A 57671-nucleotide genomic window follows, 5' to 3' on the forward strand; every position below is an offset into this window, starting at 1 on the left:
GTATTATTCCAGAAAGCTCTACTTATTACCTGTCCAGCTATTGGGGAAGCTTACGGTTTAAATGCTTGAATGATGCAAGTTCTCATAAAAAGTATAAACATCATGATCCTTCATATACTCCATTCCAAACAGGTTGTGCCCGATAGTTACCGAGATATTTTCGTCTTTTCGGATATCCTTTGCAGAAAAAGCTATTGCGATTGCTAAACAGGCGTACTGATTAGTTGTTTGAGTGAGACGATAACTGCCCTGCCAAAATATCGCGATGGTTCTGATTATTTCAGGCGCTTTTTTTGCGGATATCCTTGATGACATCATAGGCGTGGCTGATTTCCTGGGTGCGCTCTTCCGCCATTTCGCGCATGCTCTCAGGCAGGCCCTTGCCAGCCAGTTTGTCGGGATGGTTCTCACTCATCAGTTTGCGGAACGCCTTCTTGATCTCGGCATCGTCGGCCGAGGGCGATACACCCAGTACCTTGTAGGCATCATCAATCTGCTGTGTGGTGGGGCGCTGCCCCGGGCCGGCGCCGGTGTGTCCGGTATGGGCTCCACGCAACATGGCTTCCAGCTGATCGACCTGGCTTTCAGGCAGCCCCAGTATTCGGGCGGTTCGAACCAGCATTTCATGTTCTGCAGGGTGGATAACTCCGTCGGCGGCGACGGCGGAAACCTGCACCTGAAGAAACATCTTCAGTAAAGCCGGTTGCCGACCGCTGATCTGCAGGAAATGGTTGAGCTCCGCGTCCAAGTCAAAGTCCGGTTCTTTGCCTCGGTTGAAGGCAGCCCTGGCTTTGGCTTTCTGGTCTTCATTCAGGTGGAAGCGCGCGAACATGGTTTCAGCCATTTGTATCTCGTCTCTGGATATCACACCGTCTGCTTTGCACAGCGCACCCATGACGGCAAAGACAGATTCAAAGAAGCCAGACTGTATTTTCTGAAGTTTGCCGATAAGCTGGCTTTTCATCAGGTTAAAAAGGAAAGCACCGATCGCAGCACCAATGAAAAAGCCGGGAAGTTTGCCAAAGGCGTAGCCGATCAGGCCGCCAACAATAAGTGCAAAGAGCATCAAGATGTCCTTAGTCGGGGATGAAAAAGACTTGGGAATATACGTGTTTTTGAATAGACATTCACGAACAGGCTTTCATTCACCTCCTGAACCTGTGCCAGTTGAAGGTGTTCGCCGGCATGTTTGTGATGGTTGCCGTATTGGATAAAGCGTTCGAAAATTCCATGATAAAAATGGTGAGCGATGCCACCTAATGTGATGTGTTAAATGACCTGACCGCTTAGCCTAACTTTACAATGTAAATAATCCTTGGGCCATAGTATGTTCGTATGCATAGCCACATCATTCCGTAAGATGTCCAGCTCTTGGAGGTTGATGAGCTGGAGGGAGAGGTAGTTCAGCAATCATTTAACAAAGTGTCGCACCGGCAAGCCGTTAAACGTTGCGTTATAACCTGAAAGGATAAGAACAATGGATAAAAAATTCAGATTGTTCTAATAAGTTTATTACTGTTAATAGGATGTGGAGGTGTGATGCCTAAATTAGGAATTGAGAAGGGTCAGCTGGCCCAATGTCCAACCACGCCAAACTGTGTGAATAGTCAGGCAACAGATAGTAAACATTATATTGAGCCCATTTTGACCACGCGCACACCATTAGAAGTAAAAGCACGTATTTTGGAAATACTTATTGACTTGAAAAATTCAAAGATCACGGTAGCTGAAGATAATTATATTAGAGCTGAGTTTACTTCAAAAGTATTCGGGTTCGTTGATGATATAGAATTTTATTTTCCCGATACTAAATCAAACGAAATGACGATACATGTTCGATCAGCTTCTAGAGTTGGATATTCAGATCTTGGTGTGAATCGAAAACGTGTTGAAAAAATTACAAGTAAGTTCCAAGAAGGTAAGTAAGAAAAAATAGTTATAGCCAGTCATTACATTGGTTTCGCTCCCGCTCGCTGCTGATTCAATGACCAATACGATTAGTGCGGTGAGCTATGTATTTTCATTTTCGGATCCGCAGATATGTGTAACCTAGGGTAGCCCTCTTGGGCCACAGTATTTGCCTTGCCGGGGACAGGAAACGCTATGGCAGTAGAGGAAGTGAGTGCAGCCTTGTTCTCAAAGAGGAGCGTTTCGACGTGCGTGAATTAACTGCATATTGTCGCTGCGACCATAGTAGATGGTGACTTTGAGAGAGCTGTGAACTTTTCTTGTTTGCTGCGGACTAATCTATTACAGCAACAATGCTTCTCCCAAAGCATACCCCGGTCATCCCCCATGATCGGGGTTTTTGTGATTTTGAAAATGAACTTTTTTGTTATCTCGGGAATTACCTAGAGAGCGGCTTAGGTGGACATAAAAAAAGGGCTGTATTGCTACAGCCCTATATTGGGGCTAATTCCAATTGTCCGTACTCAGATTACTTAATAAACAACATTTCACGGTATTTTGGCAGAGGCCATAGTTCGTCAGATACTATGCTTTCTAGTGCATCAGCGTGACTTCGAACGGCTAGCATCAAGGTACATAATGCCTCTGCGCAATAGTCCATATGCGCTTCGATAGAACCGAAGTCATGCTTTTCAAGGGCTGTACTGAGCTTTTTAACTTCCGCCATCATTGCGTTTGCTTCCGTTGCTGTCGATTCAACGACGGAGTCATCAAGTGTGATGCCTGTGTTCGCTAATCCAGATGAGGCGGTGGAGAGTTGAGAAATGTAGTTAACCGCAGCGGGGTAGATAATAGTGCTGGCCATTTCACAGACAAGTTTGGCTTCCAGCTCAATCGACAGGATATATTGCTCTGCGTAAACTTCAAAGCGGCTCTCCAGTTCAACCGGGCTAAGCACGTCAGTTGTTTCAAAAAGGCTGATGACGGATTTGTCCTTGAGCGCTGGCAGAGCGTCTGCTGTGGTGGGAATGTTCTTCAGCCCGCGTACCTCAACTGCTTCTTTATGCCATTGTGTTGAATAGCCGTCGCCACCGAAAATCACATTGCTGTGTAACTCCATCAGTTCTTTGAGAACACTAATGACAGCCGTTGCCTGATCTGCGCCACTAGCTAGAGTTTGTTCTAGTCTGTCCGCAATCCAATTTAGGGAATCGGCCAGCATGGTATTCATTGCAACCAGTGGCCCTGATACCGACTGCGATGAGCCTACTGCACGGAACTCAAAGCGGTTACCGGTAAATGCAAAAGGAGAGGTCCTGTTGCGATCACCCGGGTCGCGTTCGAACTTCAGTATCTGTGATAAACCCAGGTCCATAACACCACCAGATTTCGCCTTTTCGAGTAGTTTGCCTGCCTTTATGTCTTCGAAAACGCTTTCCAATTGCTCGCCAAGATAGACGGAGAGAATTGCCGGCGGTGCCTCATTGGCACCTAAGCGATGGTCGTTAGCCGCAGAGGCTATGGCAGCACGCAATAGGGGGCCGTACAAGTGCACGCCGCGAATAACAGCGCCACAAAAAAGCAGAAAGTTCAGGTTGTCGTGCGGTGTGTTACCCGGGTCCAGTAAGTTGCCTTGGGTGGCGTTGCCGACAGACCAGTTAACGTGTTTACCCGAGCCGTTAACTCCTGCAAATGGTTTCTCATGCAGCAGACAAAGGAAGCCATGTTCTTTGGCCGTAGCCTTCATCAAGGTCATCAGTAATTGCTGATGATCGGCCGCAACGTTGGCTGCCTCAAAATAAGGTGCTATCTCAAACTGCCCCGGGGCTACTTCGTTGTGATGTGTCTTGGCAGGGATGCCCAATCGGTATAACTTATCTTCGAAATCTTGCATAAATACCTGCACGCGGACAGGTATAGCGCCAAAGTAATGATCGTCAAACTGCTGACCTTTGGCCGGCGCCGCACCAAACAATGTGCGGCCTGCCAACAAAAGATCCGGACGACTGTTAGCAAAATTCTCGTCGACCAGGAAGTATTCCTGTTCTGCGCCACAGCTCGAATTAAGTGGGGCGATCTCTGTTTCACCCATTAGCGACAAAACCTTGCGGGCCGCTTTATCCATGGCTGTGTTGGAGCGCAGGAGAGGAATTTTCTTATCCAGGGATTCGCCTGTCCAGGACATGAAGACACTTGGGATAGTGAGTGTCGTGCCGTTGGCGGTACGCATTATATAGGCAGGGCTGGTTGGGTCCCACGCCGTGTAACCTCGCGCAGCATTGGTCATCCGCAGGCTGCCGTTCGGGAATGAAGAACCGTCTGGTTCGCCTTTGATAAGCAGGCTGCCAGTAAATTCAGTAATGGCGCCACCTTCAGAGTTGGTTACGATAAAACCGTCGTGCTTTTCCGCGGTAACATTGGTCATGGGATAGAAAATATGGGAGAAAAACTTGGCGCCTTTTGCCATTGCCCAATCTTTCATTGCGGCAGCAACTATGTCGGCGGTACCTGGATCGAGCGCTGCACCCGTCAATACGGTTTTTTTCATCGCTTTAAACGCATTTTTTGATAGAGCTTCTTCCATCGTTGCGAGGTTAAAAACATCCGTCGCCCAGATTTTGCTCAAAGGATCAGGCGTTTCGCCCTGTTTTGGGTAGCTATTCGTAATGTTGGCGATAGCTTGCCTACGGGATTCGTTTCCACTCATAAATAGTCCTCTGCCCATGAATAGGGCTAGTTTAGATACGAAATTAATCATTATCTGGGGTTAAATAAACGGAACAGCAATAGATAGTTTGCAATAATTAGGCCATTAGAAAATTTCCTGCTTGGCAGAGGCCGGATTATTAAAAGTGGACATGATCGTCGTGCCCAAAAAAATTATTTTCAGGCCTGCCGGTCACGCGATCGGTACGAATCACTTCCGGGCTAAAGAGGTGTTGAAAATCTGCGGGCGGATCAAGGTGTCACGGGGGGCGATGAGTCGATCTGTCTCTGATGCAACCAGTTTGGTTTTGAAGTGATGGGCCCCGTTGTTTCCCGGTATAAAGCTTTAAGACGTTGGTGACCCCAAAGTCACAGGTCCTTCGCCCAGCTCGTGCGTCCGAGCTCCATCACGAGCGCTACTTCTTCGTCCGGTACCGCATCGGTATCACCGAGCTCCAGCGGGTCGTAGTGATACACGTACATCCGTGACGCAAATTCAGCAATAGGCAGAGATGCTTCACCGTTCAGTTCGTCCTTGCCCTGAATGGAGCAGACAATGCCCTGCCCCCAATCCTGACCACCGTCGTTATTGGGGTTGAAGAAGTAAACCCGCATCTGAGCATGAGCATCCAGAGCTACCCGCAATATGGTGATGGCATGTCGGCCTACATAGCGGCCGCCGCTGTCGGTAGAAGCGATGCCCGCCGGTTGCGGGTGGATCACTGGCATATTGCCGTTGTAATAAGGGTGGTAACTGGCATAGAACTGCCGAATGAAGCCTTCGTAGTCATCGAGTTTACCGGTATGGATGTCGGTCACTACCCGAAAACCATGGCCTACCCACCAGCCATAGAATTCCGGGTTAATCCAGCGGTGTAAGTCATCGTCGCGGTCACCGCAAAGGCGGCCCATTTCTATATAGAGGCGATCAAGGTGCGGCACCAACATCAGCGAGACCACATCCACATCCAGCGGCAATTCTTTGGCAAGGCCGTCCTCAAGCCCCTTGGATGATATCTGCTCACCCTCAAATCGGGTCAGGATTTCGTTGTCGCGAGCGGCCCAGGCAACTAACTGTAAAAGATAGTCGGCGTCGTTATCTGCCCACATTGAGAGTCCGATGACCGACTGGCAAGTTGGATTGTTGCCTTGGCCAACTCCCAGAGGCAAGCCAAGTATGCTCAACACCCCCGCCAGCAGGAAGACCCGAGGCGGCTGTGCCTCACCGAACACCGAGGTCAGCAATTCCGTCGTTTCGTCCGATAGCTTCAGTTCAATCTGTCGCCAGAGGCCGGCCGCTACCGGCGGGTGAAAGAGCGTACCACGCTCGAGCAGCATGGCCAGACCGTAGGTTGCCTGACTGGTTTCCGGAAAAATGGCGTCGTCAATCAGCCGAAAGACAAGCTGCCTGTAACAGTGCAGTGCATCAATGCCAGTGGCGCTCAGTCCCAGTGCAATCGGAATCAGATCGTCCCGATGGTTGCGAATAAAACGTAAAAAGAGGGGTTGGTAAGCAGAGACTAGCCCGGTCTCGTCCATGGCCTTTGCAAAGGCTGTAGCTTCCCCCATGAGAGCGGTCCCGTCCATGGTAGCGAGCCGCTGGTTGTAGACCTCTAGGCCGGGGTCCTCCCGGCAGCCCTTGGTGGGACTAAACAAGGCCCTGACCAAGCGGGCGGCGTCCTCACTGCCGGTGGTATCAAGCTCGGGATCAAACAGGCACTTGGCGATCTGGCTGATCATTTTCTTGATGCTGTCGGTCTGGATCGGCCGCTGGGCAAGCAGGCGCTTGACCTCGCCCACCAGGCTGGCAAGGATGCTTTCGTAACCCAGATGTTCGAGCAGATACTGGTACAGCGACTGCACGATGGCACCCAGTTCCTGCGGACGCTCGCGGTCGGCTTCGCTCATTTGGCCGGACAGCAGGTCAAGGTTCAGCGCCATAACCTGGGTCAGGAAGTTGCGGGCCTGCTCGGTGGCAATTCCAGGGTGAAAATAGTCACGCGAGGCAATGGCCAGCATTCGGATCTCACTGAGGGCTTCGATGACCGTGATGTCGGCGTTGCTCTGGCGCAATGAACGTACTGCCAGACCCGGTTGCAGGATGGCCGGTTTTGCCCAGTCCCGCCCGGCGAAAACCCCGGCATTTTCCACCGCGGCGACGCGCTCATAGAGGGCGTTCAGGCCTTCGTGCGTGGTCATGACCACTCTGGCCGATTCCAGTACTTCGGCACTGGATGCTTTCGGGTCGACTTTCCGGTTCTGGGCAAATCGTGCCAGTGTGGTATCGAACTCAATAACTGCCGGGTGGGTGCTGTTGGCCGAGTATTTCATATTCGTTGCGTTGTGGTTCCTTTTGCCGTGACCCTGTTGCTAAACCATTCCACGCTGAAGCGCATGCCAAAGCTTTGTGCGTCGCTGGGTATGTAGCCTGGACGTTGATTCAGCAGTGGCAGCATTGGCTTCATGATGTGGATCTCAAAAAATACGGGTTGGCGAATCTTGTCCCAGACGTCGCGGCTTATCTTACGCTCACTGGAGCAGTGAACGACTTTTAAAGGGGGAGGGTAGAAAGCTGGCTGGTATCAGATGGTGTTAATCCCGGTACAGTTTGGTCAGCTGGTTGTAGTGATCAACGCGACGATCCCTCAGGTAGGGCCATATTCTGCGTACAGTCTCACTACGGCTCAGGTCGATCTGTGCCACTGAGAACGCCTCCCTGCCACTCTCTGCCTGCCAGATAATCTCTCCCTGCGGCCCTGCGACGAAGCTGGATCCCCAAAACAGTGCCCCGGGCCCGCCTTTCGGGTCAGCTTCATGGCCAATGCGATTGACGCTAATCACTGGCAGGCCATTGGCGACGGCGTGGGAGCGTTGAATGGTTATCCAGGCGTCGCGCTGACGTTGCTGTTCCACATGATTATCCTCGGGACTCCAGCCGATCGCCGTGGGGTAGATCAGCAGATCTGCGCCAGCCATTGCCATCAGCCGGGCGGCCTCCGGAAACCATTGGTCCCAGCAAACCAGCACGCCCAGTTTGCCAAGTGATGTCTGAACCGGGTTGAAGCCCAGATCGCCGGGGGTGAAATAGAATTTTTCATAGTAACCGGGGTCATCGGGGATGTGCATTTTGCGATACATTCCGGCGATGCTGCCGTCATTGTCCAGCACGACTGCTGTGTTGTGATAGAGCCCCGGCGCGCGTCGCTCAAATAACGATGCGACAATGACAACACCCAGCTCTCTGGCCAGCGCGCCCAGCCGGTCGGTAGTGGGGCCGGGGATGGTTTCCGCCAGATCGAACATGGCCGTATCTTCCTGCTGGCAAAAATACAGGCTGCGATGCAACTCCTGCAATACCACCAGTTGGGCTCCGTTAGCAGCTGTCTCGCGGATGCCGGTCATGGTCTTTTCCAGATTTTCGGCCACGTCTTCACTGCAAGCGTGTTGGACAATGCCAATCGTTAGTTCAGCCATGGAAGCGTTACCTCGGGTCATGGATTAATGAGCATTCAGTGTGCCCTTGGGCAATTGCATGGTAATACAGTGAAGGCTGCCATGCTGTTGGATAACCGGCAGGCAATCAACCCCCTCGACCTGGTATCCCGGGAACGCCTTTGCCAGTTGCGCCAATGCCTCGCTGTCTTTTGTATCCCGGTAAGTGGGTACAATAACCAGGTGGTTGAAAACCAGAAAGTTGGCGTAGGTGGCAGGTAGTCGCTGGCCCGTTTGATCGTATTTTGCAGAGGGCCAGGGCAGTGGAATCAGGCGGTAGCTGCTGCCGTCGGCACTGGTCATGTCCTGCAGTTCGTCTGCCATGAGCTGTAATTCCGGATAGTGACTGTCGGTTATGTCATCGCAAGCCTGGTAGGCAATCACGTTATTGGGGCAGAGTCTTGCCAGGGTGTCGATATGACTGTCAGTGTCGTCCCCTTGCAGAGCGCCGTGCTGCAGCCAGTTGATTTTTTTTACCCCCAGATCTTTGCAGAGCTGTTGTTCTATCTCTGTCTGGTTAAATGACGGATTGCGGTTTGGGTTCAGCAGACACTGGGCTGTTGTCAGCAGGGTGCCATTGCCATCGGTTTCAATGGATCCGCCTTCCAGAACTAACGTGCGCTTTTGAACACTCGCTCCCGGATAGGCCCCCAGCTCGAAAAGCGCTGAAGTGAGGGCGTTATCCAGCTCACAGGGGTGTTTGTTCCCCCAGGCATTGAACTGATAATCCAGTAGGTAGAGTCCGTGGTCTGTCTCGACCGTGACAGGACCGTAGTCGCGTACCCATGTGTCATTGGTTTCAACCGGGAATAACTGCAATTTGTCCGCTGAGATACCGAGTTGAGACATCCGTTTTGACAGCGAGTTAAGTCCTGTTGGCAGGACTGTGATGATTACTTCGCCAGCGCCGGTGAGGAGCCTGACCAGTGTTTCATACACCGGAATAATTTCATTCAGGATCGGCTTCCAGTCTGTTCCGGCATGGGGCCAGGTGAGCTGAATGGCATCCTGTGGCTCCCATTCAGCGGGAAGCCGCACTTGGTAGTTGGTCATTGTGGATTGCCCTGTTGGGTGCTGTTTAACATCATTTTCCGGGCTTTTAGAAACCTATCAAAGCTTTCAGGGGCAGTCATAGGCGATGTAGGTGCCTTTGCCATTGATAATTGATTGGCGAACAATGGTGTTGGCTCCCATTTGGAGGGCCTGCTGGCGGGCGAGGTTGTCCAGTTCGTTGCGCACCTTGTCGGCATTGCGGGCAATGGAACCTATTAAATTTGCTCTCACATTACTGTTGATCTGGCCAACGCGGCGGCACTGATTGACCCGGTCCGCTGGCAATAGCACCACCTGCTCTGCCTCAGGGGGTATTTTTACCCAAGTGCAGGCGTTCATTAGTGTGAAGGAAGCCGAAATGATCAGGGTGATGGCCAGGGTTTTTGTGGCGGGTATCAAGCAGTTCTCCGTCTGTAATTAAGCTGGGGTATAAATATTAAGCCTTTCATTAGTTTTTTGGCAGCGGTATGTTGATGCAACAGTGGAAGGAAAACGAATATTGTTCGGATCTGATCAGACCCGATAATAGAAGTCGATGAATAAACGGGAGAGCGCTGATTGCCAGCACCGTTATAACGCTTTTTTGATATCTTTTGAAACCCTGCGCTCGGCCGTTTGAGTAGAGGATCTTTCGGTCCCTATGACGTCACTGTAACGTTGGAGTGATTTGGCATTGAGCGGATCGCCTATCCAGCGGGGCAGCTGCTGAAAGTTCTGGGAAATCAAACTTTCCCTGTCATCCATTTCCGCAAAGTTCAGCCCGACCATGTCGGCAAAGGTGTGGATGAAATGGGCAGTAGAGTAGGGTCGATCTGTGGCGCTGCGCCATTGGTCGATATCTCGAGTTTGCTTGAATTTCGGGGATGTCCAGACCACGAATGGTACCGTGTACATGGCTGATGTGGGGGCGGCTTCACTGCGTCCCGCAAACAGATTATCCGGGTAGTCGTATACTTCCTCGCCGTGATCAGCGAAGTACACCAATAGGCTGTTATCGTGCTTGCTGTCTATCGCCTTAATCAGGGATGACACGACTTCATCATTGTAGAGTATGGCGTTGTCGTAGTTGTTGTAATCTTCAATAAGATTTGGTGTTACCCACTCCGGGACACCACTGCTGTCAGTAAAGTGATTGTAGGTCTCGGGAAAACGGTGTTCATAAGCACGGTGTGTGCCAAGCAAGTGAACAATAATCAATTTCTTGACCGCATTTGACTCTAGGGCCTCTGCAAAAGGTGGTAGTACAACTTCGTCGTACTGATTGGCATTCTGTTCCCGATTATTGTTCAGGTAGACCTGATGGTCAGCCAACTGTGAGAACGTGGTTAGCATGGTGTTGCGGCGAGTTTGGGTTTGCTGGTTGGTGATCCAGGTAATCTCATAGCCAGCCTGCTGCATCATGTTTAGCAGGTTTGGTTTGGTATAAAAAAGATCCGGGTTTTTAGAGTCGGCAAATGACAGGATCTGTTGGAGTGCTTCTATGGTATAGGGCCTGGGTGTTATTACATCAGTGAAAACCATAAGCTCATTTTTTGCCTGCAAAGCATCTAAATGGGGCGTTGTCGGTCTGTGATAGCCGTATAGGCTTATGCGCTGTCGATTGGTCGATTCACCGAGCACCAGGATTACTGTATCGGGCAAGGTGGCAACTTTCGCCTTTAGGTTTTTGAGAGGTTGTACCTGACGATTTTTTTCCAATAGGGCCGTCATGCTCGCCATCTGCTGCTGATATTTTGCGTAACCGACAATCAGGTTCCAGGGTGCTGCGGGTTCCATCCGCTTCATTTGGTGGTGAACCGCGTCGTTGAGGGTGGTGTCTTCCTCGGTCAACGCCGTGCTGATAAATGGAAAGAAGGAAATGAGTGTAAAAAGAGTGGCATAAGCTACGCGTTTGCGATGACCCAGGACCACTGGTCGAGTTTGTCTCCATATCCATATTGGTACAACTGTGAACAGTATAAGTACGGGTATAAACCACCATTGCCAATAAGAGGCAACAAACTCACTGCCCTCGGCGACATTCGATTCAAAAACGATAAAAATCGCACTCTGGGAAAATTCCTGCCCATATATAATGAAATAGAACACCGAGATGACCGCTGCCGGCCATAATATCAGGCCACTGGCTGCCAATAATTGCCGGGTATATCTGGGAACCAATAGTATCGGGATCAGCCATATCAGACTCATCAAAATGGTTTCGCGCAATCCGATGAACCCGGACATGCCCGTCGCATAAATGGGAATGTGATAGGACAGCGAAAAGTACGCCGCAAAAAGATAGGCCCAAAGCAGCGGATGTTTTTTCGGAAAGTCAGTCATTTGGCGGCAATTTTTTGAATGTGGAAGTGTAACTGTACGACCCTAATATTAAGTGGGGCTTAACTGGTGCGGTCTGCTGCAGTACCCCTCCAGCTGTTGAACGTTTTTTTCCTGGGCAAGAGATTCTGTGGTTGCAGGTCAATGTCGCTGCCCGGCAATTCAGCCATACCTGGAAGGTGTCGGTTTGATGTGAAAGCTCCTTGCGGGGAAATCAGCAGGGAGCACAACAAAGCCGTGTTTCCCCCTTGACCCTATGGTGTGTCACCCCTATAATTCACGGCCCTTGAAGCAGTCACTTGACAGCTTGGGGCTTGCCAGAGGTTATGAGCTGGCAAGGTAAAGGAGGCATGCTCAGTCTCCTGGCCGTTAAGGTCAGCGTTTTTTGATGCGGGGTGGAGCAGCCTGGTAGCTCGTCGGGCTCATAACCCGAAGGTCGTAGGTTCAAATCCTGCCCCCGCTACCAAATTCTGGTATCGGTACTGCTGGTACCATGCGTCAGGACAAGGCGCAGCCGAAGGGCCCCTTTTTAGGGGCTTTTTGCTAAGTGGTTTTGATGAAGTGGGCTGTGTGCCCATTTTTTGATTGGGAAACCGAGAGATTACAGTGGCGACAAAAGAGGAGACCCTCCGCGCGATGATTGCACCCATAGTGGATGCAATGGGTTGTGAACTTTGGGGGTTGGAGTATTTGTCATCAGGTCGCAATGCGATGCTACGTATTTACATTGAGCGTGAGAGTGACGGTGTGACTGTGGAGGACTGCGAAAAAGTCAGCCGCCAGGTCAGCAGTCAGTTGGATGTGGAGGATCCGATTACCGGGGAGTACACTCTGGAGGTTTCCTCTCCGGGCATGGACCGGCCTTTATATACGCTGGATCAGTTTGAAAAGTATATTGGGGAAGATGTGGCTTTGCGGCTGAGATTTCCCCATGAAGGCAGACGGAATTTCAAGGGCCGTCTGAATGGCGTGGAGGGCGAGGATGTTCTGTTGATTGTTGACGATCATGAATATCTCTTTCCCCTGGATAGCATTGAAAAGGCGAATATCGTTCCCCGGTTTTGAGGGCGATTGCGAGGCTGAATGAATGAATAAAGAAATCTTGATGGTGGTGGAAGCCGTTTCTAATGAAAAGGGTGTGTCCAAAGAGGTTATTTTTGAGGCCATTGAGCAGGCCCTGGCCACGGCGACCAAGAAACGCTATGACGAGGATTCCAACATTCGAGTAACCATTGATCGCGCCACCGGTGACTATGAAACGTTCCGCTGGTGGGAAGTGGTCGCTGATGATGTGCTGGCGGAGCTCGGCACTCAGTTCACGCTCGAAGAAGCCCATGAGAAAGACGCGGGTCTTAAAGCGGGTGATACCTTTGAAGAACAGGTGGAAAATATCGGTTTTGGTCGTATTGCTGCCCAAACGGCCAAACAGGTCATTGTCCAGAAAGTACGTGATGCTGAACGCGCATTGGTGGTAGAGCAATACCGTGATCAGCTCGGTGAGCTGGTAAGTGGCAGTGTCAAAAAAGTGACCCGCGAAAGTATTATCGTTGATTTGGGTAACAATGCTGAAGCCGTTATGCCGAGAGAAGAACTGGTAGGGCGGGAAGTTTTTCGAATCAACGATCGGGTGCGTGCCATTCTTCAGGAAATTAATTCTGAAAGCCGTGGTCCCCAGCTTTTTCTGAGCCGTAAATGCAATGAGATGCTGGTTGAGCTGTTCCGTATTGAAGTGCCGGAAATTGCCGAGGAGGTGATAGAAATCCGTGCCGCGGCGCGAGACCCCGGATCGCGTGCGAAAATTGCCGTGAAGACCAACGACGGTCGAATCGACCCGATTGGCGCCTGTGTCGGTATGCGTGGTGCGCGTGTTCAGGCAGTATCCAATGAGCTGGATGGCGAGCGTATCGATATCGTATTGTGGGATGACAATCCCGCCCAGCTGGCGATAAATGCCATGGCTCCTGCAGAAGTGGAGTCGATCATCGTTGATGAGGAGACGCACTCAATGGATGTGGCTGTGGCCGGAGAGACTCTGGCAATGGCCATTGGTCGTAATGGGCAGAATGTCCGTCTTGCCTCTGAGCTGACTGGCTGGAAAATCAACGTAATGTCTGTCGAAGAGGCGGAGGTTAAGCAGCAGGAAGAGTCCAGCTCGCTGGTGGAAACCTTTATGAACCGCCTGGACATTGATGAAGATGTCGCCATGGTATTGGTCGATGAGGGGTTCACCTCAATCGAAGAAGTTGCCTATGTTCCCTTGGATGAGATGGCTGGCATTGATGGTTTTGATGAAGAGGTGGCCGAAGAATTGCGTGCCCGTGCCAAGGACGCGTTACTGACGATGGCGCTGGCCTCAGAGGAGGGGATGTCAGGTCCCGCAACTGATTTGCTGGAAATGGAAGGTATGGACGATCAGTTGGCGCATACATTGGCCAAGCATGGCATTGCCAGCATGGAGGATCTCGCTGAGCAGGCCGTGGAAGACTTGCTGGATATTGAGAACATGGACGCAGAACGGGCAGCCAAGCTGATTATGACTGCACGTGCCCCCTGGTTCGCCGATGAGAGCGACAGTTAAACGAACAGGCGATGAATTGAGGAATACAGATGGCTGAAGTTACTGTTAGCGAACTTGCCAAGGTTGTCGGAGCATCCGTCGACCGCCTGCTGAGTCAAATGCAGGAGGCCGGTTTGCCTCACAACTCTGCTGACGCAAGTGTCAGTGATGAGGAAAAGCAGACGCTGCTGGCCTACTTGAAAGGCTTGCACGGTGAGCAGTCCCGCGACCCCAAAAAAATCACATTGAAACGCAAGACGGTCAGTACACTCAAAACGGGTGCCGGCCGTAAAACAGTTAATGTGGAGGTTCGTAAAACCCGAACCTATGTCAAACGGGCAAATGAAGAAGAGACTGCAGTTCCATCTGAGCAGGAAGAGTCAATTGCAGCTGAGTCTGTTGTTGAGCAGGTTTCTCCCGTTGTTGATGATCCGGAAGTGAAGCGGCAGGCTGCCATTGAGGCACGCCGTAAGGCAGAAGAGGAAGCTCGCCTGGAGCAGGAAAATCAGCGCAAGGCTGAAGAAGAGCGCAAGTCTGCGCCCTCAACCGTCGAGCCGTTGCCTCCTGAGCTGGTCGATCAGCCCGCCGACGCCCCAAAACATGTGAAAAAACATGTCAGGGACGATGACGAAGCCGATGATTCTGAAGAGGCACCGAAAAAAGCGAAAAAACGGGGTGCCATCAAAGATCCGAAGCGCAAGAAAGAAGACTTACTGAAAGCGGTTGTTGAGGAGGTTGAGGAAGTCGCTGGGGAGAAAAAACCCCGGTTGCGTTCGGGTATATCGGTTCCCATCAAGGTTGAGAACAAGCACAAATTTAAAAAACCCACCAATAAGATCATCCATGATGTGGAGATTCCCGAACAAATCACGGTCAGTGATCTGGCCCAGGCAATGTCAGTAAAGGCTGCCGTCGTGATCAAGGAGTTGATGAAAATGGGGACCATGGTTTCCATCAATCAACCCATCGATCAGGATACTGCCACATTGGTGGTGGAGGAGCTTGGGCACAACCCGGTGCCGGTTTCAGACGATGAGATAGAACAAAAGTTGATCCGGGCGCTGCAGGCCGATGTGTCAGAGGAGCTGGAACCCCGTGCGCCGGTTGTTACGGTGATGGGCCATGTTGACCACGGCAAAACCTCGCTACTGGACCATATCCGAAAAACCCGTGTCGCTTCCGGTGAAGCTGGGGGAATTACCCAGCATATCGGCGCCTATCATGTCGATACGCCCAAGGGCATGGTCACCTTTCTGGATACACCTGGTCACGCAGCCTTCACGGCAATGCGCGCCCGTGGTGCGCACAGTACCGATGTGGTGATTCTGGTGGTGGCTGCGGATGATGGCGTGATGCCGCAAACCGTGGAAGCCATTCAGCACGCTCGCGCTGCGGGTGTGCCTATCGTGGTTGCCATTAACAAGATGGACAAGGAAGGCGCGGATCCGGACAGGGTCACGAATGAACTGTCTGCCAAGGATGTCATTCCGGAAGAGTGGGGTGGTGATACGCAGTTTGTGAAAGTCTCGGCCCACACCGGCGATGGCATCGATGATTTGTTGGACGCCGTATTGCTCCAGGCCGAACTGTTGGAGTTACAGGCATCCCGGAACGCCCCGGCCAAAGGTGTCATCGTTGAATCGCGACTGGAAAAAGGTCGAGGCGTGGTGGCGACGGCATTGGTGCAGTCGGGGACCTTGCGCAAGGGCGATTTGCTGCTGGCTGGTGAAAGTGTCGGCAAAATCCGTGCGATGGTCGATGAGGCGGGTAAGCCAATTGTCGAAGCGGGGCCATCAATACCGGTAGAGATTCTCGGTCTTGATATGCCACCGGCGGCCGGTGAAGAGTTTCTGGTGGTAGAAGATGAACGCAAGGCCCGCGAATTGGCGGAAATGCGTCAGGATAAAACCCGTCAGGACCGTGTGAACCGGCAACAGGCCGCCAAACTGGAAAACATGTTTGCGACCTTTGAGTCACAGGACAAAAAGGGTGTTCTCCCTGTGATGGTGAAGGCCGACGTGCGGGGTTCGCTGGAAGCAATCCTTTCCGCTATGGCGGATATTGGCACTGACGAGGTCGAAGTGAATGTTGTGGCTTCCGGTGTCGGTGGCATCAACGAGTCCGATATTAACCTGGCCATTACGACCGGTGCCGTGGTGTTTGGTTTTAACGTTCGTGCCGATACGGCCGCCCGTCAGCTGGTGGAGCAGGAACAGGTCGATCTGCGTTATTACAGCATCATTTACAACCTGTTGGATGATGTGAAACAGGCTTTGAGTGGTTTGTTGACACCGGAGCGCAGTGAAGTCATCACCGGTATTGCTGAGGTGCGCGATGTTTTCCGTTCTCCCAAGTTTGGCGCGGTAGCGGGTTGTATGGTGATTGAAGGTACAGTCCATCGCAACAAGCGTATTCGGGTGTTGCGCGACAATATCGTCATTTATGAGGGTGAGCTGGAATCGCTGCGACGTTTCAAGGATGACGTCAACGAAGTGCGCAACGGTGTTGAGTGTGGTATCGGAGTGAAAGACTATAACGATATCAAGCCCGGCGATCAGATTGAGGTGTATGAGATCAGGGAAGTCGCGCGCCAGCTCTGATTGTGCTGATGCCAAACCGATATGCCTAGAGAATTTACCCGCAATGATCGAGTCGCAGATGCGTTGCAGCGCGAGCTGGCACAGCTGATTCGCGACGAGGTCAGGGACCCGCGTTTGGGGCTGGTCAATATTACTGCCGTAGAGGTTTCCCGGGATCTCTCCAGTGCCAAGGTGTTCGTTAACCTGGTCGGGGCCGAGTCTGCTGATGAGAGTCGTGAGGCTGCCGAAGTTCTGAATGGTGCGGCCGGATTTTTGCGGACGTTGCTGGCCAAACGCATGTTGCTGCGAATTGTGCCAAAATTGCGCTTTATTTTTGATCTCACGGGCAGGCGTGCCCAGGAGCTGTCTTCGCTCATTGATTACGCGGTCAACCGGGACAAGGCGCGGCATACGGATACAGACTCCTCCGGGGAGGACTGAGCTTGGCGCGTCGTCGCAAGGGCAGGTCGGTCAACGGCATACTGCTGCTCGATAAACCGCTGGGGATTTCCTCAAACGGCGCTTTACAGAAGGTGAAACACCTTTTTGAGGCCGCCAAGGCCGGGCACACTGGCAGTCTGGACCCGCTTGCGACGGGCGTATTGCCGGTATGCCTTGGCGAGGCAACCAAGTTTACCCAGTTTTTGTTGGATGCGGATAAATGCTACCGCGCCACTTTTCGCTTTGGTATGGCGACTGTCAGCGGTGATGCTGATGGAGAGGTGACCCGTGACAGCGGTGCCCCTGAGCTAACTGAAACTCAGGTGCTCGATGTTCTGCACGGGTTCAGGGGTGATATCGATCAGGTGCCCCCGATGTTTTCGGCATTGAAGCACCAGGGTCAACCGCTCTACAAGCTGGCTCGTGAAGGGTTGGAAGTTGAACGAAAAGCCCGGCCGGTCACAATTCACTCGCTGGCATTGGTTGAGTTTCGCAGCGGTGAGTACCCGGAGGCTGATCTGGTTGTCCACTGCAGCAAGGGAACCTACATTCGCACGCTGGCGGAAGACATTGGTCAGCGGCTCGGCTGTGGTGCTTATCTATCGGTTTTGCGACGTACCGCCGCAGGGCCTTTTAAAGAAGATCAGTCGGTGACGTTGGGTGAGTTGCAATCACTCAGAGAACAAAGTGGTCTGGATCAGCTCGACCAACTTTTGTTACCGATGGATGCCGGGATGACACATCTGGCTGCACTGCAGTTAGAGGAAGACTCGGCTTTCTATTTTTGTCGGGGACAGGCGGTGATGGTGCCGCAGGTCTATCGTCAAAGTGAAGAAGGCGATATAGTGCGTGTCTTTGAAATGAGCCAGCCCCTGCCGCAGTTGCTTGGGGTTGGCGAAGTCACAGAAGATGGACGGGTAGCCCCGAAACGTCTTGTTGTGAGATAGGGAGTCCTGTCCTGTGTGACAGAATCCCGGATTGGACCCACCAGGTGGTGTCGGTCGAATTCACTGTTAGGGTTCCTGTAAATATGCGCGGGCGCCCCGAATCTAACCCGCATATTGGAGAAATAACCATGTTAAATGTAACTGAAAAAGAAGCTATTGTTAAAGAGTACGCGCAGTCCGTGGGTGATACCGGTTCGCCGGAAGTGCAGGTAGCCCTGCTCACCGCCAACATCAACAAACTGCAGGGTCATTTCAGTGACCACAACAAGGATCACCATTCAAGACGTGGTTTGATCCGTATGGTAAACCAGCGACGCAAATTGCTGGACTACCTGAAAGCTAAAGACGCGAAGCGCTATATGACGCTGATTGGACAGCTTGGCCTGCGTCGCTAATAGAATTGCTGACGGCTCCCCTGGGAGCCGTTCACGCTTATGGAGAGGTAATATAATTGTGAATCCTGTAATAAAATCATTTAAATATGGCAATCATACCGTCACGCTAGAGACCGGTCGCATTGCTCGTCAGGCGACCGGTGCCGTGATGTGTACCATGGACAAAACGGCAGTACTGTGTACGGTCGTCGCGGCAAAAAACGTGAAAGAAGGTATGGATTTTTTCCCCCTCGGTGTCCACTACCAGGAAAAGGCATACGCTGCTGGCAAGATCCCCGGTGGATTTTTCAAGCGTGAAGGCCGTCCCAGTGAAAAAGAAACACTGACATCCCGCCTGATTGACCGGCCCATCCGTCCGCTGTTTCCCAACGGCTTCAAAAATGAAGTGCAAGTGGTCTGTACGGTAATGTCCTCTGAAAAAAATGTGGATCCCGATATCGCTGCACTGATTGGGACTTCTGCCGCGCTGGCGATTTCCGGTGTCCCTTTTAATGGCCCAATTGGTGGCGCCCGAGTGGGTTATCACCGCGAAAAAGGCTATCTGTTAAACCCAACCTATTCGGAACTGGCGGAGTCGGAACTGGATATGGTTGTTGCTGGGACGCGTGATGCTGTCCTGATGGTTGAATCAGAGGCGAAAGAATTACCGGAAGACATCATGCTCGGCGCGGTACTGTTTGGTCACCAGGAAATGCAGGGGGCTATTCAGGTGATCGAGGAGCTGGCCAGGGAAACCGGTAAGCCGCGCTGGGACTGGCAAGCCCCTCCCGTCAATGAAACCCTGACTGACAGTCTCAAAGCCTTGGTGGGTGAGGGTCTGGATGCGGCATACCGTATCACTGACAAGCAGCAGCGCGTTGTCGAAATTGACGGCCTGCGCAATCAGGCGGTCGCAGCTCTGTCGAATGCTGAAGCGGGTATTGCGGAAGAGGATATTCGTGATGCCTTTAAAAAGCTGGAGAAGAAAATCGTCCGTGGTCGTATCATTCGCGGGGAACCCCGCATTGATGGCCGCGACAGCAAGACAGTTCGCGCTATCGATGTGGAAGTGGGTGTGCTGGCCAAGGCCCATGGTACGGCGCTGTTTACCCGTGGCGAAACTCAGGCATTGGTGGTAGCTACGCTGGGCTCCATGCGCGATGTTCAGTATATTGATGCGCTGGAAGGCCGCCGAGAAGATCCCTTCATGTTGCATTACAACTTCCCACCTTATTCCGTGGGTGAGTGCGGTCGTATTGGCTTTACCGGTCGACGTGAAATTGGTCATGGTCGGTTGGCTCGCCGCGGTATTGCTGCGGTATTGCCGTCCGCTGAAGACTTTCCCTACACCATGCGGGTCGTCTCTGAAATCACAGAGTCCAATGGTTCAAGCTCCATGGCTTCGGTTTGTGGTTCAAGCCTCGCCTTGATGGATGCCGGTGTGCCATTGAAAGCGCCCGTGGCTGGTATCGCGATGGGACTTGTTAAAGAGGACGATGGTTTTGCCGTGTTGACCGATATCCTGGGCGATGAAGATCACCTGGGCGATATGGACTTTAAAGTGGCCGGTACGGGTCAGGGTGTTACTGCCCTGCAAATGGATATCAAGATCGAAGGGATCACCGAAGAGATTATGGATATCGCACTGGGTCAGGCATTACAGGCGCGACTCCACATTCTTGGTGAAATGAACAAAGTGATCGACAAGAGCCGCAGTGAAGTGGCTGAGTCAGCACCCCGTTACCATATTCTTAAAATCGATCCCGACAAGATTCGTGATGTGATCGGTAAAGGTGGTGCCACAATTCGTGCACTGACGGAAGAGACCGGTGCCAGCATCGATATTGATGATAGCGGAACCATCAGAATCTACAGTGACGATGCCGATGGCTTGAAAAATGCTATTTACCGTATCGAGGAAATCACCGCTGAAGCTGAGATAGGTCGCATTTATGAGGGTACAGTCGCTCGTATTGTAGACTTTGGTGCCTTTGTTACGATCATGCCGGGCACGGATGGCCTGTTACACATCTCGCAAATTGCCAAGGAGCGTGTGGAAAAAGTGTCTGATTACCTCAAGGAAGGTCAGCAGGTGCGGGTCAAGGTACTTGATGTGGATGCCCGTGGCCGTATCAAGCTGTCTATGAAAGAGACATCAGAGGACGAAGGCCAGGCGACTGGGGAAACGGCCCAAGCGGAAGAAGCCCAGGTTGCCCAGGAGTCTACGGAGCAATAATATACTGGTTGTCACTTCAGAAAAGCGGGGCTGAGACCCCGCTTTTTTTATGGCAGTCTTTAGCTCACAGTCAATCGTGTGAACTATTCAGTAAATCCGGTGATCAGCCAGCGACATGCAGTTACAATGATTTTCCATGAATCAAGATGACCGCGCACTAAAAAACCCGTTGATAGATTACCGGCTCTATGTCGGCCGTCTGCTGTTTGCCATGGTTGTGGTGCTATTGTTGTCTGGTGGGCTGTTCTGGCGCTATTACCATCTTCAGGTCGAGCGACATGACGCATTCGTAACTCTTTCTGACCGGAATCGGGTACTGGTTGAGCCGGTACCACCCCCCCGTGGGCTTATTTTCGACCGCAATGGGGTGTTGCTGGCTGATAATCGCCCGAGCTTTAATCTTTCCATAGTTGTGGAACGCGTCGAAAACCTTGCCGTGCTGCTCGATGAGCTGGAAAAACTGGTGGGAATTGCCAGTGCTGACAGAGATCGTTTTCACAAACTGCTTGAGCGTCGTCAGCGACCCTATGAGCCTGTTCCTTTGAGATTGAACCTGAGTGAACGGGAGCAGGGAGTCCTCGCTGTCAATGAATACCGGTTGGAGGGCGTTGAAGTCACTGTCCAGTTGTTACGCCATTATCCACTGGGTGCCGAACTTTCCCATGTGCTCGGTTATGTGGGGCGTATCAATGACCGTGAAATACAGCAACTCGACCCGGTTCGTTATAGCGGCACCCTGGTGGTGGGTAAAACCGGGCTGGAAAACTTCTACGAAGATGAGCTGCTTGGTGAGGTAGGGTACCAGACGGTTGAAACCAATGCCCGGGGACGGGTGATGCGCCAATTGGAGCGAGTCGAGCCCAAGCCGGGTAAGGATTTGTACCTGCATCTGGACAGTCGTTTGCAGCGGGTCGCCTACGAGAGCATGGGAGATCAAAGAGGTGCTGTGGTGGCTATTGATGTGGCCACGGGAGGTGTGCTTGCCATGGTCAGTACTCCCGGGTTTGATCCCAATGAATTTGTGACCGGGATCAGCTTTGAAAATTACAATGCACTGCTCAGCTCCATTGATCGGCCTTTGTTTGATCGGGTTCTTCAGGGGCAGTACCCCCCGGGTTCCATTGTCAAGCCAATCTACGGTCTTGCGGCACTGGAAAGTGGCACAATTACACCAGCTTACAGCATCTATGATCCGGGTTTTTACCAATTGAAAAATTATGAGCGGAAGTACCGGGACTGGAAGAAGGGGGGGCACGGCAACAACATTGATTTGAGTGATGCCATCATTCAGTCCTGCGATACCTTTTTTTACGATGTCGGTGTCAAAATGACGATTGATGTGATGTCGCTCTACGGTAACCGGTTTGGTTTCGGCCATAAAACCGGACTGGATATGCCCTCTGAGCGGTCGGGGATCATGCCTTCACGGGCCTGGAAACGGGACGCAAAAGGGTTGGCATGGTATCCCGGGGATACGGTCAATACCTCCATCGGTCAGGGTTTTACACTGGTCACACCAATGCAGATGGCTGTGGCCGCCGCCAGGTTGGCCAGCCGCGGTGAGATAAGACCCCCACAATTGGTGCGCAAGGATGGGGGAAATCCACTGCCAGCCGGTATGATCAGAGCGTCAGACAGCAACTGGGATTATGTGCATGAGGCGATGCAGGAGGTTGTGCACGGTCAGCGTGGTACAGCCAAGGTGATCAATAAGGATCTCGATTATCATATTGCCGGCAAAACCGGTACTGCTCAGGTGGTCGGGATCAAGCAGGACGAGGAGTACGATCGGGAGCTGGTCGCTGAGAGAAATCGGGATCATGCACTGTTCATCGCCTTTGCGCCTGTGGAGCAGCCGCAGATCGCCGTATCGGTGCTTGTCGAAAATGGTGAACACGGTAGCTCGACGGCTGCACCACTCGCACGTCAGATCATGGATGCCTATATGACAATGTATCCTGAAAGCCCCTCAGAGGTAGTCGATGAATCAGAGTGATTTTGTTCGACGGATGGGGTCTGGCGGATCCGCAATATACTGCGGCCCCAGTCAATGGCGGCGCCTCCATGTGGATATCCTCCTCTTGTCCCTGCTGTTGGTGCTGGCTACAGCAGGCCTTTTTGTTCTCTACAGTGCCAGTGGTCAGAATATTGCTTATGTACACCGTCAGTTGGTCCATTATGGCATCGGGTTGCTGGTGTTGCTGACGGTGGCCCAGATCCCCCTCCGGTTGTTGGATCGTTGGGCGGTACTCCCTTATTTTCTGGGCATCTTGCTGCTGGTAGGTGTGTTGTTTTTTGGCGTTGGGGCGAAGGGCGCCCAGCGTTGGTTGGAAATTGGCGGATTTCGTTTTCAGCCATCGGAAATTCTCAAAATTGCGGTTCCATTAATGTTGTCGAGTTATCTGGGTAAGCGTGCAGTGCCGCCGCAATTCAAGCATGTATTTTTCGCCATGGTATTTATTCTGGTTCCGCTGGTGCTGGTCGGGATACAACCCGATCTCGGCACAGCCATTCTGATTGGTGCCGCTGGTTTTTTTGCGCTTTTTTTGGCCGGTTTGCCGAGACGTTACCTGATGTTTGCCTTGTTGCTGGCGGCATGCCTCTTACCATTAATGTGGTTTTATCTTTTATACGATTATCAGCGGCAGCGAATTCTGACGCTGTTTAATCCCGAGGCGGATCGGCTTGGTGCAGGGTGGAATATCATTCAGTCCACCATTGCTATCGGCTCGGGTGGCGTTGACGGCAAGGGCTGGACCCTGGGCACCCAGTCCCAGCTTGATTTTCTTCCGGAGGGGCACACCGATTTTATTATTGCGGTGTTGGCAGAAGAGTTTGGGCTGTTCGGAGTGATGTTGCTGATGGCGCTCTATCTGCTGATTATAAGCCGCTGCGTTTTTATCGGTCTGAGGGCACAAAGTATGTTTGGTCGTTTGCTGGCCGGGAGTATTGCATTAACGTTCTTTGTCTATATTTTTGTCAACATGGGTATGGTCTCGGGTATTCTGCCGGTGGTGGGCGTACCATTGCCATTGGTGAGTTATGGCGGCACGTCGATTGTGACCCTGATGCTGGGATTTGGTATGCTGATGGCGGTCAGTACGGAAAGAAAAAGGTCTGTCTAACAGGGTTTATGGGCAACCTGCCCGGAGTAAAAATGTTATGAACATATTGTTCTCAGTTGCACTAGGCATGCTGTTGTCCCTATCGGTTCAGGCCAGCTATTTACAGCATCCGGACGCCAGGGCTTTTGCCGAGAGGATGGTGTCGGAACATGGCTTTGAAAGAAATGTCCTGGACTCTTTGTTGGATGCGGCGGAAAAAAAACAGGCCATTATTGATGCCATGGAGCGACCGGCCGAAAAAGTTAAACCCTGGAAAGATTACCGTAAGATTTTTATCACTGAAAAGCGCATTGCAGAGGGTGTGGATTTCTGGCGAAAGAACAGAGCTGTACTGAGTGAGGCGTCAAGGCAATACCAGGTTGCGCCGGAAGTGATTGTGGCCATTATCGGTGTGGAAACCTTCTATGGCCGGATCAAGGGAAGTTTTCGGGTCATTGATGCGTTGGCAACACTGTCTTTTGATTATCCTCCCCGCAGTCCTTTCTTTACCAAACAGCTGGAGCAATTTCTGTTGTTGGCGCGAGAGCAGGACCAGGATCCCCTGAAGCTCATGGGCTCCTATGCCGGGGCGATGGGTTATGGCCAGTTTATCCCGAGCAGTTACCGCAGTTTTGCCGTGGATTTTGACGGTGATGGTTTTGCCGATATCTGGGAGAACAAGGCGGATGCTATCGGCAGTGTCGCCAATTATTTTGCCGAGCATGGCTGGAAAATGGGTGAAACGGTGGTCGTCCCTGCTGGGATCAAGGAAAGTTTTGATGAGACACTGTTGAATCAGTCCGGTCTCGACAAAACGGTCGATGAGCTGGCTAAAATGGGTTTTTCCAGTCACCTGCCGCTGAATGGTGATGCCAAGGCTATCCCGGTTCGGCTCGATGGTGACAACGGCCTGGAGTACTGGCTCGGTTTGAATAATTTCTATGTGATTACCCGCTACAATCGCAGTCTCCTCTATGCCATGGCCGTGCATGAACTGAGCCAACAGATACTGGAGCGGGTCGGTGAAGATACGCTTTAAGAGTCTCTTGTTTACAACATTGTTGAGCGCTGTATGGCTGCTTCAGGGCTGTGGTGGTTCTGGTGCCAGCTCCGGTGGCGGTTATGGTTATGGTGATGGACCGCCGCCAAAAGATATTGATGTCAGTGGTCTACCGGATGCAGTACCCCGGCATGAACCAATTACTCTGGCCGGCAACAAAAGCCCCTACACCGTATTGGGTAAAACCTACCAGGTGATGCCTTCCAGTAAGGGGTTTCACCAGCGTGGTCTGGCTTCATGGTACGGCAACAAGTTTCATGGTCGTCATACATCGAATGGTGAGGTTTACAGTATGTATGAAATGACGGCCGCCCATAAAACCCTGCCGATTCCCTGCTACGTCAAGGTGACCAATCTGGAAAATGGGCGCAGTGTGGTTGTCCGGGTCAATGATCGGGGACCTTTCCATGGGGATAGAATTATTGACTTATCCTATGCGGCAGCCAAAAAATTGGGCTATTCCGATCAGGGTACCGCTAAAGTGGAGGTTTCCGTGATTGATCCCGCGGACTATCAAAACAACACAGTCACCGCTCCGCAATTGACCCCTGGTCCAGCCATGTTGCCGGTAGCCAAAGCTGTAGCTGCTGAACAGGGCAGCAATACCTACCTTCAGGTGGGGGCCTTCAGTAATCAGCTCGCAGCCAGTCATTTGTCGCAACGGTTAGCGGGTGTCACCGAGTATCCGGTAGTCGTGCGCCAGGAGTCATCACCGCAGCCATTATTTAAAGTGTTGGTGGGTCCGGTAACAGATCAGCTGAAATTAGTTGACCTGAAGGCTGCATTGGGACGGATAGATAATATCCGTCCTTTTATTGTTTATGACTGATTCTGTCACAGCGCCACAAACTGCCGCATGATAGACTTTCATTTTGTTCTTCGTACAATCTACCCACCAAAAATGTTGAAAACCGGTTCCACTATGCTGAAAAAAAGTTTTTTTGTCGGATTGTTGTTTCTTGTTATGGGCAGCATTGCCCAGGCCAAAGTACTGATTCCTGCTCCCCCCGATCTCGCGGCATCTGCCTGGATTCTGCTGGATGCCAATACCGGAAAGGTGCTTGTCGAGCATAATGCCGACGAGCAGGTGCCGCCTGCGAGCCTCACCAAAATGATGACCAGTTATATCGTCTCCGCCGATATTCACAACGGTAAGGTCAAAGAAACGGATATGGTGCCCATCAGCGTCACCGCCTGGCAGATGGGCGGTTCGAAGATGTTTGTGAAGGAGGGCACCCAGGTACCACTGATCGATTTGCTGCGGGGCGTCATTATTCAGTCAGGAAACGATGCCTCGGTGGCATTGGCTGAGTATCTGGCGGGCAGTGAAAGCGCTTTTGCCGACGTAATGAATCAGCAGGCAGAATTGCTCGGCATGAAAAATTCCCATTTCCTCAATGCCACCGGCTGGCCCGCCGAGGGTCACCTCACCACCGCCCGGGACATGTCGTTATTGGCGAGGGCATTGATCCAGGATTATCCAGAACATTACAGTATCTATAGTGAAAAATATTTCGAGTACAACGATATCAAGCAGCCCAACCGCAACCGGTTGCTTTGGCGGGATACAACAGTAGACGGCCTGAAAACAGGCCATACTGAAGCGGCGGGTTACTGCCTGGTGGCTTCTGCGGTCCGTAATGGCATGCGGCTTGTCTCCGTGGTTATGGGCACCAGTAGTGAGGAAATTCGTGCCCGGGAATCACAAAAGCTACTGGCTTACGGCTTCCGTTATTATGAGACGGGCCAGCTTTATTCCCGGGGCGATGTCGTCCGGGAGAATGTGCCCGTCTGGTACGGTGAGGAAAACCGCATCAACCTGATTGTGCCGGAAGATGTTTATCTGACGATCCCGCGCGGCTCCAAGGATGACTTGGAAGCCGAGATTCTTGTGGATCAAACCATCAAGGCACCTTTCAGTGAGACTCAGGAGCTGGGACGGCTGAGTGTCAGCTATGAAGGTGAGACGCTACTGGATATGCCCGTTGTGGCTGAACACCCTGTTGCCAAGGCGGGCCTGTTTTCGCGGCTATGGGATGCCATTACGCTGTTTTTTGTGGGGCTGTTCTCCTGATGCCCGAGCAGTCAGCCCCGAAAATTGAATTTCCCTGTGACTACCCTATAAAGGTGATGGGTAAGGCCGCTCCCGGTTTGCATAGCCTGGTCATGGAGGTTATGGAGCGTCACGCCCCGGGTTTTGATGAAACGGCTGTTTCCATTCGGGACAGCCGACATGGCAACTTTCAGGCGATCACGGTCATCATCACCGCAACCGGAGAGGAGCAATTGACGGCCATTTTTGAGGATCTCAAGCACAACCCTCTGGTGCAAATGGTGCTGTGAATCCGGACCTGCCCGAAGTGATGGACACATCAACGAACCTGCCACCAGCCCTGCCGCTTATCGTCCGCTATCTCGGGCGACGTGATTATGCTCAAACATTTGATGCCATGAAGCTAATCACTGCGGAGCGCAATGATCAGACTCCTGATGAAATCTGGTTGCTGGAACACGAACCGGTATTCACCCAGGGGCAGGCGGGCAAGCAGGAATATATTTTGATGCCCGGGGATATTCCGGTTGTGCAGAGTGACCGAGGGGGGCATGTAACCTACCATGGCCCGGGCCAGATCACCGGTTATTTGCTGATAGACCTGCGTCGGCTCGGTATCGGGGTTCGCGATCTGGTCACATTGATTGAGGCCGCCCTGGTGGAAACCCTTGGCCACTGGGGAATTGCCGCTGCCCCCCGGCCGGACGCGCCGGGTGTTTATCTGGCTGACGGCGCCAAAATCGGTTCCCTGGGTTTGCGGGTACGCCGGGGTTGCAGTTACCACGGTCTCAATTTTAATGTGGATATGGATCTGGCGCCCTGGGCGCGTATTAATCCCTGCGGGCTCGGTGTTGTTATGACCCAGATGAATGATTTGCTGGCAGAGCCCGTCACCGTTCAGGAAGTGTCTGAACGCCTGGCCGATATTTTGACGGTCAAGCTGGGTTACAATGGTCATCTTGTAAAAGGGCAGCACCCGTTATTGACTGGTCGTTAATTGTTTTCCGGTACTGCCCGCCTGGTACATCAAATGTTTGTGAGTAATTCCATATGACTGACGTCAAGGTGATTCCGCCACAGCGCACCCGCCGTATTGCCCAGGGGGAAAAACTGCGTAGCGCCGATAAGGTGGAGCGGATACCCGTAAAGGTGATCCCGACAGAAACCTACCAGCGCAAACCGGACTGGATGCGAATCAGGGTGTCATCATCGCCGCGTGTTCAGGAAATCAAGGATATTCTGCGCAAGCACACACTGGCGACGGTCTGCGAAGAGGCCGCCTGTCCGAATCTCAGTGAATGCTTCAGCCACGGCACGGCCACCTTTATGATCATGGGTGAAATCTGCACCCGCCGCTGCCCGTTCTGTGACGTGGGCCACGGCAAGCCCAACCCCCTGGATGCCGCCGAGCCGGTTAATCTGGCCCGCGCCATTCAGGAAATGCAGTTGCGCTATGTGGTGATTACATCGGTGGATCGGGACGATCTCCGCGATGGCGGTGCACAACATTTTGCGGACTGTATCCGTGAATCCCGGTTGCTCAGCCCCGATCTCAAAGTGGAAGTGCTGGTACCTGATTTCCGTGGTCGCATGGAGCCGGCCCTGGCCATTCTCTCCGATACGCCCCCCGATGTATTCAATCACAACATGGAAACCATCCCTAGGCTCTATCGTGAAGCGAGGCCCGGTGCCAATTACCAGTGGTCGCTCAAACTGCTTCAGGAATACAAACGGCTCAACCCCAGTGTTCCCACCAAATCCGGTCTGATGGTGGGACTTGGCGAAACCAGGGAAGAGCTGTTGAGGACACTGGATGATCTCCGTGCCCACGATGTGGATATGCTGACGGTGGGGCAGTATCTGCAGCCCTCCAAAAACCATCTGCCAGTAGACCGTTTTGTGCACCCGGATGAGTTTGCCGAGTATGCCGAGTACGCTCGCCGGATTGGTTTCAGCCAGGTAGCCTCCGGCCCGTTGGTGCGCTCTTCCTATCATGCGGATAAACAGGCCAGAGGCGAAGCCGTCAAATAACCTCCGGCCTTAAGAGTGGTATAACCCATGCAACACCCCCAGCTGCTTGATATCCGCAATGCCACGGTATTTCGGGATAATAAAAAAGTGTTCGATCGTTTTTCTCTGGCGGTTGAGCAGGGTCAAAGTACGGCGATTATCGGTCCCAACGGTGCCGGTAAAAGTACGCTGCTAAAGCTGCTGACCCGGGAGCTCTACCCGGTAGTGAAAGAGGATTCCTGGGTTCGGATACTCGGTCAGGATCGGCCGGTGCTCTGGGAGTTGAGGGAAAAAATCGGCCTTGTCTCTGCCGACCTGCAACAGGGGTTTGTCCCGGAAGTCAGCGGTCTGGGAGTTGTGGTATCAGGGCTGCACAACTCCATTGGTTTATTCCACTATCAACAAGTCACGGAGGCGCAACTGGAACAGGGCCGGACTGTGCTACAGGAACTGGGAGTGGCTGAACTGGTCAATCGCCCCTACCGTCAGATGTCGACCGGGCAGCAGCGTCGTTGCCTGTTGGGTCGGGCGCTGATTCATCGTCCGGATCATCTGATTCTCGACGAACCCACCAGCGGCCTCGACCTGAATGCAACCTATCACTATCTGGATGTCATCAGACAGTTGGCCCAACAGGGCAAAACCATTCTGTTGGCCACCCATCATATCCATGAAATTCCGCCGGAAATCCAGCGAGTAGTATTCATGACTAACGGTGAAATCGTGGCAGACGGAGCCAAGGAACAACTGCTCACTGATGCACGCCTCTCTGAATTATTTGCCATGCCTTTAAAGGTGAGTTTTTCCCAGGGGTTTTATCAGGTCTTGCCAGCCCGGGCGTAGCCCACCATAATTCGGCCTTTTCAAAAATCAGGGGTAATCCAACCATGAAAATAAATGATAATTGCGTGGTGACGTTCCACTATTCCATGACCGATGAAGCCGGCGATTTAGTAGAGACGTCGAGAGAGGGTGAGCCAACAGCTTACCTGCACGGCCATCGCAACATGATCGAGACCCTTGAGGCTGCGATGCTCGGCAAAGAGGCCGGTGAAACGTTTACCGTGACCTTGCCTCCGGAACTGGCTTATGGCCGGTTGCGGTCTCAGAGCGTTATGCGAGTTTCAGCCAAGAACCTGAAGTTTGAGGGAAAGCTTGAACCCGGTATGACCGTGCCGTTGATGACCAACGAGGGACTGCGCCCGGTTACCGTGGTTAAAGTCGGCAAATTCAATGTGGATATTGACACCAACCATCCGTTGGCGGGCAAAACCCTGACCTTTGATGTTGAGATTGTTGAGGTCCGCGAAGCAACTCAGGAAGAAATCGGTCACGGGCACGCCCACGGTGCCGGTGGCCACCATCACTGAGCGGGTATCCCCCTGACACCGGTTAGAACCAATACTTCCGACGGTCCCGGGCATTACCTCCAGTAATGCCAGATTTATGCGGTTCAGAGGTCGCTTCGAGCTGCCACAGGTTGTCGCAGCTATTTTGAATTATTCGTCTCATGATCAAGCTCTGATATCAGTAGTACTGCAAGATCAATCCCAGTGAAACAATGTCGGTATCCATACCGGCGTAACCGCTGGCATTGGCATCACCCGTAACGTAGTGAAGGTTGACGGTTGCCTTGTAGCCGTTGATGACATAATTCAGGCCCCATTCAGTAGTATCGCTGGTGTCGGCATCGTCCGGGTCATTTTTCATGTAGCGAACATAGGGCTGAAACTGTCCAAAGCCGATTTTTTGCGGGAATAAATAACCCGTCGTGGCAAAGTAGGAGTCACCTTTGAAAAGGCAGAAACATTCATCCAGTCCATCAGTGGGTGGTGATGCTAATGTGAAATCCCCGTCCATATTTTTGTAGCCTGCCTCAAAGGTCACTACTCCCCGGTTGTCCAGCACGGTTTCAGAAAAGATATCAAAGGCAAAGCCTGTAAAGTCGCCGGGATCCTGCCTGCTCCCCGTGCCGTCTTTCTGGGTTTGAAAAGTCAGTGCTGCTGTCAACAGGTCGCCGGCTTTGCCATAGTGTGTGGCCGCCGTGTAGTAGCCCACCAATGGCTCTACATTGAGAAAATTATAAGCAATACGGCCTGCATACAGCAGATGATCGTCGGTGTTGCCGTGGTTGTCGGTGCCCTCAAAAATACCTGCCAGGTACTGTACTTTGTCAATGGCACCAAAGACGACGGCACCTTCACTGCGGCCGAGTCGTCCGGCCGGACCATCGTAATCTGACGGGAACAGTGGTTGACGATACTGGTTCCAGCTCATGCCGGTGTAGGGGCCGTTCAGTCCCGGCCGGTCGGTGGGAACCAGTGTGCGGCCCACCCACAGGTTAAACTTTGGATCGAGATCAAACTGCAGGATCGCATCAATGATCATGACCGAATCACCTTCATATTTCTCGGTGTTGATGCTGAATTTCAAGTGTTCGCTGAGCTGCCCTGCGATGTAGAGTCGCATACTGTCCATCGTGAATTCGTTGCTGCCGTCAGTCGCACTGTTTCTGGTGGTGTGTTGCATGCGTATGCCACCACCGAGACTGACCCAGAGCGTATCGCTGTGTGCCGCCTTTAGCCCGGCATAGGCGGGCAGGGTGGTAAAGCTGGCCAGCAGAGAGAGTACTACAAAGGATGCGTAGCTTTTGTAGTGTAAACGATTTTGGCACACGCGACGCCACCAGACAGTTTTAATTGCCATGTTTTCTCCCCATTTTTATCGCTGTTATTTTAGGGCGTGTTAACAGGCCCTAGTCTCGGGATTATATAGGCTGGGTTGCAGCAAAGACTAATTTACACCCAAGGGACTTTTTTAACTTGCTGGCGGCGCAGTAACCTGTCGCCGCTACTATGAAGTCGCGCTCCCATCTGACAGTGTTTATAAGACTATTCGAGGAACACCCTGTCGTCACCCAAAAATTCTGGTGCCTGTACCGAAAGCGCCTTGAGCGGGGAGGTCGATGTCGTTTTTACTCCGTGAGGTGTTCCTTCGGGCACCTTGATAAAGTCCCCTGGACCCACTACAAACTCCTCATCTCCCAGTCGCATCAGGCCGGTTCCGTCAAGGATATAAATTGTTTCCGTGTGGCGGAGGTGTTTGTGCAAAGGTACGAATTGTTTCACAAATACAATGAAATCCGAGGCATGTTGGTCACTACTCAGTTTTTCCACGTAGATATTCACCAGATTTTCTGGTGGATGAATATCGGTGATGGACAGCTTGCTCGCATTTGCCTGAGTGATGCTCAGCAGTACTAGTACCAGTATAAAAAGAAATTTCATGACAAATACCCTGCCTCCAATTGGCTTTTTGTATCGACTGAATTTGAACGGGTCACGTCGTCAGGGTTTACCCTGTGTCCTACTGCCCAATCTGTGTTTGTTACCTGTCCTGCCAAACCCGTCTGATGGGTTCACCGAAGTCATCATAAATAATGGTTTCTTTTGGTCGGTCCCTGGTGGTTCTGTTAGGTGACGGCTTCTTGGGACGACGGGAGTCCAACGCGGCCAGCACTTCAGGCACGGGCGTGCGTTCGGCCTTTGGCTGATTGAAGAAAACGGTCGGCAAACTCTCACACGCGTTCTCCCGACCGCTAATACCGCGGGGGATCTGTTGTATTTCGCCGCCCTGTTTGAGGTAGCTGTCTACCTGTTGCTGCAGTTGGCGACGAAGTTGCGATTTGGTGGGTAATTTATTCACGGATCTCGCTTTGTTACAAATAGATGCGCTCATGTTACCAGTGTTGCCAGACCGGTTGACACTGTTCGGGCAGGGCTGGAAAACGACCCAGCTCCGCCCAGGGTTGTCCCGGTTGATGAAAGTCCGAGCCACAGGACGCGAGAAGTTGTTTTTGCTGGCAGATAATGGCCAAATCTCTGGTGATGTTGGGCATCTGTTTGCCGGACACCACTTCCATACCTTGGCCACCTGCAGCGATAAAATCGTCTACCAATGCGACCAGTTTGGTGCGGGTGAGGTCGTACTTAACCGGGTGCGCCAGCACTGCTGTTCCGCCCGCATCCCGGATCCATGCCACTATTTGCGGTATATCGGCCCAGCACTGCTTTATATCGCCCGGCTTGCCGGCTCCGAGATATTTTTTGAAGGCTTGCTTGAAGTTGTTAACCGCACCGATATTTACCAGATGCTGGGCAAAATGGGGGCGGCCCAGGTTGTCGTTGCCGGCGACGGCCGTGGCTCCCGCCAATGCATCGTGAAATCCTGCCTGTTGCAGTTTCTCGGCAATACGTTCGGCCCTGAGTCGGCGGGCATGTTGCTGAAATCGGACACCGGCTTGCAGGGCTTCACTATGGATGTCGACATTGAGGCCCAAAATATGTACACCGGTCTTGCGCCATTGGGTGGAAAATTCCAAAGCTGGAATTACCTGGAGAGGCTGAGCTGTGCGAAGCTCAAGCTGTTGCCAGGCGGTGATGCTGTCGTGGTCGGTGATCGCCAGCACATCGACGCCCGCCTCAGCAGCCAGGTTCACCAATTCGGTGGGTGAGAGGGAGCCGTCGGAGCAGTTGGTGTGGCTGTGCAAGTCAAAAATCATTGTGCGATTATAGCCCGAGACGGTTTGCGGCTATACTGTGCGGATGAAATATATTACCCCGATCAGTGAGCGACAGCGTCTTCAGGTTGTAGAGAGGACGGCTGGTTTCATCCAGCACGGCAGCAAACTGTTTGGCCGGAAATTTGCTGAGATACCGGTAGTTTTCGATCTGAGTGGCGGTACGGCGGGGATGTATCGGGTCAGAGATACCCAGCGGGTTATTCGCTATAACCCGTGGATTTTTGCCAAATATTTTGATGACAGTATGGCGGTGACTGTGCCCCATGAGGTGGCTCACTACCTGGTGGACTGCCTGCACGGTCTCGGCAAGGTGCGGCCCCATGGCGTTCAGTGGCGGGGGATCATGAACGCGTTCGGCGTCGAACCCCGTGCCACCGGAAGCTTTGACCTGGCCGGTATCCCGATGCGCCGCCAGCGGCGTTTTCCCTATCGCTGTGAGTGTTCTACCCACCAACTGGCCACCCGCCGCCACAATAGCGTCCAGCGGGGCGAAGCGCGCTATCGCTGCCGTGACTGCGGTGAGACACTGACTGCTGCTTCATGACGCAAGACTGGATTGTCTACATGATTGAAGCCAGTGATGGCTCGCTCTATACCGGTATTACCACCGACATCACCCGACGTTTTCGTGCGCACCTGGCGGGCAAGGGGGGTGCCCGTTATTTTCATCGGGGGCGGCAACCGGTCAGGGTGGTCTATATGGAAGGAGCAGGTGATCGCAGTGCTGCATCAAAGCGGGAGGCGGCCATCAAAAAACTGCCTCGTTCACAGAAATTACGGCTAGTCTCTGATCTGCAAATGCGCTCGCGCTGAGATGGCTATCCGCTGCTGCCCGGTCACCTTATTCGTAGATACACAGGTAGGCAGTATCCACGGCGACCTGTAATTGGAAAGCCCTGTTTGGTGGCACTTCGAAGCTCTCTCCGGGTTTAAAGGTCCGCCAGCTATCCTGGTCTGGCAGTTTTACGGTTAATGCGCCGCTGACGACCGTCAAAGTTTCTTTTTTATTGGGACAGAATTCGTGCTCACCGGGTGCCATGACACCCACCGTGGCCGGCAGGGTTTCGGTCTGGAAGCCGATGGAGACGACCTTGCCACCAAAATATTCATTGACTTTAAACATGGGCCTTCACTCAACAGGTTGGCTGGATAACGGCGTTGTTCACAACGGGCCGCGTTACGGGCCGCTATAGTACCTGCAGTCGGCGACCGATAGAATGCGTGCTTTCTATTTTAAACAGGCGCAACTTTGAACCAGTGGGATGTGATTGTTATCGGTGCCGGTGCTGCTGGGTTGATGGCCGCTTTGTTTGCGGGCCAGCGCGGGCGCAGGGTCCTGTTGCTGGAGCGGGCCAACAGAGCGGGCAAGAAGATCCTGATGTCGGGTGGCGGCCGCTGTAATTTCACCAATCTCTATGTGGAGCCGGAGCACTTTCTCTCTGCCAATCCACATTTCTGCAAATCGGCGTTGAGTTGTTATAGCCAGTGGGATTTTATCGAGCTGGTGAACAGGCACGGTATTCCCTATCACGAGAAAACCCTCGGCCAGTTGTTTTGTGATAACAGCTCCCGGGATATTCTCGACATGTTACTGGCGGAAGCCGAACAGGTCGGGGTGGTGTTGAAAACCGGCAGCGATATTCGCGAGGTGACGTCTGACGACAGGTTTCGAGTTGTAACAACCCAGGGGGAGTTGCAGGCTGACTCACTGGTAGTGGCCTGTGGCGGCCTGTCGGTACCCACCCTTGGCGGTTCCGACTTCGGTTACCGGCTGGCGAGGCAATTCGGCCATCGTGTCGTCCCGTTGCGGCCAGCGCTGGTGCCCTTTACCTTTACCGACGGTTTTAAACTGCTCTCGGAGAAACTCTCCGGTTTGTCAGTGCCCGTCCGTGTGTCGACAGGTGGACAGTCATTTCTGGAAAATATGCTCTTTACACATCGGGGTCTCAGCGGCCCGGCGGTGCTGCAGATTTCCAGTTACTGGCGGGAGGAGCAAATGGTACAGGTCGACCTGTTGCCAAATATCGATGCCCGACAGTGGTTGCTAGAATTGAAAACAGAACAGCCGAGGGCGCTGTTGCGCACACTGTTGTCCCAATCGCTGCCCCGCAAACTGGTGCGGGAGCTGGAGGAGCTTTGGTGGCGGGAACAGGCTGACAGGCCATTGGCAGAGTGGTCAGATCACTTGTTGGCCTCGGTTGCTGGAAATCTGCAGGGTTGGTCGTTGAAACCTGCTGGTACGGAGGGCTACCGGACTGCGGAAGTGACCCTAGGGGGGGTGGATACCCGCGAGATTTCTTCTAAAACCATGGAGAGTCAGCGTCAGCCGGGTCTTTTTTTTGTGGGAGAGGTTCTTGATGTGACCGGTCATTTGGGTGGGTTCAATTTCCAATGGGCTTGGGCATCGGGTGCTGCTGCTGGTCGAGTTGTTTGATGTGTTAAAGGTATTTGAGTGATGATAGAGCGTGAAGAGCTGATGCAGGAGACGGCAAAAATCCCCTGGCAGGAATTGCAGCGTTTTTTTGCCAACGGTTCCACCATTTATGTGTCACCGGAGCTGGATCTGATCGAGGTTGCCTGGGCGATTTGCCAGGATAATAAAAGCAGTGTTCAGGACTGGCTGGCGGTCGGTCAGGTGGGGCAGGTGGCCGATCAGCAGGCAATGAAGTGGCTGGAAAGCAATGCCTGGGTCTGGTCTGTGGTGGTAAAGCCCTGGGTGCTGGTGCAGCCGGTTTCGGCGGATTGACCTGTCTGACTAGCTGCTCAATCGGGCGCGTTGCCAGTATTCAGGGGTAATGGTCAGGGTCTGTTCGCTGTCGCCGATCCATATGAGTCCATCCTGGATAGTTGCCTGGAGGGTCATGTTGCGGTTCGCCAGCCCGGCCAATTCTGCGGTATTCTCCGGTGAGAGGTAGCTGATCGTCAGGTTGTCAAAGCGCGCCAGATCACCCTGAATACTTTCCCACCACACGGGAGCTGTCCTGGCGCCGTAGGCATAAATGATGACCTGTTTGGCCCGGTTTGAACCTTTGCGAATTCGCTTTGCGTCGGGAACCCCGGCTTCAATCCACAGCTCGATTTCACCCTGCAGATTTTTCTGCCAGAGATCGGGTTCTGCCTCTGTGGACAACCCTTTTGTGAAATGTAGGTGCTCGCTGGCATTCAGCGCAAATGCCAGCAGCCGGATCATCATGCGTTCGTCCGTTTCTGACGGATGTCTGGCGAGGGTGAGCGAGTGGGTTTGATAATAGTTGCGGTCCAGATCCGATACCTGCAACTCAACTTTGAAAACGGTTGCTTTCAGTGCCATTGGACGGTGCCCAATAAGCGGTCAGACGCTGGGCTGTTGTTCGGCCCGACACCCTTCAGTTCAGAACCTTGCAGTTCGGTACCTTGCAGTCTGTCACCCCGTGGGCTCAAGTAATAATACCCGAGCTGCCCAGTCCGCCTCCCATACCTCCACCCATACCTCCACCGAGGTTGCCGGCGGGACCGCCGCCTCCCTGGCCGGGCACAACAATTTTGGAGGCCTGGTCGCGACGCATTTCCTCGAGCTCGCGAGCAGTGCGCTCAACGGCTACCTCGGCTTCCTCGCCGAATTTTTCGGCGGCTTCACCGATACTGTTGGCGTGCAACTCAAAATTGATGGGCAGGGCGCCCATGGGTGTCATTACCTGGGTAGAACCCATATAGAGTACTTCGCGGCTTGCATCGGCGTCACCGTTGCGGGTGACCGGACTGAGCCGACGTATGCTGCCGATTTTCTGGTCTGTGAAGATTTCCTCAAGATAGAGTTCATCGGGGTTCATGTCTGCGTCGAATTGTTTTTGCTTGTTCATAGTGATTAATTTGGGTAGTGAAAAGAAGGTAGACACCCTAACAGATATTGTCCGGAGCGTCAGGTGGCAGACCTCTGTATGAAGGGTTTCAGGGTGCCGTAATTTGTGATTTCAGGGTCTCCACCAGAGCCATTGCGGCAGAGGACAGCGGATAGCGACGCCTTGTCAGAATACCGATTTGGCGGGTGACGACAGGGCTGGTGAGTGGTCGACACTCCGCACCGAGTGCCCGCATTTGTTGTATGGCCAGTGATGGCACGACACTGATGCCCAGTTTGTTGGCGACCATGGAGCCAATGGAAGCGAGCTGGTGTGCTTCAAATTCCACCGTCAGGGTTATGCCGCAGCTGGCGGTAATCTCATCAATCATCTGACGCATGGCCGAGGGACGTTGCAGTGCCACAAAGGGAAATTCCTGGAGTTGTGTCCAGGTAATTTCGTCTTTCGCCAGCAGGGCATGTTGTTCCGGCATCACCACGTAAAAACTGTCCTCAAAGAGCGGCTCAAAATGGAGATCTTCGGACTCTTCCATGTCAAAAGTAACACCGACCTCCACGCGGCCTGTGCGCACCATATCCACCACCTCTTCTGCCACCACATCCTGTACCGTGATATTGATATCCGGGAACTTGCTGCGGTAGTAGTGGAGGGCTTTTGGCAGCTTGCTGATCGAAAAAGAGGCCATGCTGGCGATGCTCAGTTTGCCTCGTCGCATGGCGAACAGGTTGTGCAGGTCGGTCAGCGCATTGTCCCAGTCGGCCAGCAGACGCTGTGCCACCGGCAGAAAGGATTCGCCTTCCGGGGTCAGTGAAAGGGTGCGCGTGGTGCGAGCCAGCAGTTTCCCGCCCACCACTTCTTCCAGGTTTTTCAGGGAAATACTGAGTGCAGGCTGGGAGAGATGCAATCGTTCGCCAGCTTCGGCGAAGTTGCGGGTTTGGGCAACGGTGACAAACGCCTTGAGCTGTTTTATGGTGATATCCATGGCACTCTTATATAAATTCCTTTAATCAGTTGATTAAAATTTTACGCTTGATAAATATATTTCGCTATAGGATGCTAGGGGCCGTTTTGCGCACCTCAAACTGGGGTCGCCACGGTAAATAATAATCATTGAGGAGTTTTGTTCATGGCGGGTTTCGATAAGGTGGTTAACACCTACGAAGAAGCGATGGCGGGTCTGGAAGATGGCATGACTGTGATCGCAGGCGGTTTTGGCATTTGTGGTATCCCCGAAAACCTGATCAATCAAATCAAGAAGATGGGTACCAAAGAGCTCACCATTATTTCCAACAACTGTGGTATCGATGGTTTTGGTCTGGGTGTTTTGCTGGAAGATCGACAGATCAAGAAAATGGTGTCTTCTTACGTCGGTGAAAACAAGCTGTTCGAAGAACAGCTGCTCTCCGGTCAGCTGGAAGTGGAGCTTACCCCCCAAGGCACCCTGGCGGAAAAAATGCGTGCCGCCGGTGCGGGTATCCCGGCCTTCTACACAGCTACCGGTTATGGCACGGATATCGGCAAAGGCAAGGATGTGCGTGAGTTCAACGGTCGCAAGTATATTCTGGAAGAGTCCATTCCGGGCGATTTTTCGATAGTCAAAGCGTGGAAAGCCGACCGGTACGGCAATGCGATTTATCGCAACACCGCCATGAACTTCAATCCCATGGCGGCCACCGCGGGCAAAATCTGCGTGATGGAAGTGGAAGAAATCGTCGAACCGGGCGAACTGGACCCGATGTACATTCATACCCCGGGTATTTATGTGGATCGTCTGATTCAGGGCACGTTCGAGAAACGTATTGAAAAACGCACCGTCCGCGAAGGCTAAAAGGAGAGACAATCATGGCACTTTCTCGTGATCAAATGGCTATCCGTGTTGCCCGCGAACTGGAAGACGGATACTACGTAAACCTCGGCATTGGTATACCCACCCTGGTGGCCAACCACGTGCCGGAAGGCATGGATGTTATGCTGCAGTCCGAAAACGGTCTGCTGGGCATGGGTCCTTTCCCCACTGAAGATCAGGTTGACCCGGATCTGATCAACGCCGGCAAACAGCTGGTGACCACGGCCAAGGGCGCCTCCATTTTCTCATCGGCCGAGTCCTTTGCCATGATCCGGGGCGGCAAAGTGGATCTGACCGTACTGGGTGCCTTTGAGGTGGATGTCCACGGCAATATTGCTTCCTGGATGATCCCCGGCAAGTTGATCAAGGGCATGGGTGGCGCGATGGACCTGGTGGCCGGCGCTGACAATATCGTGGTGATGATGACTCACGCCGATAAATACGGTAATTCGAAATTACTGCCACAGTGCAACTTGCCCCTAACCGGCGCCGGTTGTATTACCCAGGTGCTGACCGATCTGGCCTACGTGGAAATTCACGACGGCAAGTTCCACTTGGTGGAGCGCGCCCCGGGTGTTTCCGTGGAGGAGATCGTGGAGAAGACCGCCGGTGAAATGGTGGTTCCCGACCACGTGCCGGAAATACAGTTCTGATTACCCCGGTACGATCGAAAAAGGCTCCCGTCCGGGAGCCTTTTTTATGCCCGGAGACTCGTCGGGTCTGTCATTTCCTTTTGAGGCCAGGGACAATTCTTCAGGAGTATACTGTCTAATAAATCGAGTACATTAATAAGGAGTGCTAGGTAATGAAAAATCTTTTGTGTACAACGGTATTGATACTGCTTGCCAGTGGGCTCAATGCACTGGAAATGGATAGCAGCCGTTCGACACTGAATATCACCAGCGTAAAAAATGACCGTCTTGCCGAGTTGTTTGCGTTTGAAAGGGTGAGTGGAACCATCAATGATGCCAGCGGAAAGGCGAGTATTGAGATCACATTGGACAGTATTGACAGCGGTATAGAGATTCGCGATGAGCGCATGCGCAAATATCTGTTCAATACGGAAGCGTTCAAAACCGCCAGTTTTACAGCAGATATTGATCTCAAGGGGTTGAAGTCCCTGAAGCCCGGTGAGCAGCGTGAGGTTGAACTGAAGGGCGAGCTGGCGATGAGTGGACACACGGTGCCCATAAGCTTCCAGACCCAGGTGACGCGACTGAATGGCGGAGCGCTGGGTGTCGCCACGGTGGCGCCGGGATTTATTGATTTGACTCGCTACAAAATGGCTCCGGGGATTGAAAAGCTACGTAGTCTGGCGGGTCTGGATAATATCTCTCTGGCCGTACCGGTGACTTTTTCAGTGGTGTTTAAATAGTGGCTGAATAGCCAGGCAATCAAAAAGCCCGCAACTGCGGGTTTTTTTATGTGTGCGCTTTCCATGCGACATTTTTGTATTGGTCGGGAATCACTTAGACTGCGTGTTCCCATAGTTGGCAGAAATGCCCAATCCCGTTGCCAGTCTGCTTTCTACCCCGTCGGTCTGGCATCCATCCATCGTTTGCGAGGTGACTGTATGTTGAAAGGAAAAACCGCACTGGTGACCGGCTCCACCAGTGGCATCGGCTATGCCATGGCCGATCGGCTGGCCAATGCCGGCGCCAATATCGTGCTGCACGGCCTGATGGACCCCGCCCAGGGACAATCCCTGGCGGAAGAATTCGAATCACGCTACGGCATTCAGTGCCTGTTCAGCGATGCAGACATTTCCTCGGCCGAGGGCAATGAAGCACTGGTGACGGCCTCGCTGGAGAAGTTCGGGCAGGTGGATGTTCTCATCAATAATGCCGGTATCCAGCACACTGCCTCGGTGGAAGATTTCCCGGTGGCGAAGTGGGATGCGATTCTCGCCATCAATCTGAGCTCCGCGTTTCATACCACCCGTCTGCTGGTGCCCGGTATGCAGCAGCGCGGCTGGGGACGCATCATCAATATCGCTTCGGTGCACGGCCTGGTGGCTTCCCTGCAAAAGGCCGCCTATGTGGCCGCCAAGCACGGTATTGTCGGCCTCACCAAGGTGGTGGCGCTGGAAAATGCAGACAAGGGTGTCACTGTAAATGCCATTTGCCCGGGTTGGGTGGATACCGAACTGGTGGCGGCGCAGTTCCAGGCCACGGCAGATCGCGACGGCGTGAGCTTTGAAGAGGGCAAGCGCCGCACCATTATCGCCAAGCAACCGGTGCCCAAGGCGACTCAGCCTTCGGCCCTGGGCGACCTGGCGGTTTTCCTCTGCTCAGATGCAGCGGCCACCATTACCGGTGCCAGCCTGCCGGTGGACGGAGGCTGGACCGCTCAATAAGGGTCGGCCGCTGTTTTCGACGGTGGGTTGTTTGTTGGGCAGCGGCCCCGGATATGCTGTAAAATCCGCGCCTTTCTTCTGCTCGACCCTCTCTTTTCGAGCTGGTCGGGCCAACGAGCGGGTCAGGTATTGTGTCAGGCAAAGTTGGATTTATTTCATTAGGTTGTCCCAAGGCGCTGGTGGATTCCGAGCGTATCCTCACACAGCTGCGACTGGAGGGCTACCAGGTCTCTGCCAGTTACCAGAATGCCGATGTGGTGGTAGTCAATACCTGCGGGTTTCTCGATAGCGCCAAGCAGGAGTCGCTGGATGCTATCGGCGAGGCCATGGCGGAAAATGGCCGGGTTATTGTCACTGGTTGTATGGGCGGCGACGAGCAGGCTATCCGCAAAGTGCATCCTGACGTGCTGGCCGTATCGGGCCCCCATCAATACGAAGCGGTGGTGGGCGCTGTCCACCAGCATGTGCCACCCCCTAAGGATCACAATCCCTATGTGGACCTGGTGCCGAAGCAGGGTATTAAACTGACGCCGCGCCACTATTCCTACCTGAAAATTTCCGAAGGGTGTAATCATCGTTGCAGTTTCTGCATTATTCCCTCGCTGCGGGGAGACCTGGTGAGCCGTCCGATTGGCGAGGTGATGGATGAGGCAGAACGGTTGGTGAATGCCGGTACCAGAGAATTACTGGTGATTTCTCAGGATACCAGTGCCTATGGTGTGGACATAAAATTTCGCACCGGGTTCTGGCAGGGCAAGCCAATAAAAACCCATATGCAACAGCTCTGTGAGGCATTGGGTGAGCTGGGCGTCTGGATTCGTCTGCATTATGTATATCCCTACCCCCATGTGGATAACCTGATTCCGCTGATGTCCGAGGGACGGATTCTGCCCTATCTGGATATCCCTTTTCAGCACGCCCACCCCGATGTACTGAAGGCGATGAAGCGCCCGGCCAATGAGGAGAAAGTACTGGAGCGTATCCACCGCTGGCGGGATCAGTGTCCGGATCTGTCTCTGCGAAGTACTTTTATTGTGGGTTTTCCCGGTGAAACTGAACAACAGTTTGCTTACCTGCTGGATTGGTTGAAAGAAGCTCAACTGGACCGGGTTGGCTGTTTCAAATACGAAGCGGTGGATGGGGCGCCCGCCAATGCCTTGCCCGGTGCCGTGCCGGAAGAGGTGAAGCAGGAACGCTGGGAGCGATTCATGGAAACCCAGCAGGCCATCAGCGCCGAGCGCCTGCAGCGAAAAGTGGGCCGCACCATCGAGGTACTGATTGATGAGGTCGACGCGGAGGGCGCTATTGGCCGCTCCAGCGCCGATGCGCCGGAAATTGACGGTAACGTGTTTCTCAATGGCGAACAGACCTTGCAGCCCGGTGATCTGATCAATGTCACCATTGAAGAGTCGGATGAGTACGATCTCTGGGGCGAACTGGCCGATTGAGCGGTCCGGCCGCCGTCAGGCTTGATCAGGAGAATGATAGTAAAAGAATAAAAAAGGCCAGCCTGTTCCGGCTGGCCTTTTTTGATGTAACACGTTGCTAGTGCACGACGGACATGCTCAGTGTTGGTGGCCCTCCGGCCCATGCACATGGCCGTGGGCCAGTTCTTCTTCTGTAGCTTCCCGGACGGTCTGGATATTTACATCAAAGGTCAGATCCTTTCCCGCCAGCGGGTGGTTGCCGTCAACTGTCACGGTTTCTTCGGTGAAATCCCTGACCACGACCGAGACCGGGCCCGATTCAGTTTGTGCCTCGAAACGCATCCCGGTCTGCATGTCTTCCACTCCCTGGAATGCCTTGCGGGGAACCTCCTGTACCAGGTGATCCTGGTATTCGCCATAGGCGTCGGCAGCGGGAACGGTCACTTTCATGGTATCGCCTTCGGTTTTGCCTTCCATCGCCTTCTCGAGACCGGGAATGATATTTTTATGGCCGTGCACGTAAGCCAGGGGTGTTGTATCGGTGGACGAATCAAGCTGAACGCCGTTCTCGTCAGTGAGGATGTAGTGAAAAAGCACGACGGCGTTCTCTGAAATATTCATGGGGATTCCTTTTGATGGGAATGAATTTTTGGATGAGGGACACATTATGAGTGAACAGGTTTGCTTTGCCAAGAAACGGCAATGTGATGACAGTTGCGACTTTTTTCGACCGGATGGCAGGCATCTGGTCATAGGACTGGCTGTCGACCTGTCTGGTAGACCTGTTTTTTGATAAGTGCCGTTTTGCGACAGCCTTTGCCTGTCGGGGCGCAGGGGGGAAGTAACCGCTTTCAGGACCGGCTCATTGAGGCGGTTTTCGTCACGAAATACTATCTGTAGTGTTATATCTGGAAACAGCCACTAGATATTGTATACTCATCGACAGACAAGGATCATCGCTGGTCACCTGAATAGTATGCTTCAACTGCCATTCTGCCAGCAAAATCAGGGGGATTTCTTCGCAGTGCCCCGCACGAAAAGACGGTTAAAAGCCGCTCACAGCCACATTTGTAACAAGGAAACAGCATTCTCATGTCAATAGAAGCGCTTAAAACTGCAGATGAGCCCCATGCCATCGAAATCAGACTTCAGACTGCCTCCCAGGATATCTGGGACAAGAAATATCGCCTCAAGGATAAGAGTGGTAATCCGGTAGATGCGACGATTGATGCCACCTACAGTCGAGTTGCCAAAGCGCTGTCTGAGGTGGAGGAGCCGGGCAAACAGGAGCACTGGTACGAACGCTTTCTGTGGGCTTTGCGCAATGGTGCGATACCCGCTGGCCGGATTATTTCCAATGCGGGCGCATTGGCCCATAAACCGGCAACGTCCACCATTAACTGTACAGTCTCCGGTACCGTGCAGGATTCCATGCAGGGCATTCTGGAGAAAAATCTGGAGGCGGGTCTGACACTGAAAGCCGGTTGCGGTATCGGTTATGAGTTCTCCACCCTGCGCCCCAGGGGAGCCTATGTGTCAGGTGCGGGTGCCTACACCTCCGGGCCGCTGTCCTTTATGGATATCTTTGACAAGATGTGCTTCACCGTGTCCTCTGCTGGTGGTCGTCGCGGTGCACAAATGGCCACCTTCGATGTAAGTCACCCGGACGTGGTGGATTTTATTCGTGCCAAGCGGGAGGATGGCCGTTTGCGGCAGTTCAACCTGTCATTGCTGATCACCGAAGAATTTATGGAGGCGGTCAAAAGTGACGGCGACTGGTCCCTGAGCTTCCCGGTGTCCCATAAAGAGGTTGAGCAGGGCACGGTCGATCTCGCCGATGATACTTTGCTGTGGAAGGAGTTTCCCACCACAGAAGGTTACATTGTCAATGAGGAAGGGTTGGTGGCCTGTCGCATTTATCGCACGGTCAAGGCCCGGCATATGTGGAACGTGATTATGAGTTCCACTTACGATTATGCGGAGCCCGGATTCATCCTTATCGACAAGGTGAATCGGCAGAACAATAACTGGTACTGTGAAAATATCCGGGCCACCAACCCCTGCGGTGAACAGCCTCTGCCGCCCTATGGCAGCTGTCTATTGGGGTCGATCAACCTAACCCGGTTTGTCCTGGATCCGTTCACTGAAAAAGCCCGTTTCGACTGGGACAATTATCGCGAAGTGGTCTCCGTGTTTACCCGGATGCTCGATAATGTGGTGGAAATCAACGGCCTGCCCCTGGAAGGACAGCGCGATGAAATTGTTAGGAAGCGTCGCCACGGTATGGGCTTCCTCGGTCTCGGCTCCACCATGACCATGCTGCGGGTGCCCTATGGCAGTGAAGAGTCGCTGGTGCTGACTGAGCAGGTCTCCCGTGAAATGGCGCTGGCTGGCTGGCGTACCGGACTTGAGTTGGCCAAGGAAAAAGGCCCGGCTCCGATTATGGATGAAGAATTTGAAGTGACCGCTGAGATGCTGCGCCTGCGCCCCGACATGGTGCAGGATGGCATTGTCATCGGCGACAAGCTCAAGGGCAAGGTGTTGCAGGCCCGTTACAGTCGCTATATGCAGAAAGTGGCGGAGGTTGATCCCGGTCTGGTGGAAGAAATTGCCACGGTCGGGTGCCGTTTTACTCATCACTCATCCATTGCGCCCACCGGCACCATTTCACTGTCATTGGCCAATAATGCCAGCAACGGTATTGAACCCAGTTTTGCCCATCACTACTCCCGCAATGTGATACGTGAAGGCAAAAAATCCAAGGAAAAAGTGGATGTTTTTTCCTACGAGTTACTGTCCTACCGGGAATTGATCAATGCCAGGGCCCTGCCTTTCAGCGACAAGGAGGGAGAGAAACTGCCCGATTATTTTCTCTCCAGTGAAGACGTCAAACCCCGTCAGCATGTGGACGTGCAGGCGGCCGCCCAGAAGTGGGTGGATTCGTCCATTTCCAAAACCATCAACGTGCCGACGGATTGTGACTTTGAGGATTTCAAGGATATCTATCTGTACGCCTACGAAAATGGACTCAAAGGCTGTACCACGTTCCGCTTTAATCCCGAAGCCTTCCAGGGCGTGCTGGTAAAAGAGAAAGATCTGGAAAACACCACTTACCGCTTTACGCTGGAGGATGGTTCCACGGTGGAGCTGAAGGGCAATGAGGAAGTGGAGTACGACGGTGAAACCCACAGTGCCGCCAACCTCTTCGATGCCTTGAAAGAAGGCTACTACGGCAAATTCTGATCGGAAGCATAGACATGAGTGTAAAAATTGATAAAAAAATCGTTGACTACAAGGTGGTGACACCTTCCAACGATGAGGTCATTCCCGAAGCAAAGACTGCGGCTGCAGAACTGGAGCGGGCTATCGTGCAGATGCACGAAAACCTCAGCCGGCCCGAAGAGCTGCACGGTAGTACCTACAAGGTAAAGACACCGCTGTCCGATCATGCGCTCTATATCACCATCAATGACATCATATTGAATCAGGGCACCGATCATGAGCAGCGCCGTCCCTTCGAGATTTTCATCAACTCAAAAAATATGGATCAGTTCCAGTGGGTGGTGGCGCTGACCCGGGTCATTTCTGCAGTATTTCGCAAGGGGGGGGACTGCACTTTCCTGGCGGAGGAGTTGAAAGCCGTCTTTGATCCGCAGGGCGGTTACTTCAAGCGCGGTGGAAAATTCATGCCATCACTGGTGGCCGAGATTGGCGAAGCGATTGAGTCCCATCTGACCAAAATCGGCATGATGCAGGCGCCCAATCTGGGAGAGCATCAGATGGCGATTCTGGCGGAGAAGCGTGCCGAGTACGACGCGGCCAGTAGTTACACTGCCCCCGAAGGGAAGCAGAGCAATCCCTTTCCCGAAAGTGCCCAGCTCTGCCATAAGTGTATGACCAAAGCAGTCATCCTGATGGACGGCTGTATGACTTGTCTGAACTGCGGTGATTCAAAATGTGGTTAGCCAACATTATTGATGATTGAAAGTGCCGAAACGGGAACGGCCATTGCCGGGGTTATCCCCGGCTTTTTTTGCCCAGCGCTTTATCGGGGAGTTCTGGACAGGCCAGTGACAGCGGAACAAACCATGCTGACAACCTGTTCAGGGCTCGCATCCGCACAGTGAATGGTGGCATCTGCGTATTCTCGATAGAGCGTGTCCCGCTCCGTATAAAGTGCAGCAAAGCTTTGCTCAGGGCGGCGTGCAATGCCCCGCATTTCATAATCGTGGATGCGCTGGCGCAGTGTCTGCAGGGGTGTTTCAAGATAGACAATGATGCCGTTTTGTTGCAGGTGTGACATGCCTGCCTTGCTATAGACGGCACTGCCCCCGGTGGCGACCACCAGATTGTGCCCATCAATTGTCTGTAACGCTGAGGCCTCGCAGTCCCTCAGGTACAGATAGCCTTTCTCGTCCATCAGTTGTTGCAGTGTTTTGCCCTCGCGAATCTGCAGTAAAATATCGGTATCGACAAAGTTCTTGCCCAGTTTCTTGGCCAGAAGCAGACCGACCGTGCTTTTTCCGGCCCCGGGCATCCCGATCAAAACGATATTGTTTTTCATGGTGGTATTCCTTATCTAGGCAGCTTGGTGCGGCCCGGTTTAAAGCGAGGCTTTGACGAAATCCATCAGCCGGGTGATCGCCTCACCGGATTCACTGCTTTGTTCAATCAGACTGATGCCGACTTTGCCCAGTCTGGGCAGTTTTTCTGTGGGCTTCAGAACCCGGAGGTTCTCCGGCACTGTGCTTCTCGCCAATACAGTAACCCCCAGCCCCTCGTTGATAGCAGACTGGATGCCGGTTAAATCGGGAATTGTGTAAACCACCCGCCAGTCGCGATGGTTTTCCCGAAGCCGCTCAATGCCACGTTTGCGATAAATACAACCTTCTGGTGCCACAATTAACGGCAGTGGTATTTGTAGGTGGGCATCGTGGTCGGTGCCGGTGACCCAGACCAGCTCGTCCTCCTTGACCAGGTTGTGGCCGGCCATCACCGGGTCGTCGTGCAGGGCGAGGATCAGGTCGTAGCGGCGACGCTCCGGTTCGGAGAGCAACTGTTTGCTGAGTGCGCAGGTGACCTCCAGCGTGACATTCGGGTAGGCCTGGGTAAAGCGTCCGACAATTTTTGGTAACAGTGTGGTGGCGAACTCACTGGGGATGCCAAAGTGAATCTTGCCACTCACGGAATGCTTGGTGAACTGGGCGACCGCCTCGTCATTCAGTGTCAGTATCTGTCGTGCGTAGCGAAACATCAGCTGGCCTGCCCGGCTTAATTCCAGCTGGTGTCCGCTACGGACCAGCAGGGTCTGCCCCAGTAATTGCTCCAGCCGCTTAATCTGAAGGCTGACAGCGGGCTGGGAGCGCCCGAGCCAGTCTGCCGCAGCAGTAAAGCCACCCAGTTCTGTAACGGTGACAAAGGTGCGGAGCAGGTCTGTTGGCAGGTTTTTCATCGCGCCTACATTAACAAATGAAATGAAACAATTTTAACTATTAATTTTACCAATTTTTTGCAGGCCGATAACATGGCTTTTTGAAACGCTCCATTTACCGGTGGAATCTATGACGACTGAACAAAGCCCAGACTTGAAAGCGACACCGCTTAAAACCCTGCACCAGGAATTGGGTGCCCGGATGGTACCCTTTGCCGGTTATGACATGCCGGTCCAGTACCCGGGGGGTATTATGGCCGAACATCTCCATACCCGCGCCCAGGCCGGCCTTTTTGATGTTTCCCATATGGGGCAGGTGGTGATCAGCGGTGTCGGTGTGGCCGCTGCGTTGGAGAAACTGGTGCCTGTAGATCTGGAGCAGCTGGCTATCAATCGGCAAACCTATGCGCTATTTACCAATGAGCAGGGCGGTATTCTCGATGATCTGATGATTGCCCGCTGGGCAGAGGATCGCTTCTTTCTGGTGGTGAATGCCGCCTGTAAGGAGCAGGATCTGGCCTATCTGGAAGATGCTCTGTCCGGTTTCGAGATCGACTATCTGGAGGACCGTGCATTGTTGGCCCTGCAGGGACCGACTGCCGCCGATGTGATGGCAAAGCTGGCCCCGGAACTGTGTGAGTTGGTCTTTATGAGTGGTTGCCGGGCTACTCTCGCCGGGGCCGATTGCTTTGTTACCCGCTCCGGTTATACCGGAGAGGACGGTTTTGAAATTTCTGTCCCCGCAGATGCTGCGGATGCACTGGCCAGAACGCTGCTGTCGTTTGATCAGGTCCAGCCCATCGGACTGGGTGCCCGAGACTCGCTGCGGTTGGAGGCCGGACTATGCCTCTACGGTCACGACCTGGATACCACGACCACGCCGGTACAGGCTGGACTGCTGTGGAGTATCAGCAAGTCCCGTCGCCCGGATGGGCAAAAGGCGGGCGGGTTCCCCGGTGCCGAGGTGATTTTTAACGAAATACAGCAGGGGGCCATCCGGCGCCGAGTAGGTTTACAGATCGATGGTCGCGCCCCGGTGCGGGAAGGGACTGTGCTGGTTGACGAGGCGGGGGAAAAGGTCGGGGTGGTCACCAGTGGTGGCTTCGGGCCGACCCTGGAAGCGCCGCTGGCGATGGGGTATGTCTCGTCGGCCTTTGCGGCTTCAGGTACCCAGTTGTACGCAGTGGTGCGCGATAAACCCCGCCCGGTCAGCGTGACAAAAATGCCATTTGTCCCCCAGCGTTACTATCGTGGATAGTAAGCGTGGCCAGTAACGCGATCAGTCACGTGGAAAGTGCCGCAGACTGACGCAAACAGTAGCGCCGAAATCCCGGGATGCCTGTCAATACAGTGAAGGTATCCCATTCAATTTGCCTATCAACGTCCGAACAGAGAAAGAACCCCATGAAGTCATTGGCAGAGCTTGCTAGCAATAATGAATTTATCCGTCGACACATTGGCCCTTCCGGCGAGGATCAGCAGGCGATGCTGAAAGCCCTCGGCTATACCGATATAGCCTCTTTTATAGCGGCTGTCATACCGGAAAAAATTCGTTCCACCGAGCCACTGGCACTCGCTGACGCCTGCACGGAACAGCAGGCCCTGGCTGAGCTGCGGACCATCGCTGCCGAAAACCGGGTTTTTCGGTCTTTTATTGGTCAGGGTTACTACGGCTGTTTCACCCCCAATGTGATTCTGCGCAATGTGCTGGAAAATCCAGCTTGGTATACGGCCTATACCCCCTACCAGCCGGAAATCTCACAGGGACGCCTGGAAGCCATGTTGAATTTCCAGACCCTGATTACGGATCTGACGGGTATGGATCTGGCGAGTGCTTCGTTGCTCGACGAAGGGACGGCCGCCGCTGAGGCGATGACCCTGTGTCGGCGCATGGCCAAATCAAAAAGTCAGGTATTTTTTGTGGATCGTCAGTGCCTGCCACAGACGATTGAGGTGGTGCGTACGCGTGCTGAGCCCCTGGATATCGATGTGGTGATCGGCAATCCACAGGAGATTGCCAACCAGGAATGTTTTGGCATGCTGCTGCAATATCCCGGTGCTGATGGCAGTGTTGAGGATTTTTCCGGTGTGATTGAAACCGCTCACCAAAACAGGGCGCTGGTGGTGGTGGCGGCAGATATCCTCAGCTTGATGCTGTTGCAAAGCCCGGCCCGGTTGGGTGCTGATGTGGCGATTGGTTCCACCCAGCGCTTCGGTGTGCCACTCGGCTTTGGTGGTCCCCATGCCGCGTACATGGCAACCCGTGATACCTTCAAACGCTCTCTGCCGGGCCGTTTGGTTGGTGTGTCAGTGGACAGTCGCGGCAAACCGGCCTTTCGCCTGGCCCTGCAAACCCGGGAGCAGCATATTCGTCGTGAGAAAGCTACCAGCAATATATGTACTGCTCAGGTACTGTTGGCCGTGATGGCCAGCATGTATGCGGTTTACCACGGCCCGGAAGGATTGCGGCGTATCGCGGAACGGGTTCATTGCCTGACGTCGATTCTGGCAGCCGGCCTGACCCGGTTGGGTTTCACCATTATCAATCACCACTTTTTTGACACGCTCACGATTGCCAGTGGGTCAGAGACCGCTGAGATTCACCGCAAAGCGCAGGCACGGGGAATCAACCTGCGGGTGATCGATCAACAACACCTGGGTATATCGCTGGACGAGACCACCACGGCGACCGACGTGGAGACCCTCTGGCAGTTGTTTGATGCCCACAGTGAGTTAACAGTGGCTGACCTGGAGTCGACTTCAGACAGCGGCTTGCCGGAGGGGTTGCTGCGAACGGAGCCAGTGCTCACCCACCCGGTTTTCAATCGCTACCACTCGGAAACGGAAATGCTCCGTTATCTGCGCAAGCTGGCCGACAAGGATATTGCGCTGGACCGGGCGATGATTCCATTGGGCTCCTGTACCATGAAGTTGAATGCCACCGCCGAGATGATTCCGGTCAGCTGGCCGGAGTTTGCCGGGATCCACCCCTTCGCACCGGCGGATCAGACCGCTGGCTATCGTAAAATGATTGGCGAAGTGGAGGCCATGCTCTGTGCTGCCACCGGCTATGATGCTGTGTCACTTCAGCCCAATGCCGGTTCGCAGGGCGAGTACGCCGGGTTGCTGGCGATTCGCGCTTATCACCGTAGCCGGGGCGACGGTCATCGCAATATCTGTCTGATTCCGAGCTCCGCCCACGGTACCAATCCGGCCTCTGCCCAGATGTGTGGTATGCGCGTGGTAGTGGTGGGTTGTGACGAACGGGGCAATGTGGATCTCGACGAGTTGCGTGATAAAGCCGCCCAATACAGCAATCAGCTGGCGGCTATTATGGTGACGTACCCCTCGACCCACGGGGTGTTCGAGGAGGGAATCACCGATATCTGCGGGATTGTTCACCAGCATGGCGGGCAGGTATATATCGACGGCGCCAACCTCAACGCCATGGTCGGGCTGTGTCAGCCCGGTCAGTTCGGCGGGGATGTCTCACACCTAAATCTGCATAAAACTTTCTGCATTCCCCACGGCGGTGGTGGACCCGGTGTGGGCCCGGTGGCGGTCAAGCAACACCTGGCGGCATTTCTGCCGGGCCATGATGCGTTTGAACAGCGTCCAGCAGTGGGTGCTGTGTCCTCTGCGCCATGGGGGAGTGCCAGTATCCTGCCGATTACCTGGATGTATATCAAAATGATGGGAGCTGCGGGTTTGAAGCAGGCCACGGAGGTGGCGATCCTCAATGCCAACTATGTGGCCGGGCGCCTGCAAGACGGTTACCCGATCCTCTATACCGGCAGCAATGGTAGGGTAGCTCACGAATGTATTATCGACTTAAGGGGTATCAAGGAGACCTCCGGGATTACGGTTGATGATGTCGCCAAGCGGTTGATTGACTACGGCTTTCATGCGCCGACCATGTCCTTCCCGGTGCCGGGCACCCTGATGATTGAGCCAACAGAGAGTGAATCCAGGGAAGAGCTGGACCGGCTTTGTGATGCACTGTTGCAGATTCGCGAGGAGATCGCCGCAGTGGAGCGGGGCGAATACCCGGTAGATGACAACCCGCTGTGCGGTGCGCCTCATACGGCGGATGAACTGGTTGTAGACCGGTGGGTCAAAAGTTACTCTCGTGAACAGGCGGCCTATCCGCTGGCCGTTCTCAGGGAAAGTAAATACTGGTCGCCGGTAGGCAGAATTGATAATGTCTACGGGGACCGGAATCTGGTTTGTGCCTGCCTGCCCGTATCGGAGTACATTTAATTGCAAAAAACCAGCTCGCAGAAAAAGAAAAAAGCGATGTCAAAGAGCGCCGGGTGGATACTGCTCACTCTGGTGATGATGCCCTGCTTTGCCAGTGCCATCGATTTGAAGTTGTCGATAGTTGCACCGGATGCGTTGGCGGTGGAAGATGCTGTTGTGGAATTGTTGCCTCTGAATGCTGATGCGGCAGTATCCAGTAGCGGTCAGAAGGAAATGAGTCAACAGGATCGCACGTTTATTCCTTTTGTGCTGACGGTGCCCAAGGGGACGCGCGTGAATTTCCCCAATCTTGATCGCACCCGCCACCACGTCTATTCGTTTTCTGAACCGAAACCCTTTGAATTGAAGCTGTATGTGGGAACACCTCAGGAGCCGGTATTGTTCGACAAGCCCGGAATAGTCGCGCTGGGTTGTAATATTCACGATTATATGCAGGCTTTTATTTACGTTTCCGACAGCCCCCATGCCAGGGTAACGGACTCGGAAGGTCAAGCCTCGTTCACGGGTCTGCCTGCGGGCAACTACCGCCTCAGGGTCTGGCATCCCTGGCAAAACGGTGAATTACTCGAAACGGCGTTGACACTGCCTGCAGAAAACCGTGTTCTCAAGTATCAGGTAGATATTGATCGCCAGCAAAAACCCTCGGCACCTCCGGCCGGTTTTGGCGGACTCTAGACAAAGGTTGGCAAACAAATGCCCAACAGTTACCGAATCCGGCTGGTCGTAGCATTTGTACTGGTGCTGATGCTGGTACAGCTGGCCACCGCAGTGTTTGTATTGGATGCCGCTCACCGGCAGCAAATGTTGCAGCAGCAGCGAACGCTGGATGTCGGTATCAATGTCTTTCGCGAGGTGCTCGCCAATCGTTCTCTGCAACTGAACAACTCCCTGTCAGTGCTCAGCGCCGATTTTGGTTTCAAGCGTGCGATTGCCACGGGTGAGAGCGACACCATTTTGTCCGTACTGGAGAATCATGGCAGTCGTATCGGTGCAGATGCGGCGATACTGCTGTCTCCCGACGGCAAGCTGATCAGTTCCAGTATTGCCGATTTGGATAAAGCCGATATCGACGCCCTATCGGAATTGACTGACAGCATGAATGATGGCGGTGCGGCTAGAATTCTCAGCTTTGACAACGCCAGTTATCAGTTTGTGATGCAGCCTGTTAAAGCGCCAACTCTCATCGCCTGGGTCGGTATGGGCTTTGTGATGGATAGACAGGTGGCGCAGCAGGCCAAGGCCATTACCGGTGTCGAAGTCAGCTTTATTAACAAGGACAGTAATGGCCAGTTTGCGATCCAGTCCACCTTCGATTCAACCTCTCAATCCGCTCTTCTCTCGCAGTTAAACAGACTACCTGAGCTATCGCGGGAAGCGGCTGAAGGTTTTCCGGCCCATTATCTGTCTTATGCGCTGGAACTGGATGACAAGTCTGCCGACCAGTGGGTGGTATTGCATCTTTCAAACCTGAAGTGGGAGCAAAATTACGAACACTTGCGCAACAGCATGCTGTCGATTTTCGCCGGCACACTGGCGTTGTCGTTGCTGGTGGCGGCCTGGTTGTCCGGCAGTCTCACCCGCCCGGTCCATACCCTGGTGGAATTTGCCCGCTTGATTGGCCAGGGTCAAAATCCCCCACCAATTAAAGGTGCTCCTGCGGAGCTCGCCGTATTGGCAGATACCCTGACAGTGATGCGCGATAACATCGAGGCTCGTGAGAGGGACCTGATCTATCAATCCACCCATGACAGCCTGACCGGGCTTGCCAACCGCTTTGCCGCCAAGCGCACACTCCAGGATGCCGGTGACAGTCTGTCGGGCACGTTGGTGCTGTTGGATCTCAAACACTTCCGACATATCAATGACATGATCGGTTTTGCCAATGCAGACTCCCTGCTGGTGATGTTTGCGCGGCGACTGGAGACAATAACACCGGCCCCGGATTTCCTGGCGAGACTGGATGGCGACGCCTTCCTGCTACTGTATAACAATGGCATAACTGAAACGGTACTCTCCGACGCCATTGATCAACTGGAGGCACCCTTCAGTATTCAGGATTCCAATATTTCGATAAAAATCCGTGCCGGTATGTTATCCCTGACGGAGCATGGAGGTAAGGTTGGTGTTCTGTTGCGGCGCATTGAAATTGCCCTGATGCAGGCCTGTTTGAGCGATACCCGAATTGTCGCCTATCGCTCCGGAGAGGATGAAAAATACCAGCGTGAACTGACTATTATCAATCAACTGGAGCGCGGGCTGGAGCAGGGGCAGTTTCATCTGGTTTTCCAGCCGAAAGTCGACATTCAGAACAACCGCTGTAGCGGCGCGGAAGCACTCATTCGCTGGGATCACCCCGAGCTTGGCCCGATTCGCCCCGATGAGTTTATTCTGCTGGCAGAACATACGGGCAATATTGATCTGATCAGCCAATGGGTTCTGCGCCAGGCTATGGACCAACTGGTGCTCTGGCAGGACGAAGGATTGGTAGGATTAAAGCTGGCGGTGAACCTGTCTGCTCATGATCTGGTCAATGAGTCCTTGCCGGGCCAGATTGCTGAGATGCTTGAGACGAGAGGGTTGGCCCCCGATCTGCTGGCTATTGAGGTCACCGAGGGTGCTGTGATGAGAGATCCGATGACCGCGGTGAGTGTACTGCAGAAATTCCGGGATCTCGGTTTATCCATTGCCATCGATGACTTTGGTACCGGGCATTCCTCTCTGGCCTATCTGAAAATGTTGCCGGTGAATGAAGTCAAAATAGACCGCAGTTTTATCAAGGACATGCTGACCAACACCCATGATGCGATGATTGTTGAAACCAGTATCGCCCTGACCCACAGTCTGGGCTTCAGCGTGACAGCGGAAGGTGTTGAGGAGCGGCAGACGATTGATGTTCTTCGGCAGCAGGGGTGTGATTTGGTGCAGGGTTATGTGTACTCTAGGCCCTTGGCAGCCAGAGATTTTTACCACTGGTATGTGGAATTCAATCAACAGGGTGGCGTGTCGCCGCAAACTTGAAATAATGATAAAAAACAGCGTTGACCCCTTCATTCGAATCGTTTTCCTTCCCTTATTCCTGGCCATGGTCTGTGGTTTTGCTCATGCAGATAGCCGCATAGTGGCAACCGGAGGCGCATCCAACATTGAGGGCAGTGCCGGCGGTGGCGTCGTGCCATGGGCGGTTATCAATGGCTATGGCAGTAGTGACGAATGGGCGGTTACCGGGATGGCTACCGGTGTATTTGTGGATGATTTTACGCTCAAGGTGATCGGCGCATCCGTGAGTTATGACAATCGGGTGGAGCTGTCTTTTGCCCGCCAGCGCCTCAAGCTGGACAGCCTCGGCGGAGATCTTCAACAGGATATTATCGGCCTTAAATACAAGGTTGCCGGAGAGTTGCTCTACACCACCATGCCTCAGATCAGCGTCGGAGTTCAGTACAAGGATGTCGATGACTTCTCACTGCCCTCCGCGGTAGGTGCCAGAGACGACAGTGGTGTTGATTACTATATCGCCGCTACCAAGGTCTTTTTTGATGCGCTCTGGGGGCGAAATGTGCTGGTCAACGGCACAGTGCGTGCCACCAAGGCCAATCAGGGTGGGTTGCTGGGGTTCGGTAGCGAGCGCAACAATCGATACCGCTATATGAAGGAAGCCTCCGTCGCGGTGCTGTTAACCGATAATCTGGCCGTCGGCATGGATTATAGAGAAAAACCCGATGAGCTCGATTTTGCCGGTGAAGACGATTGGCAGGATTTTTTTATCGGCTGGTTTGTTAATAAAAACCTCTCTGTGGTATTGGCCTATGCCGATCTTGACAGCATTGCGGGTTTTGATAATCAGAAGGGCTGGTATCTGTCCGTTGAGGGAGCCCTATGATCTGCGCTTTAAGGAGACGGGTGTGGTCGCTTGTTTCAGCCATCCTTTTAATATTGCTGCTCAGTGCCTGTGCCAGTCAGCCCGCTACTGTATATGAGGGTCTGGGTGGTGAACCTGGCCTGGAAGCCGTCGTGGATAATCTGCTGGAGCGGATGGCAAAGGATGAACAAATTGTCAGGCATTTCCAGGATGCCGATATCGCATTGTTCCGTGTGGGATTGACCGAGCATCTCTGTGATGTGGCTGATGGCCCCTGCGAGTATGGTGGCGAGGGCATGAAGGCTACCCACAGAGGATTGAATATCACGCAGGCTGATTTTGATCGTTTGGTGCAATTGTTGATCTACGCAATGCAGGAGGAGGATATACCTATTGGGGTCCGCAATGATTTGCTCAAGCGGTTGGCGCCGATGTACGGGGATGTAGTTTACCAGTGACGCCTGAAATCCCGGGCTATACCGGGGTTTTTTTGACCTCTGCCGTATTTTCCGGGCATCAAAAGGAGGTTGCTCTCGTCAATCAGATGGCACATGCTGTGAAGAGGAGTCCTAGGTAGGATCTAAAGTCGTACTGCAGGTTTGTTAGACAGATTGCGAAGGCTGGTGAGGGTGGCCCAAATTAAACAAACAGGTTGCCCAGGAGGACAGCTGTGTCTATGCAACAGGTTTACTCTAGGAAATAACGACCCATGCGTCGATTCAGAATTACCCACAACACCTACTATAACTTTTCCGGATCAGTGATCCTTGGTACACACTACTTGCGATTGCGGCCGAGAGAAGGGCACACGCTACACATCGAGTCCTCCACACTGACGATTACCCCTAAGCCTACCCTGCGCTGGCGGCACGATGTTGAGGGAAATTCGGTAGCGATAGCCAGTTTCAGTCACCCGGCCAGTCAACTATCGATCCTCAGTGATATCATTATTCAACAATACAATGAGGATCCTCTGGATTTTGTGGTGGAGCAACAGGCGGTGGATTACCCGTTTGTGTACGAAGAGGATGACCAGATATTATTGCAGCCGTATATGTCTGACCCGCCCATCGAGTCAGACAAGTGGCTGACTGACTGGATTAGCGCCATCTGGCAACCGGGAGCCGCTATTCAAACCTATACCCTGATGCAGCAAATTTGCTCTCATATTTATGAGACCTTCACATATCGGATACGGGAGGAGCCGGGGGTGCAATCCGCCGAGCAAACCA

54 protein-coding genes and 1 tRNA gene (1 of these 55 running past the window's edge) are annotated in these 57671 nt (G+C 53.2%); 37 read left to right on the top strand and 18 right to left on the bottom strand.

Annotation, left to right across the window (positions count from 1 at the left end):
• Nucleotides 1-280: 280 nt before the first annotated feature.
• Entirely contained in the window at nt 281-1066 is a 786-nt protein-coding gene (djlA, locus tag AACZ64_RS11540; RefSeq protein WP_293615490.1) for a co-chaperone DjlA, read from the bottom strand.
• 473 nt (nt 1067-1539) lie between these two features.
• Between djlA and AACZ64_RS11545 the strand changes: the two genes are divergently transcribed.
• Nucleotides 1540-1926 (top strand): DUF1499 domain-containing protein, encoded by a 387-nt coding sequence (locus AACZ64_RS11545; protein WP_293615489.1) that lies wholly within the window; start codon nt 1540-1542, stop codon nt 1924-1926.
• A 511-nt stretch (nt 1927-2437) separates the two neighbouring features.
• Here the strand turns inward: AACZ64_RS11545 and AACZ64_RS11550 are convergent.
• The 6 genes from AACZ64_RS11550 to cptA all read right to left on the bottom strand — a co-directional run bounded on the left by AACZ64_RS11550 (nt 2438) and on the right by cptA (nt 11481).
• Nucleotides 2438-4615, bottom strand: coding sequence for a glutamine synthetase III (locus AACZ64_RS11550; RefSeq protein ID WP_293615488.1), 2178 nt, complete (start codon nt 4613-4615; stop codon nt 2438-2440).
• Nucleotides 4616-4983: 368 nt separating this feature from the next.
• The gene (locus AACZ64_RS11555) at nt 4984-6945 is read right to left on the bottom strand and encodes a hypothetical protein (protein WP_293615487.1); all 1962 of its coding nucleotides are present in this window, start codon (nt 6943-6945) and stop codon (nt 4984-4986) included.
• A gap of 261 nt (nt 6946-7206) precedes the next feature.
• On the bottom strand, nt 7207-8088 hold the full coding sequence (locus tag AACZ64_RS11560; protein ID WP_293615486.1) for a carbon-nitrogen hydrolase: 882 nt from the start codon (nt 8086-8088) through the stop codon (nt 7207-7209).
• Nucleotides 8089-8112: 24 nt separating this feature from the next.
• On the bottom strand, nt 8113-9159 hold the full coding sequence (locus AACZ64_RS11565; protein ID WP_293615485.1) for an agmatine deiminase family protein: 1047 nt from the start codon (nt 9157-9159) through the stop codon (nt 8113-8115).
• 66 nt (nt 9160-9225) lie between these two features.
• Nucleotides 9226-9558 (bottom strand): DUF4156 domain-containing protein, encoded by a 333-nt coding sequence (locus AACZ64_RS11570; protein WP_293615484.1) that lies wholly within the window; start codon nt 9556-9558, stop codon nt 9226-9228.
• 171 nt (nt 9559-9729) lie between these two features.
• Nucleotides 9730-11481 carry a phosphoethanolamine transferase CptA gene (gene cptA, locus AACZ64_RS11575; RefSeq protein ID WP_293615483.1) on the bottom strand — a complete coding sequence of 584 codons (1752 nt, stop codon included), beginning with the start codon at nt 11479-11481 and terminating at the stop codon, nt 9730-9732.
• A 386-nt stretch (nt 11482-11867) separates the two neighbouring features.
• On the opposite strand from cptA, the gene AACZ64_RS11580 reads away from it, so the two are divergent.
• The 18 genes from AACZ64_RS11580 to AACZ64_RS11665 all read left to right on the top strand — a co-directional run bounded on the left by AACZ64_RS11580 (nt 11868) and on the right by AACZ64_RS11665 (nt 30209).
• A tRNA-Met gene (locus AACZ64_RS11580) sits at nt 11868-11944 on the top strand.
• 140 nt (nt 11945-12084) lie between these two features.
• A complete protein-coding gene (gene rimP, locus AACZ64_RS11585; RefSeq protein WP_293615482.1) occupies nt 12085-12543 on the top strand; it encodes a ribosome maturation factor RimP in 459 nt (152 codons plus the stop codon).
• Nucleotides 12544-12565: 22 nt separating this feature from the next.
• On the top strand, nt 12566-14056 hold the full coding sequence (gene nusA, locus AACZ64_RS11590) for a transcription termination factor NusA (RefSeq protein ID WP_293615481.1): 1491 nt from the start codon (nt 12566-12568) through the stop codon (nt 14054-14056).
• Nucleotides 14057-14085: 29 nt separating this feature from the next.
• Nucleotides 14086-16635, top strand: a complete 2550-nt coding sequence (gene infB / locus AACZ64_RS11595; protein WP_339640130.1) for a translation initiation factor IF-2 — start codon at nt 14086-14088, stop codon at nt 16633-16635.
• 21 nt (nt 16636-16656) lie between these two features.
• Nucleotides 16657-17055, top strand: a complete 399-nt coding sequence (gene rbfA, locus AACZ64_RS11600) for a 30S ribosome-binding factor RbfA (RefSeq protein WP_339640132.1) — start codon at nt 16657-16659, stop codon at nt 17053-17055.
• Between the two features lie 2 nt (nt 17056-17057).
• A complete protein-coding gene (gene truB, locus AACZ64_RS11605) occupies nt 17058-18002 on the top strand; it encodes a tRNA pseudouridine(55) synthase TruB (RefSeq protein ID WP_339640134.1) in 945 nt (314 codons plus the stop codon).
• Nucleotides 18003-18130: 128 nt separating this feature from the next.
• On the top strand, nt 18131-18397 hold the full coding sequence (gene rpsO / locus AACZ64_RS11610; RefSeq protein ID WP_036859532.1) for a 30S ribosomal protein S15: 267 nt from the start codon (nt 18131-18133) through the stop codon (nt 18395-18397).
• 58 nt (nt 18398-18455) lie between these two features.
• On the top strand, nt 18456-20612 hold the full coding sequence (gene pnp / locus AACZ64_RS11615; RefSeq protein ID WP_293615476.1) for a polyribonucleotide nucleotidyltransferase: 2157 nt from the start codon (nt 18456-18458) through the stop codon (nt 20610-20612).
• Between the two features lie 136 nt (nt 20613-20748).
• Nucleotides 20749-22608 carry a penicillin-binding protein 2 gene (mrdA, locus tag AACZ64_RS11620; protein WP_293615475.1) on the top strand — a complete coding sequence of 620 codons (1860 nt, stop codon included), beginning with the start codon at nt 20749-20751 and terminating at the stop codon, nt 22606-22608.
• Between the two features lie 70 nt (nt 22609-22678).
• Complete coding sequence (gene rodA / locus AACZ64_RS11625) at nt 22679-23737, top strand: rod shape-determining protein RodA (RefSeq protein ID WP_339640139.1); 1059 nt, start codon at nt 22679-22681, stop codon at nt 23735-23737.
• A gap of 37 nt (nt 23738-23774) precedes the next feature.
• Nucleotides 23775-24755 carry a lytic murein transglycosylase B gene (mltB, locus tag AACZ64_RS11630; protein ID WP_293615474.1) on the top strand — a complete coding sequence of 327 codons (981 nt, stop codon included), beginning with the start codon at nt 23775-23777 and terminating at the stop codon, nt 24753-24755.
• Complete coding sequence (locus AACZ64_RS11635) at nt 24739-25605, top strand: septal ring lytic transglycosylase RlpA family protein (protein WP_293615473.1); 867 nt, start codon at nt 24739-24741, stop codon at nt 25603-25605. The genes mltB and AACZ64_RS11635 overlap by 17 nt, the downstream gene beginning before the upstream one ends.
• Nucleotides 25606-25698: 93 nt before the next feature.
• Complete coding sequence (locus AACZ64_RS11640) at nt 25699-26850, top strand: D-alanyl-D-alanine carboxypeptidase family protein (protein ID WP_339640141.1); 1152 nt, start codon at nt 25699-25701, stop codon at nt 26848-26850.
• Nucleotides 26850-27119, top strand: a complete 270-nt coding sequence (locus AACZ64_RS11645; protein WP_293615471.1) for a DUF493 domain-containing protein — start codon at nt 26850-26852, stop codon at nt 27117-27119. Before AACZ64_RS11640 ends, AACZ64_RS11645 begins: the two co-directional genes overlap by 1 nt.
• A 20-nt stretch (nt 27120-27139) precedes the next feature.
• A complete protein-coding gene (gene lipB, locus AACZ64_RS11650; RefSeq protein ID WP_339640188.1) occupies nt 27140-27826 on the top strand; it encodes a lipoyl(octanoyl) transferase LipB in 687 nt (228 codons plus the stop codon).
• 53 nt (nt 27827-27879) lie between these two features.
• Entirely contained in the window at nt 27880-28860 is a 981-nt protein-coding gene (lipA, locus tag AACZ64_RS11655; protein WP_339640144.1) for a lipoyl synthase, read from the top strand.
• A gap of 27 nt (nt 28861-28887) precedes the next feature.
• Complete coding sequence (locus AACZ64_RS11660; RefSeq protein WP_293615468.1) at nt 28888-29682, top strand: ATP-binding cassette domain-containing protein; 795 nt, start codon at nt 28888-28890, stop codon at nt 29680-29682.
• Nucleotides 29683-29726: 44 nt separating this feature from the next.
• Entirely contained in the window at nt 29727-30209 is a 483-nt protein-coding gene (locus AACZ64_RS11665) for a peptidylprolyl isomerase (RefSeq protein WP_293615467.1), read from the top strand.
• 157 nt (nt 30210-30366) lie between these two features.
• Here the strand turns inward: AACZ64_RS11665 and AACZ64_RS11670 are convergent, their stop codons facing one another.
• The 4 genes from AACZ64_RS11670 to AACZ64_RS11685 form a co-directional block, all read right to left on the bottom strand.
• The gene (locus AACZ64_RS11670; RefSeq protein ID WP_339640147.1) at nt 30367-31545 is read right to left on the bottom strand and encodes a hypothetical protein; all 1179 of its coding nucleotides are present in this window, start codon (nt 31543-31545) and stop codon (nt 30367-30369) included.
• 185 nt (nt 31546-31730) lie between these two features.
• Nucleotides 31731-32126: a cupin domain-containing protein gene (locus AACZ64_RS11675; protein WP_293615466.1), complete on the bottom strand. Its 396-nt coding sequence runs from the start codon at nt 32124-32126 to the stop codon at nt 31731-31733.
• Between the two features lie 100 nt (nt 32127-32226).
• Entirely contained in the window at nt 32227-32544 is a 318-nt protein-coding gene (locus AACZ64_RS11680) for a hypothetical protein (protein ID WP_293615465.1), read from the bottom strand.
• A gap of 34 nt (nt 32545-32578) precedes the next feature.
• Nucleotides 32579-33400, bottom strand: a complete 822-nt coding sequence (locus tag AACZ64_RS11685; RefSeq protein ID WP_293615464.1) for a PHP domain-containing protein — start codon at nt 33398-33400, stop codon at nt 32579-32581.
• A 43-nt stretch (nt 33401-33443) separates the two neighbouring features.
• Between AACZ64_RS11685 and AACZ64_RS11690 the strand changes: the two genes are divergently transcribed.
• Both AACZ64_RS11690 and AACZ64_RS11695 read left to right on the top strand, forming a co-directional pair.
• The gene (locus AACZ64_RS11690) at nt 33444-33965 is read left to right on the top strand and encodes a SprT-like domain-containing protein (RefSeq protein ID WP_293615463.1); all 522 of its coding nucleotides are present in this window, start codon (nt 33444-33446) and stop codon (nt 33963-33965) included.
• A 20-nt stretch (nt 33966-33985) separates the two neighbouring features.
• Nucleotides 33986-34234 (top strand): GIY-YIG nuclease family protein, encoded by a 249-nt coding sequence (locus AACZ64_RS11695; protein WP_293615462.1) that lies wholly within the window; start codon nt 33986-33988, stop codon nt 34232-34234.
• Between the two features lie 28 nt (nt 34235-34262).
• On the opposite strand, the gene AACZ64_RS11700 is transcribed toward AACZ64_RS11695, so the two are convergent.
• A complete protein-coding gene (locus AACZ64_RS11700) occupies nt 34263-34544 on the bottom strand; it encodes a pyrimidine/purine nucleoside phosphorylase (protein ID WP_293615461.1) in 282 nt (93 codons plus the stop codon).
• Between the two features lie 126 nt (nt 34545-34670).
• Here AACZ64_RS11700 and AACZ64_RS11705 point away from each other — a divergent pair, with 126 nt between their 5' ends.
• The gene (locus tag AACZ64_RS11705) at nt 34671-35855 is read left to right on the top strand and encodes an NAD(P)/FAD-dependent oxidoreductase (protein ID WP_293615460.1); all 1185 of its coding nucleotides are present in this window, start codon (nt 34671-34673) and stop codon (nt 35853-35855) included.
• A gap of 21 nt (nt 35856-35876) precedes the next feature.
• Nucleotides 35877-36167 (top strand): DUF2288 domain-containing protein, encoded by a 291-nt coding sequence (locus tag AACZ64_RS11710; RefSeq protein ID WP_339640190.1) that lies wholly within the window; start codon nt 35877-35879, stop codon nt 36165-36167.
• A 9-nt stretch (nt 36168-36176) separates the two neighbouring features.
• Here AACZ64_RS11710 and AACZ64_RS11715 read toward each other — a convergent pair whose 3' ends face one another.
• From AACZ64_RS11715 to AACZ64_RS11725, 3 genes are all read right to left on the bottom strand, one after another.
• Nucleotides 36177-36731 (bottom strand): YaeQ family protein, encoded by a 555-nt coding sequence (locus AACZ64_RS11715; protein WP_339640153.1) that lies wholly within the window; start codon nt 36729-36731, stop codon nt 36177-36179.
• A 106-nt stretch (nt 36732-36837) separates the two neighbouring features.
• Nucleotides 36838-37260: a hypothetical protein gene (locus AACZ64_RS11720; RefSeq protein ID WP_339640155.1), complete on the bottom strand. Its 423-nt coding sequence runs from the start codon at nt 37258-37260 to the stop codon at nt 36838-36840.
• 88 nt (nt 37261-37348) lie between these two features.
• Entirely contained in the window at nt 37349-38242 is an 894-nt protein-coding gene (locus tag AACZ64_RS11725; protein WP_339640156.1) for a LysR family transcriptional regulator, read from the bottom strand.
• Between the two features lie 144 nt (nt 38243-38386).
• Here AACZ64_RS11725 and AACZ64_RS11730 point away from each other — a divergent pair, with 144 nt between their 5' ends.
• From AACZ64_RS11730 to rimO, 5 genes are all read left to right on the top strand, one after another.
• Nucleotides 38387-39088 (top strand): CoA transferase subunit A, encoded by a 702-nt coding sequence (locus AACZ64_RS11730; RefSeq protein ID WP_339640158.1) that lies wholly within the window; start codon nt 38387-38389, stop codon nt 39086-39088.
• Between the two features lie 14 nt (nt 39089-39102).
• Nucleotides 39103-39759 carry a CoA transferase subunit B gene (locus tag AACZ64_RS11735; protein WP_339640160.1) on the top strand — a complete coding sequence of 219 codons (657 nt, stop codon included), beginning with the start codon at nt 39103-39105 and terminating at the stop codon, nt 39757-39759.
• Between the two features lie 152 nt (nt 39760-39911).
• Complete coding sequence (locus tag AACZ64_RS11740; protein WP_293615456.1) at nt 39912-40481, top strand: YceI family protein; 570 nt, start codon at nt 39912-39914, stop codon at nt 40479-40481.
• A 198-nt stretch (nt 40482-40679) separates the two neighbouring features.
• Complete coding sequence (locus AACZ64_RS11745; RefSeq protein ID WP_293615455.1) at nt 40680-41462, top strand: 3-hydroxybutyrate dehydrogenase; 783 nt, start codon at nt 40680-40682, stop codon at nt 41460-41462.
• A gap of 131 nt (nt 41463-41593) precedes the next feature.
• Nucleotides 41594-42910 carry a 30S ribosomal protein S12 methylthiotransferase RimO gene (rimO, locus tag AACZ64_RS11750; protein ID WP_293615454.1) on the top strand — a complete coding sequence of 439 codons (1317 nt, stop codon included), beginning with the start codon at nt 41594-41596 and terminating at the stop codon, nt 42908-42910.
• Between the two features lie 117 nt (nt 42911-43027).
• Here the strand turns inward: rimO and slyD are convergent, their stop codons facing one another.
• The gene (gene slyD, locus AACZ64_RS11755; protein ID WP_293615453.1) at nt 43028-43510 is read right to left on the bottom strand and encodes a peptidylprolyl isomerase; all 483 of its coding nucleotides are present in this window, start codon (nt 43508-43510) and stop codon (nt 43028-43030) included.
• A 471-nt stretch (nt 43511-43981) separates the two neighbouring features.
• Between slyD and AACZ64_RS11760 the strand changes: the two genes are divergently transcribed.
• Together AACZ64_RS11760 and AACZ64_RS11765 are read left to right on the top strand one after the other, a co-directional pair.
• Nucleotides 43982-46132 (top strand): adenosylcobalamin-dependent ribonucleoside-diphosphate reductase, encoded by a 2151-nt coding sequence (locus tag AACZ64_RS11760; RefSeq protein ID WP_293615452.1) that lies wholly within the window; start codon nt 43982-43984, stop codon nt 46130-46132.
• A 14-nt stretch (nt 46133-46146) separates the two neighbouring features.
• Nucleotides 46147-46854: an NrdJb gene (locus AACZ64_RS11765; RefSeq protein WP_036859582.1), complete on the top strand. Its 708-nt coding sequence runs from the start codon at nt 46147-46149 to the stop codon at nt 46852-46854.
• A gap of 80 nt (nt 46855-46934) precedes the next feature.
• Here AACZ64_RS11765 and AACZ64_RS11770 read toward each other — a convergent pair whose 3' ends face one another.
• Both AACZ64_RS11770 and AACZ64_RS11775 read right to left on the bottom strand, forming a co-directional pair.
• Nucleotides 46935-47453 (bottom strand): shikimate kinase, encoded by a 519-nt coding sequence (locus AACZ64_RS11770; protein ID WP_339640164.1) that lies wholly within the window; start codon nt 47451-47453, stop codon nt 46935-46937.
• Between the two features lie 39 nt (nt 47454-47492).
• Entirely contained in the window at nt 47493-48341 is an 849-nt protein-coding gene (locus AACZ64_RS11775) for a LysR substrate-binding domain-containing protein (RefSeq protein WP_036859584.1), read from the bottom strand.
• A 109-nt stretch (nt 48342-48450) separates the two neighbouring features.
• Between AACZ64_RS11775 and gcvT the strand changes: the two genes are divergently transcribed.
• From gcvT to AACZ64_RS11810, 7 genes are all read left to right on the top strand, one after another.
• Entirely contained in the window at nt 48451-49578 is a 1128-nt protein-coding gene (gene gcvT / locus AACZ64_RS11780; protein ID WP_339640166.1) for a glycine cleavage system aminomethyltransferase GcvT, read from the top strand.
• Between the two features lie 146 nt (nt 49579-49724).
• Nucleotides 49725-52580, top strand: a complete 2856-nt coding sequence (gene gcvP / locus AACZ64_RS11785) for an aminomethyl-transferring glycine dehydrogenase (protein WP_293615449.1) — start codon at nt 49725-49727, stop codon at nt 52578-52580.
• A gap of 36 nt (nt 52581-52616) precedes the next feature.
• Nucleotides 52617-53255: a hypothetical protein gene (locus AACZ64_RS11790; protein WP_293615448.1), complete on the top strand. Its 639-nt coding sequence runs from the start codon at nt 52617-52619 to the stop codon at nt 53253-53255.
• An 18-nt stretch (nt 53256-53273) separates the two neighbouring features.
• Complete coding sequence (locus AACZ64_RS11795; protein ID WP_293615447.1) at nt 53274-55598, top strand: EAL domain-containing protein; 2325 nt, start codon at nt 53274-53276, stop codon at nt 55596-55598.
• Nucleotides 55599-55602: 4 nt separating this feature from the next.
• Nucleotides 55603-56460 carry a DUF3034 family protein gene (locus AACZ64_RS11800; RefSeq protein WP_293615446.1) on the top strand — a complete coding sequence of 286 codons (858 nt, stop codon included), beginning with the start codon at nt 55603-55605 and terminating at the stop codon, nt 56458-56460.
• Nucleotides 56461-56480: 20 nt separating this feature from the next.
• Nucleotides 56481-56897, top strand: a complete 417-nt coding sequence (locus AACZ64_RS11805) for a group 1 truncated hemoglobin (protein ID WP_293615445.1) — start codon at nt 56481-56483, stop codon at nt 56895-56897.
• A 251-nt stretch (nt 56898-57148) separates the two neighbouring features.
• Nucleotides 57149-57671 carry the 5' portion of a transglutaminase family protein gene (locus AACZ64_RS11810; protein WP_293615444.1) on the top strand. The gene runs 335 nt beyond the window's last position, so only the first 523 of its 858 coding nucleotides appear in the window; it begins with the start codon at nt 57149-57151; its stop codon lies off the right edge, out of view.

Source organism: uncultured Porticoccus sp. (assembly GCF_963975625.1).
Classification (GTDB): domain Bacteria; phylum Pseudomonadota; class Gammaproteobacteria; order Pseudomonadales; family Porticoccaceae; genus Porticoccus.

Bases quoted from the DNA above. Each gene is read 5' to 3' on its own strand.
- djlA (WP_293615490.1), bottom strand. From the start codon at position 1,066: ATGCTCTTTGCACTTATTGTTGGCGGCCTGATCGGCTACGCCTTTGGC.
- AACZ64_RS11545 (WP_293615489.1), top strand. From the start codon at position 1,540: ATGCCTAAATTAGGAATTGAGAAGGGTCAGCTGGCCCAATGTCCAACC.
- AACZ64_RS11550 (WP_293615488.1), bottom strand. From the start codon at position 4,615: ATGAGTGGAAACGAATCCCGTAGGCAAGCTATCGCCAACATTACGAAT.
- AACZ64_RS11555 (WP_293615487.1), bottom strand. From the start codon at position 6,945: ATGAAATACTCGGCCAACAGCACCCACCCGGCAGTTATTGAGTTCGAT.
- AACZ64_RS11560 (WP_293615486.1), bottom strand. From the start codon at position 8,088: ATGGCTGAACTAACGATTGGCATTGTCCAACACGCTTGCAGTGAAGAC.
- AACZ64_RS11565 (WP_293615485.1), bottom strand. From the start codon at position 9,159: ATGACCAACTACCAAGTGCGGCTTCCCGCTGAATGGGAGCCACAGGAT.
- cptA (WP_293615483.1), bottom strand. From the start codon at position 11,481: ATGACTGACTTTCCGAAAAAACATCCGCTGCTTTGGGCCTATCTTTTT.
- nusA (WP_293615481.1), top strand. From the start codon at position 12,566: ATGAATAAAGAAATCTTGATGGTGGTGGAAGCCGTTTCTAATGAAAAG.
- infB (WP_339640130.1), top strand. From the start codon at position 14,086: ATGGCTGAAGTTACTGTTAGCGAACTTGCCAAGGTTGTCGGAGCATCC.
- rbfA (WP_339640132.1), top strand. From the start codon at position 16,657: ATGCCTAGAGAATTTACCCGCAATGATCGAGTCGCAGATGCGTTGCAG.
- rpsO (WP_036859532.1), top strand. From the start codon at position 18,131: ATGTTAAATGTAACTGAAAAAGAAGCTATTGTTAAAGAGTACGCGCAG.
- mrdA (WP_293615475.1), top strand. From the start codon at position 20,749: ATGAATCAAGATGACCGCGCACTAAAAAACCCGTTGATAGATTACCGG.
- mltB (WP_293615474.1), top strand. From the start codon at position 23,775: ATGAACATATTGTTCTCAGTTGCACTAGGCATGCTGTTGTCCCTATCG.
- AACZ64_RS11640 (WP_339640141.1), top strand. From the start codon at position 25,699: ATGCTGAAAAAAAGTTTTTTTGTCGGATTGTTGTTTCTTGTTATGGGC.
- AACZ64_RS11645 (WP_293615471.1), top strand. From the start codon at position 26,850: ATGCCCGAGCAGTCAGCCCCGAAAATTGAATTTCCCTGTGACTACCCT.
- lipB (WP_339640188.1), top strand. From the start codon at position 27,140: ATGGACACATCAACGAACCTGCCACCAGCCCTGCCGCTTATCGTCCGC.
- lipA (WP_339640144.1), top strand. From the start codon at position 27,880: ATGACTGACGTCAAGGTGATTCCGCCACAGCGCACCCGCCGTATTGCC.
- AACZ64_RS11660 (WP_293615468.1), top strand. From the start codon at position 28,888: ATGCAACACCCCCAGCTGCTTGATATCCGCAATGCCACGGTATTTCGG.
- AACZ64_RS11665 (WP_293615467.1), top strand. From the start codon at position 29,727: ATGAAAATAAATGATAATTGCGTGGTGACGTTCCACTATTCCATGACC.
- AACZ64_RS11670 (WP_339640147.1), bottom strand. From the start codon at position 31,545: ATGGCAATTAAAACTGTCTGGTGGCGTCGCGTGTGCCAAAATCGTTTA.
- AACZ64_RS11675 (WP_293615466.1), bottom strand. From the start codon at position 32,126: ATGAAATTTCTTTTTATACTGGTACTAGTACTGCTGAGCATCACTCAG.
- AACZ64_RS11685 (WP_293615464.1), bottom strand. From the start codon at position 33,400: ATGATTTTTGACTTGCACAGCCACACCAACTGCTCCGACGGCTCCCTC.
- AACZ64_RS11690 (WP_293615463.1), top strand. From the start codon at position 33,444: ATGAAATATATTACCCCGATCAGTGAGCGACAGCGTCTTCAGGTTGTA.
- AACZ64_RS11695 (WP_293615462.1), top strand. From the start codon at position 33,986: ATGATTGAAGCCAGTGATGGCTCGCTCTATACCGGTATTACCACCGAC.
- AACZ64_RS11700 (WP_293615461.1), bottom strand. From the start codon at position 34,544: ATGTTTAAAGTCAATGAATATTTTGGTGGCAAGGTCGTCTCCATCGGC.
- AACZ64_RS11710 (WP_339640190.1), top strand. From the start codon at position 35,877: ATGATAGAGCGTGAAGAGCTGATGCAGGAGACGGCAAAAATCCCCTGG.
- AACZ64_RS11715 (WP_339640153.1), bottom strand. From the start codon at position 36,731: ATGGCACTGAAAGCAACCGTTTTCAAAGTTGAGTTGCAGGTATCGGAT.
- AACZ64_RS11720 (WP_339640155.1), bottom strand. From the start codon at position 37,260: ATGAACAAGCAAAAACAATTCGACGCAGACATGAACCCCGATGAACTC.
- AACZ64_RS11725 (WP_339640156.1), bottom strand. From the start codon at position 38,242: ATGGATATCACCATAAAACAGCTCAAGGCGTTTGTCACCGTTGCCCAA.
- AACZ64_RS11730 (WP_339640158.1), top strand. From the start codon at position 38,387: ATGGCGGGTTTCGATAAGGTGGTTAACACCTACGAAGAAGCGATGGCG.
- AACZ64_RS11735 (WP_339640160.1), top strand. From the start codon at position 39,103: ATGGCACTTTCTCGTGATCAAATGGCTATCCGTGTTGCCCGCGAACTG.
- AACZ64_RS11740 (WP_293615456.1), top strand. From the start codon at position 39,912: ATGAAAAATCTTTTGTGTACAACGGTATTGATACTGCTTGCCAGTGGG.
- AACZ64_RS11745 (WP_293615455.1), top strand. From the start codon at position 40,680: ATGTTGAAAGGAAAAACCGCACTGGTGACCGGCTCCACCAGTGGCATC.
- slyD (WP_293615453.1), bottom strand. From the start codon at position 43,510: ATGAATATTTCAGAGAACGCCGTCGTGCTTTTTCACTACATCCTCACT.
- AACZ64_RS11760 (WP_293615452.1), top strand. From the start codon at position 43,982: ATGTCAATAGAAGCGCTTAAAACTGCAGATGAGCCCCATGCCATCGAA.
- AACZ64_RS11765 (WP_036859582.1), top strand. From the start codon at position 46,147: ATGAGTGTAAAAATTGATAAAAAAATCGTTGACTACAAGGTGGTGACA.
- AACZ64_RS11770 (WP_339640164.1), bottom strand. From the start codon at position 47,453: ATGAAAAACAATATCGTTTTGATCGGGATGCCCGGGGCCGGAAAAAGC.
- AACZ64_RS11775 (WP_036859584.1), bottom strand. From the start codon at position 48,341: ATGAAAAACCTGCCAACAGACCTGCTCCGCACCTTTGTCACCGTTACA.
- gcvT (WP_339640166.1), top strand. From the start codon at position 48,451: ATGACGACTGAACAAAGCCCAGACTTGAAAGCGACACCGCTTAAAACC.
- gcvP (WP_293615449.1), top strand. From the start codon at position 49,725: ATGAAGTCATTGGCAGAGCTTGCTAGCAATAATGAATTTATCCGTCGA.
- AACZ64_RS11790 (WP_293615448.1), top strand. From the start codon at position 52,617: ATGTCAAAGAGCGCCGGGTGGATACTGCTCACTCTGGTGATGATGCCC.
- AACZ64_RS11795 (WP_293615447.1), top strand. From the start codon at position 53,274: ATGCCCAACAGTTACCGAATCCGGCTGGTCGTAGCATTTGTACTGGTG.
- AACZ64_RS11800 (WP_293615446.1), top strand. From the start codon at position 55,603: ATGATAAAAAACAGCGTTGACCCCTTCATTCGAATCGTTTTCCTTCCC.